General features: G+C 57.1%; 54 protein-coding genes, 1 pseudogene and 1 riboswitch. Of the genes and pseudogenes, 21 read left to right on the forward strand and 34 right to left on the reverse strand.

The window, feature by feature from the left end:
* Window positions 1–229: 229 nt before the first annotated feature.
* The 4 genes from VGC62_RS10980 to VGC62_RS10995 form a co-directional block, all read right to left on the reverse strand.
* Window positions 230–1,336 (reverse strand): dihydrolipoamide acetyltransferase family protein, encoded by a 1,107-nt coding sequence (locus tag VGC62_RS10980; protein WP_331187104.1) that lies wholly within the window; start codon window positions 1,334–1,336, stop codon window positions 230–232.
* 18 nt (window positions 1,337–1,354) lie between these two features.
* Window positions 1,355–2,359 carry an alpha-ketoacid dehydrogenase subunit beta gene (locus VGC62_RS10985; protein WP_331187105.1) on the reverse strand — a complete coding sequence of 335 codons (1,005 nt, stop codon included), beginning with the start codon at window positions 2,357–2,359 and terminating at the stop codon, window positions 1,355–1,357.
* Window positions 2,349–3,449 carry a pyruvate dehydrogenase (acetyl-transferring) E1 component subunit alpha gene (pdhA, locus tag VGC62_RS10990; protein WP_331187106.1) on the reverse strand — a complete coding sequence of 367 codons (1,101 nt, stop codon included), beginning with the start codon at window positions 3,447–3,449 and terminating at the stop codon, window positions 2,349–2,351. The genes VGC62_RS10985 and pdhA overlap by 11 nt, the downstream gene beginning before the upstream one ends.
* 92 nt (window positions 3,450–3,541) lie before the next feature.
* Window positions 3,542–4,564, reverse strand: coding sequence for a Glu/Leu/Phe/Val dehydrogenase family protein (locus tag VGC62_RS10995; protein WP_331187107.1), 1,023 nt, complete (start codon window positions 4,562–4,564; stop codon window positions 3,542–3,544).
* 206 nt (window positions 4,565–4,770) lie between these two features.
* Here VGC62_RS10995 and VGC62_RS11000 point away from each other — a divergent pair, with 206 nt between their 5' ends.
* A complete protein-coding gene (locus VGC62_RS11000) occupies window positions 4,771–5,574 on the forward strand; it encodes a SirB1 family protein (RefSeq protein ID WP_331187108.1) in 804 nt (267 codons plus the stop codon).
* Window positions 5,575–6,387: 813 nt separating this feature from the next.
* Here VGC62_RS11000 and VGC62_RS11005 read toward each other — a convergent pair.
* The 5 genes from VGC62_RS11005 to VGC62_RS11025 all read right to left on the reverse strand — a co-directional run bounded on the left by VGC62_RS11005 (window position 6,388) and on the right by VGC62_RS11025 (window position 10,020).
* The gene (locus VGC62_RS11005) at window positions 6,388–6,918 is read right to left on the reverse strand and encodes a hypothetical protein (RefSeq protein WP_331187109.1); all 531 of its coding nucleotides are present in this window, start codon (window positions 6,916–6,918) and stop codon (window positions 6,388–6,390) included.
* A gap of 183 nt (window positions 6,919–7,101) precedes the next feature.
* Window positions 7,102–8,004, reverse strand: a complete 903-nt coding sequence (locus VGC62_RS11010) for an alpha/beta hydrolase (protein WP_331187110.1) — start codon at window positions 8,002–8,004, stop codon at window positions 7,102–7,104.
* Window positions 8,004–8,810 (reverse strand): class II aldolase/adducin family protein, encoded by an 807-nt coding sequence (locus VGC62_RS11015; protein ID WP_331187111.1) that lies wholly within the window; start codon window positions 8,808–8,810, stop codon window positions 8,004–8,006. The genes VGC62_RS11010 and VGC62_RS11015 overlap by 1 nt, the downstream gene beginning before the upstream one ends.
* 137 nt (window positions 8,811–8,947) lie before the next feature.
* Window positions 8,948–9,634, reverse strand: a complete 687-nt coding sequence (locus VGC62_RS11020) for an LrgB family protein (RefSeq protein WP_331187112.1) — start codon at window positions 9,632–9,634, stop codon at window positions 8,948–8,950.
* The gene (locus VGC62_RS11025) at window positions 9,631–10,020 is read right to left on the reverse strand and encodes a CidA/LrgA family protein (protein ID WP_331187113.1); all 390 of its coding nucleotides are present in this window, start codon (window positions 10,018–10,020) and stop codon (window positions 9,631–9,633) included. The genes VGC62_RS11020 and VGC62_RS11025 overlap by 4 nt, the downstream gene beginning before the upstream one ends.
* A gap of 136 nt (window positions 10,021–10,156) precedes the next feature.
* On the opposite strand from VGC62_RS11025, the gene VGC62_RS11030 reads away from it, so the two are divergent.
* Window positions 10,157–11,029: a LysR family transcriptional regulator gene (locus tag VGC62_RS11030; RefSeq protein ID WP_331187114.1), complete on the forward strand. Its 873-nt coding sequence runs from the start codon at window positions 10,157–10,159 to the stop codon at window positions 11,027–11,029.
* Window positions 11,030–11,053: 24 nt separating this feature from the next.
* On the opposite strand, the gene VGC62_RS11035 is transcribed toward VGC62_RS11030, so the two are convergent.
* The gene (locus VGC62_RS11035; protein ID WP_331187115.1) at window positions 11,054–11,509 is read right to left on the reverse strand and encodes a flavodoxin; all 456 of its coding nucleotides are present in this window, start codon (window positions 11,507–11,509) and stop codon (window positions 11,054–11,056) included.
* Between the two features lie 100 nt (window positions 11,510–11,609).
* On the opposite strand from VGC62_RS11035, the gene VGC62_RS11040 reads away from it, so the two are divergent.
* Together VGC62_RS11040 and VGC62_RS11045 are read left to right on the forward strand one after the other, a co-directional pair.
* Window positions 11,610–12,065, forward strand: coding sequence for a PAS domain-containing protein (locus tag VGC62_RS11040; RefSeq protein WP_331187116.1), 456 nt, complete (start codon window positions 11,610–11,612; stop codon window positions 12,063–12,065).
* A gap of 73 nt (window positions 12,066–12,138) precedes the next feature.
* Window positions 12,139–12,744 carry a hypothetical protein gene (locus VGC62_RS11045; RefSeq protein ID WP_331187117.1) on the forward strand — a complete coding sequence of 202 codons (606 nt, stop codon included), beginning with the start codon at window positions 12,139–12,141 and terminating at the stop codon, window positions 12,742–12,744.
* Between the two features lie 84 nt (window positions 12,745–12,828).
* Here the strand turns inward: VGC62_RS11045 and VGC62_RS11050 are convergent, their stop codons facing one another.
* Entirely contained in the window at window positions 12,829–13,779 is a 951-nt protein-coding gene (locus tag VGC62_RS11050) for a MerR family transcriptional regulator (protein WP_331187118.1), read from the reverse strand.
* Between the two features lie 213 nt (window positions 13,780–13,992).
* On the opposite strand from VGC62_RS11050, the gene VGC62_RS11055 reads away from it, so the two are divergent.
* The 6 genes from VGC62_RS11055 (at window position 13,993) to VGC62_RS11080 (ending at window position 17,261) form a co-directional block, all read left to right on the forward strand.
* Window positions 13,993–14,562 carry an antibiotic biosynthesis monooxygenase gene (locus tag VGC62_RS11055; protein ID WP_331187119.1) on the forward strand — a complete coding sequence of 190 codons (570 nt, stop codon included), beginning with the start codon at window positions 13,993–13,995 and terminating at the stop codon, window positions 14,560–14,562.
* A 289-nt stretch (window positions 14,563–14,851) separates the two neighbouring features.
* Window positions 14,852–15,562, forward strand: a complete 711-nt coding sequence (gene folM / locus VGC62_RS11060; protein WP_331187120.1) for a dihydromonapterin reductase — start codon at window positions 14,852–14,854, stop codon at window positions 15,560–15,562.
* 21 nt (window positions 15,563–15,583) lie between these two features.
* Window positions 15,584–16,144 (forward strand): GTP cyclohydrolase I FolE, encoded by a 561-nt coding sequence (folE, locus tag VGC62_RS11065; protein ID WP_331187121.1) that lies wholly within the window; start codon window positions 15,584–15,586, stop codon window positions 16,142–16,144.
* 3 nt (window positions 16,145–16,147) lie between these two features.
* Window positions 16,148–16,519: a dihydroneopterin triphosphate 2'-epimerase gene (folX, locus tag VGC62_RS11070; protein ID WP_331187122.1), complete on the forward strand. Its 372-nt coding sequence runs from the start codon at window positions 16,148–16,150 to the stop codon at window positions 16,517–16,519.
* Between the two features lie 111 nt (window positions 16,520–16,630).
* Window positions 16,631–16,927, forward strand: a complete 297-nt coding sequence (locus VGC62_RS11075; protein WP_331187123.1) for a DUF1244 domain-containing protein — start codon at window positions 16,631–16,633, stop codon at window positions 16,925–16,927.
* Window positions 16,920–17,261 (forward strand): HopJ type III effector protein, encoded by a 342-nt coding sequence (locus VGC62_RS11080; RefSeq protein WP_331187124.1) that lies wholly within the window; start codon window positions 16,920–16,922, stop codon window positions 17,259–17,261. The genes VGC62_RS11075 and VGC62_RS11080 overlap by 8 nt, the downstream gene beginning before the upstream one ends.
* A 497-nt stretch (window positions 17,262–17,758) precedes the next feature.
* Here the strand turns inward: VGC62_RS11080 and trxB are convergent, their stop codons facing one another.
* Window positions 17,759–18,721 carry a thioredoxin-disulfide reductase gene (gene trxB / locus VGC62_RS11085; protein ID WP_331187125.1) on the reverse strand — a complete coding sequence of 321 codons (963 nt, stop codon included), beginning with the start codon at window positions 18,719–18,721 and terminating at the stop codon, window positions 17,759–17,761.
* Between the two features lie 406 nt (window positions 18,722–19,127).
* On the opposite strand from trxB, the gene cysZ reads away from it, so the two are divergent.
* Window positions 19,128–19,883 (forward strand): sulfate transporter CysZ, encoded by a 756-nt coding sequence (gene cysZ / locus VGC62_RS11090; protein WP_331187126.1) that lies wholly within the window; start codon window positions 19,128–19,130, stop codon window positions 19,881–19,883.
* A 33-nt stretch (window positions 19,884–19,916) separates the two neighbouring features.
* On the opposite strand, the gene VGC62_RS11095 is transcribed toward cysZ, so the two are convergent.
* Window positions 19,917–20,531: a hypothetical protein gene (locus VGC62_RS11095; protein WP_331187127.1), complete on the reverse strand. Its 615-nt coding sequence runs from the start codon at window positions 20,529–20,531 to the stop codon at window positions 19,917–19,919.
* Window positions 20,532–20,739: 208 nt separating this feature from the next.
* Here VGC62_RS11095 and VGC62_RS11100 point away from each other — a divergent pair, with 208 nt between their 5' ends.
* Window positions 20,740–21,042 carry a hypothetical protein gene (locus VGC62_RS11100; protein ID WP_331187128.1) on the forward strand — a complete coding sequence of 101 codons (303 nt, stop codon included), beginning with the start codon at window positions 20,740–20,742 and terminating at the stop codon, window positions 21,040–21,042.
* 53 nt (window positions 21,043–21,095) lie between these two features.
* On the forward strand, window positions 21,096–21,590 hold the full coding sequence (locus tag VGC62_RS11105; protein ID WP_331187129.1) for a hypothetical protein: 495 nt from the start codon (window positions 21,096–21,098) through the stop codon (window positions 21,588–21,590).
* A gap of 44 nt (window positions 21,591–21,634) precedes the next feature.
* Here the strand turns inward: VGC62_RS11105 and VGC62_RS11110 are convergent, their stop codons facing one another.
* Window positions 21,635–22,054: a flagellar protein FlhE gene (locus VGC62_RS11110; protein ID WP_331187130.1), complete on the reverse strand. Its 420-nt coding sequence runs from the start codon at window positions 22,052–22,054 to the stop codon at window positions 21,635–21,637.
* Window positions 22,055–22,410: 356 nt separating this feature from the next.
* On the opposite strand from VGC62_RS11110, the gene VGC62_RS11115 reads away from it, so the two are divergent.
* On the forward strand, window positions 22,411–23,586 hold the full coding sequence (locus tag VGC62_RS11115; protein ID WP_331187131.1) for a glycosyltransferase family 1 protein: 1,176 nt from the start codon (window positions 22,411–22,413) through the stop codon (window positions 23,584–23,586).
* A gap of 33 nt (window positions 23,587–23,619) precedes the next feature.
* On the opposite strand, the gene VGC62_RS11120 is transcribed toward VGC62_RS11115, so the two are convergent.
* The 3 genes from VGC62_RS11120 to VGC62_RS11130 all read right to left on the reverse strand — a co-directional run bounded on the left by VGC62_RS11120 (window position 23,620) and on the right by VGC62_RS11130 (window position 26,038).
* A complete protein-coding gene (locus tag VGC62_RS11120) occupies window positions 23,620–24,723 on the reverse strand; it encodes an NADH:flavin oxidoreductase (protein ID WP_331187132.1) in 1,104 nt (367 codons plus the stop codon).
* A gap of 213 nt (window positions 24,724–24,936) precedes the next feature.
* Entirely contained in the window at window positions 24,937–25,419 is a 483-nt protein-coding gene (locus tag VGC62_RS11125; RefSeq protein WP_331187133.1) for a glutathione peroxidase, read from the reverse strand.
* A gap of 133 nt (window positions 25,420–25,552) precedes the next feature.
* A complete protein-coding gene (locus tag VGC62_RS11130; protein WP_331187134.1) occupies window positions 25,553–26,038 on the reverse strand; it encodes a peptidylprolyl isomerase in 486 nt (161 codons plus the stop codon).
* Between VGC62_RS11130 and VGC62_RS11135 the strand changes: the two are divergent.
* The 3 genes and pseudogenes from VGC62_RS11135 (at window position 26,037) to VGC62_RS11145 (ending at window position 29,562) form a co-directional block, all read left to right on the forward strand.
* Window positions 26,037–26,348: pseudogene (locus VGC62_RS11135) on the forward strand (DUF3565 domain-containing protein). The gene VGC62_RS11130 and the pseudogene VGC62_RS11135 sit on opposite strands and share 2 nt — an antisense overlap.
* Before the next feature lie 114 nt (window positions 26,349–26,462).
* On the forward strand, window positions 26,463–28,553 hold the full coding sequence (pta, locus tag VGC62_RS11140) for a phosphate acetyltransferase (RefSeq protein WP_331187135.1): 2,091 nt from the start codon (window positions 26,463–26,465) through the stop codon (window positions 28,551–28,553).
* A gap of 103 nt (window positions 28,554–28,656) precedes the next feature.
* Window positions 28,657–29,562 carry an acyltransferase gene (locus VGC62_RS11145; protein WP_331187136.1) on the forward strand — a complete coding sequence of 302 codons (906 nt, stop codon included), beginning with the start codon at window positions 28,657–28,659 and terminating at the stop codon, window positions 29,560–29,562.
* Window positions 29,563–29,803: 241 nt separating this feature from the next.
* On the opposite strand, the gene VGC62_RS11150 is transcribed toward VGC62_RS11145, so the two are convergent.
* Together VGC62_RS11150 and VGC62_RS11155 are read right to left on the reverse strand one after the other, a co-directional pair.
* On the reverse strand, window positions 29,804–30,502 hold the full coding sequence (locus VGC62_RS11150) for an OmpA family protein (protein WP_331187137.1): 699 nt from the start codon (window positions 30,500–30,502) through the stop codon (window positions 29,804–29,806).
* 130 nt (window positions 30,503–30,632) lie between these two features.
* A complete protein-coding gene (locus tag VGC62_RS11155; RefSeq protein ID WP_331187138.1) occupies window positions 30,633–31,277 on the reverse strand; it encodes an MBL fold metallo-hydrolase in 645 nt (214 codons plus the stop codon).
* Window positions 31,278–31,674: 397 nt separating this feature from the next.
* Here VGC62_RS11155 and VGC62_RS11160 point away from each other — a divergent pair, with 397 nt between their 5' ends.
* A complete protein-coding gene (locus tag VGC62_RS11160) occupies window positions 31,675–32,874 on the forward strand; it encodes an HD-GYP domain-containing protein (protein ID WP_331187139.1) in 1,200 nt (399 codons plus the stop codon).
* Window positions 32,875–32,969: 95 nt separating this feature from the next.
* Here the strand turns inward: VGC62_RS11160 and VGC62_RS11165 are convergent, their stop codons facing one another.
* The 14 genes from VGC62_RS11165 to VGC62_RS11230 form a co-directional block, all read right to left on the reverse strand.
* Entirely contained in the window at window positions 32,970–34,712 is a 1,743-nt protein-coding gene (locus VGC62_RS11165; RefSeq protein WP_331187140.1) for an ABC transporter ATP-binding protein, read from the reverse strand.
* Window positions 34,713–34,721: 9 nt separating this feature from the next.
* Window positions 34,722–35,669: an acetamidase/formamidase family protein gene (locus VGC62_RS11170; RefSeq protein WP_331187141.1), complete on the reverse strand. Its 948-nt coding sequence runs from the start codon at window positions 35,667–35,669 to the stop codon at window positions 34,722–34,724.
* 155 nt (window positions 35,670–35,824) lie between these two features.
* Window positions 35,825–37,459: an ABC transporter substrate-binding protein gene (locus VGC62_RS11175; RefSeq protein ID WP_331187142.1), complete on the reverse strand. Its 1,635-nt coding sequence runs from the start codon at window positions 37,457–37,459 to the stop codon at window positions 35,825–35,827.
* A 38-nt stretch (window positions 37,460–37,497) separates the two neighbouring features.
* Entirely contained in the window at window positions 37,498–38,424 is a 927-nt protein-coding gene (locus VGC62_RS11180) for an ABC transporter permease (RefSeq protein WP_331187143.1), read from the reverse strand.
* Window positions 38,425–39,273 carry an ABC transporter permease gene (locus VGC62_RS11185; RefSeq protein ID WP_331187144.1) on the reverse strand — a complete coding sequence of 283 codons (849 nt, stop codon included), beginning with the start codon at window positions 39,271–39,273 and terminating at the stop codon, window positions 38,425–38,427.
* Entirely contained in the window at window positions 39,270–39,863 is a 594-nt protein-coding gene (locus VGC62_RS11190) for an ANTAR domain-containing response regulator (protein ID WP_331187145.1), read from the reverse strand. Before VGC62_RS11190 ends, VGC62_RS11185 begins: the two co-directional genes overlap by 4 nt.
* Window positions 39,860–41,002, reverse strand: coding sequence for a transporter substrate-binding protein (locus tag VGC62_RS11195; protein WP_331187146.1), 1,143 nt, complete (start codon window positions 41,000–41,002; stop codon window positions 39,860–39,862). Before VGC62_RS11195 ends, VGC62_RS11190 begins: the two co-directional genes overlap by 4 nt.
* Before the next feature lie 265 nt (window positions 41,003–41,267).
* On the reverse strand, window positions 41,268–41,540 hold the full coding sequence (locus VGC62_RS11200) for a helix-turn-helix transcriptional regulator (protein WP_331187147.1): 273 nt from the start codon (window positions 41,538–41,540) through the stop codon (window positions 41,268–41,270).
* The gene (locus VGC62_RS11205) at window positions 41,537–42,862 is read right to left on the reverse strand and encodes a type II toxin-antitoxin system HipA family toxin (RefSeq protein WP_331187148.1); all 1,326 of its coding nucleotides are present in this window, start codon (window positions 42,860–42,862) and stop codon (window positions 41,537–41,539) included. Before VGC62_RS11205 ends, VGC62_RS11200 begins: the two co-directional genes overlap by 4 nt.
* Before the next feature lie 98 nt (window positions 42,863–42,960).
* Complete coding sequence (locus tag VGC62_RS11210; protein WP_331187149.1) at window positions 42,961–45,714, reverse strand: LuxR C-terminal-related transcriptional regulator; 2,754 nt, start codon at window positions 45,712–45,714, stop codon at window positions 42,961–42,963.
* Window positions 45,715–46,108: 394 nt separating this feature from the next.
* Complete coding sequence (locus VGC62_RS11215; RefSeq protein WP_331187150.1) at window positions 46,109–47,473, reverse strand: DUF1329 domain-containing protein; 1,365 nt, start codon at window positions 47,471–47,473, stop codon at window positions 46,109–46,111.
* 14 nt (window positions 47,474–47,487) lie between these two features.
* Complete coding sequence (locus VGC62_RS11220) at window positions 47,488–49,410, reverse strand: DUF1302 domain-containing protein (RefSeq protein ID WP_331187151.1); 1,923 nt, start codon at window positions 49,408–49,410, stop codon at window positions 47,488–47,490.
* Between the two features lie 369 nt (window positions 49,411–49,779).
* On the reverse strand, window positions 49,780–51,456 hold the full coding sequence (locus VGC62_RS11225) for a fatty acid--CoA ligase (RefSeq protein ID WP_331187152.1): 1,677 nt from the start codon (window positions 51,454–51,456) through the stop codon (window positions 49,780–49,782).
* A 256-nt stretch (window positions 51,457–51,712) separates the two neighbouring features.
* Window positions 51,713–52,342, reverse strand: coding sequence for a LysE family translocator (locus VGC62_RS11230; protein WP_331187153.1), 630 nt, complete (start codon window positions 52,340–52,342; stop codon window positions 51,713–51,715).
* Window positions 52,343–52,546: 204 nt separating this feature from the next.
* Between VGC62_RS11230 and VGC62_RS11235 the strand changes: the two genes are divergently transcribed.
* The 3 genes from VGC62_RS11235 to VGC62_RS11245 all read left to right on the forward strand — a co-directional run bounded on the left by VGC62_RS11235 (window position 52,547) and on the right by VGC62_RS11245 (window position 55,477).
* Entirely contained in the window at window positions 52,547–53,512 is a 966-nt protein-coding gene (locus tag VGC62_RS11235; protein WP_331187154.1) for a 2-hydroxyacid dehydrogenase, read from the forward strand.
* Between the two features lie 133 nt (window positions 53,513–53,645).
* Window positions 53,646–54,644, forward strand: a complete 999-nt coding sequence (locus VGC62_RS11240) for a class I SAM-dependent methyltransferase (protein WP_331187155.1) — start codon at window positions 53,646–53,648, stop codon at window positions 54,642–54,644.
* Window positions 54,645–54,683: 39 nt separating this feature from the next.
* Window positions 54,684–54,804, forward strand: a riboswitch (yybP-ykoY riboswitch).
* Between the two features lie 88 nt (window positions 54,805–54,892).
* A complete protein-coding gene (locus tag VGC62_RS11245) occupies window positions 54,893–55,477 on the forward strand; it encodes a TMEM165/GDT1 family protein (protein WP_331187156.1) in 585 nt (194 codons plus the stop codon).
* Between the two features lie 240 nt (window positions 55,478–55,717).
* Here VGC62_RS11245 and VGC62_RS11250 read toward each other — a convergent pair.
* The coding region (locus VGC62_RS11250) for a M48 family metalloprotease (RefSeq protein WP_331187157.1) at window positions 55,718–56,009 on the reverse strand (292 nt) is incomplete at its 5' end.

Consider the following 56,009-nt stretch of genomic DNA (forward strand, 5'->3'; position numbering starts at 1 on the left):
GCACCGCGTAAAGGCCTCTCGCCAACAAGTTGGCTCCTACAGACTGATCTGCGCCTCTGCGGCCTCGACCACAATTATCCGCCGCTACTCATCCGCCGCCGCGCGCCGTTGACGGATGTCTCCAATGAGGCGGTTGATCAACTGTAGGAGCGAACTTGTTCGCGAGGCAGTGTTTCAGGCCCACCGGGTAAAGGCCTCTCGCCAACAAGTTGGCTCAGTAATGTGTCGGTCATTCCGGTTTCTCTAGCTCATCGACCAACGCCTTGAAAAACCTGGCGGCTTCACCTCCCGTTACGGCTCGATGATCGAAAGTCAGGGAGAGCGGCAGAATCGGATGCACGACCACCTGTCCGTCCACTGCCACCGGTTCTTCACGAATGCCTCCAGCACCGATGATCGCCACTTGCGGCGGCACCACGACCGGGTTGGCGTACCGACCGAACAGGGTGCCGAAGTTGGACAGTGTGATGGTCGCGCCCATCATTTCCCGAGGCGGAATCGAGCGGGCTTTGACATCTGCACGCAGCCTGCTCAGCCCCTCTTTCAAGTCCGCCGACTCGCGATGCCCTATATCGCGCAAGACTGGCACGAACAAACCGTCCGGCGTATCCACGGCGATACCGAGATCAAGGGTGTCATGGTGCTTGATCGACAACGACTTGCCGTCGAACCAACTGTTCAGCACAGGCTCGACCTTGCACGCGGACGCCATGGCCTTGCCAATGCGAATCAGCGGATCACGCGCTACGCCCCAGCGATGCAGGTCGGCATCGCCGAAGATCGTCACTGGCACCACTTCGGCATGGGATTTGGTCATATTGATCGCCATGCTGCGTCGCACGCCCCGAAGTTTCTCGCCGCCGAATTTATCGCGCTCGGCTTGCGAGGCTGCCTGCACATCCTCGCGGGTGATCAGGCCATCGTGGCCTGAACCACTCAGCGTGTTCAAACCCACACCCATCTGTCGTGCCAACTGCCTGACCGCTGGTGTCGCGCGAGTCGCAAGGTGTTCACGGGTTGAAGGCGCGGCACCGACAAAAAACTGATCGTCCTGGCTGCTCACCCCGCCTTCCAGCCGCCCGACTACGGTGCCAGCATCGCCCTCACCCTCAAACGCCATCAACGGCTCACCCACGTGCAGAATGTCGCCATCGCCACCGAAGACTTTCGCCACCACGCCGTCGTGTGGCGCAGGAATATCGACAAGCGCTTTGGCGGTTTCCACCGAGACCAGCAATTGGTCGGCCTTCACCGTATCCCCCGCCTTGACGTGCCACTCGACAATTTCCGCTTCCTGCAAACCTTCGCCCAGATCGGGCAGTTTGAAATATTTCATCGCAAGCCTCCTCGGGCCTCAGCTGAAATGCAGCACTTGGTCGCACGCGTGAAGAATGTCTTCGACGCTGGGGATGTATAGCTGTTCAAGCCGGTATAACGGCGGCGGAATGTCCGGCGCGGTGACGCGCTGAATCGGCGCCTGCAAATCAAGAAACACCCACTCGTAGAGGCTGGCAGCGATTTCCCCGCCCAAGCCACCGGAACGCGGCGCCTCATGCACGATCACGCAACGTCCGGTCTTGCGCACCGAGGCTTGCAGTGTGTCCAGATCCAGCGGTTTGACGCAGGCCACATCAATGACTTCCGCCGACACCCCCTGCTCGGCCAATGCATTCGCCGCTTGCAGGGTTTCATGCACGCTGGCGCCCCAACTGATCAGGGTAATGTCGCGGCCTTCGCGCAGGGTGAAACAACTGTCCAGCGGCAGACGCTTGCCATCATCGACCAGCCGCTGCGGGTTCATGCGGTACAGCCGCGTCGGCTCCAGGAAAATCACCGGATCGGGATCATCGATGGCTGCCAGCAGCAAGCCGTATGCGCGCGCGGGCGACGAGGGAATGATCACGCGCAAGCCCGGCACATGGGCGAACATCGCTTCGGTGCTTTCGCTGTGGTGCTCCGGCGCGCGAATCCCGGCGCCCATCGGTGTGCGCATGACCATCGGGCAACTCAAGCGCCCGCGTGTGCGATTACGCATTCGCGCCGCGTGGGACACCAGGTGCTCCATCGCGGCATAGATGAAGCCCATGAACTGGATTTCCACCACGGGCTTTAGCCCTTGCGCGGCCATGCCGACCACCAGCCCTCCGAGCATGGTTTCCGCCAGCGGAGAGTCGATCACTCGCTTGAAGCCAAAGGTCTCGCGCAGACCCTGTGTGGCACGAAATACTCCACCGTTAACGCCCACGTCCTCGCCCAGCACCACAACGTTTTCGTCCTCACTCATGGCGCGGTGCATCGCCAGGTTCACGGCGTCCAACAGGGTGAGTTTTTTATCGGTGACAGCGGACTCATTCACCATGATGTTCACCCCCATGACGACGAGCGACGCGCTCAAGGAACCATTCGCGCTGGTCCGCCAAGGGGGCAGGCCATTTGGCATAAACGTGATCGATCACCGACTCTGGGTCTTGATTACCTGCGCTGTCGAAGTTATCCACAGACTGCTGCACCCGGCCTTGGCATTCAGCAATCAGCGCCTGTTCGCGCTGTTCGTCCCACACGCCCTGACCGGCCATGAACGTTTGAAGGCGTTTGATCGGCTCTTCTTGCCAGGCTTGCTTGACCTCTTCGGCTGAGCGGTAACGCGTGGCGTCATCTGCAGTGGTGTGATCGCCCAATCGATAACTGAGGCATTCCAGTAACACCGGGCCTTTGCCTTTGCGCGCGCGTTCGAGGGCGATCTGCATGCGGTCGTAGACCGCGATGATGTCGTTGCCATCGACCTGCTCGCCATGGAAGCCCGCGCCGATGGCCTTCTGCGCCAAGGTCGGTGCGCCGCACTGAAGGCGCCGGGGCACAGAAATAGCCCATTGGTTGTTGTTGATCACGAACACCACCGGCAACTGCCAGGCGCCCGCAACGTTCAGCGCTTCAAGGAAATCGCCTTTGCTGGTGGCGCCGTCGCCGCAGGTTGTCACGGCAACGCGATGCTCGCCGCGAATCTTGAACGCACTGGCCACGCCGCAGGCATGCAGCGCTTGCGTGGCGATGGGCACGCACAATGGAAAATCCTGCGCCACGGCTGGCTCGGCGTAATCACTGCCGCGCTCATCGCCGCCCCAGTAAAGAAGGATTTCCTCCATGCGCACGCCACGCATCAATTGCACGGCGGTGTCGCGGTAATAGGGAATCAACACGTCTTCGGACTGCATCAGGCTACCAATCGCAACGCCGATAGCTTCTTGCCCCAACGTCGGCGCGTAGGTGCCGATGCGTCCGGTGCGCTGAAGGGCGACGGCTTTCTGGTCGAACAGCCGGGTCAGAACCATCTGCCGGTAAAGACGAGTAAGGAGATTGAAGTCATCGGCCCAAGGGGGAAGCGCTCCGGTCAGGCGACCGTCGGGAGCGAGATAACGGGTGTACGCAAGTTTGGTCTTGTTATTGGACATTGCACACTCCTTACACACGAGGGTAGATCGTGTGATGGTCAAGGCTCGCGGCTTGTGGCTGCGAGGTCACGCGAACAACGCCGGTGAGGCGTTTATTCGATATTCAACAGACGCTCTGCCAACTCATCGGCAACTCGCGCGGGTGAGCGCTTCTCTGCCTGTGCGTGGGCGAATACTTCAGTCAGTCGTTCCCCGATCTGGGCAAGATGAGAAGTGATTGTCTGTAGGGTTTCTCCTTGATGTTGAAGGGCGACATAAATCAGGCCCCCCGCGTTAATGACGTAATCGGGCGCGTACAGGATGCCGCGCGCCTCCAACTGATCAGCAATCGCCGGGCAACTCAGTTGATTATTCGCCCCGCCCGCCACCGCAGCGCAACGTAATTTGGTCACGCTATGGCTGTTGAGAATGCCACCCAGGCCGCAAGGCGCGAGAATGTCACAGGGCGTGCTGAGCAAGGCTTCGGTGGCGACAGGTTTGGCGCCGAACTGCTCCATGGCCAATTGAACTTTGCCACTGTCCAGATCACTGACCAACAATTCGGCGCCTGCGGCATGCAACTGTTCAGCTAACGCATAACCCACATGACCAAGGCCTTGAATGGCCACCCGCAAGCCCTCAAGATTTTCACTGCCCAAACGCGCCATGGCCGTCGTGCGAATACCGGCATAAAGGCCCATTGCGGTGTGCGGCGAAGGATCGCCTACTTCGGTGGTACTGGTGACGTGCTGGGTGTACTGGGCGATGCAATCCATGTCTTCGCTGGAGGTGCCGCTGTCGATGGCAGTGATGTAACGCCCATCGAGCGTCTGAACGAAACGTCCGAATGATTCGAACAAGGCAGAACGATCTGGCACATGAGCGGGACGCAGGATGACCGCTGTACCACCGCCCAGCGACAGGCCAGCCAGAACAGCCTTGTAGCTCATAATTCTAGCCAATTGGATAGCATCTTCTATAGCACTATGCTCATTTGGATAGGAAATGTAACGACAGCCGCCAAGCGCTGGTCCCTTTTGGCTACTGTGGATCGCGATCACTGCCTTAAGACAAGTGGGTGAATCAACGATCATGTGCAGCGACTGGACGCGTGAACTTTGCATGAGAGAGAACATTGACCGTACTCCCTATTTTTTGTATTGCGAGTATAGGCGCTGCCGCAGGAAATGACGGGGCGCTGCGGCACGTGGCGACGAGATGGCGTAGGGCAAGAGGCTTAATCAATAGCTGCCGAATCGACACTGGACGACACGTAGCAGAGGGGCTACAACAAGCCATGGGATGATTAATGTGCGGCCGCCTGATCCCGCTGGAGAAGTCGATGAACCCACGTAGCCAGTGCCTTGCTTGCCTGCAACGTACACCACCCTCGGTGTTCGAAGCGGGTCTTTGGATAGCCGTCGAACACGACGCCGGATGCGTGCCGAATCAGACCCTGGACGAAATAGACGAACTCACCCGTAAGATCAGTTCAGCACTGCCAATGCTGCCCGCCGCAGAGCTTGCACAGCCGATGCTGCGACAATTAGCGACACTCGGATTCCAGCAGGACGATGTGGCGCATCCAAAACCCCATTCGGCGTTATTGCACAAGGTGGTGCAGCGCCGTCGCGGGCAACCATTGGCGTTGGCGATCATCAGCCTGGAAATCGCCCGGCGCCTAGAGATCCCATTGGAGGGCGTTAACTTCCCAGGGCATTTTTTGCTGCGTGTCCCCGGTGCCGACCATTTGCTCGACTCATGCGGTGGTCGCAGGTTGTATCCCAGAGATTGCAGAGAACTGCTAATACGCCAGTTTGGCCCGGATATGCAACTCAAGGCCGAACACATGCGCACCGCCAGCGCCCAAGCCATACTGCAACGCCTGTCGCGCAACCTGCGGCATTTGCATCAGATCAACGACGATTTGCTGGCCTCACTCAAAGATGCAAATAGGGTGCTGGAACTCGGCGTGGGCAACACCACCGATTACCTGGTCCGCGCGAGTCTTTATCAGGCTCTTGAATGCCCCCAGGCCGAACGTTTCGACCTGGAGCATGCGTTGTTATTGAGCGATGATCCGGTGCAGAGATTGCGCTTGGAACAGAGAATCAGAACACTGCCTTCTGGACACGCGCTTCACTAGGCAAAACTCGGAATTGCTCGCGGTTCAGGCGTGCGCTGTTTTCTGGATACCTATTAATCTTCGAGGTAACGACCGCCCTATCCGTCTAGCATCCCGCCCGACGGTAACCTTCATGGACGGTCAAAAAAAGTAGCTAATATAATCGTCACGACGGTATGGATTATTCAATCTATATGTATTAAATGCCTACCTGCCAATGACGATTTCAGCAAGAAGATATGAAGCACGAATTAAGCTTTTTACTGGAACAAAACTCATACCCATGACAGATGAGCAACAGGATTGTTGCGCAACGAGTAACAGAGCATGTCAAAACCTGTGCTGTTTCAAATTACCTCTCCGGTCTATTATCGGCTCTGTTCCCTCGACGTTGATTTTGAAGCTCCTGAATTCAACGTTTTGTTTAAGCCACTACGATTGTAGTGGCTTTTTTTTGCCTGAATTCTGACGGCAGCACCGACATCGATACGACATCACGCTGAATTTTCTACAAAAATCATCCGGGAAAATTTTAAGAGACAATCAAAATAAGAAATTTCCCACTATATTATTAGCAATACTCCTACATAGACTTGTGATTAACCATGCCTTACCGAACGAACGCAGAAAAGCATTTGTCCCGGCTAATCATTCGAAAATCATGGAGATGAACAATGAACATATATATGCACTCGCAAGATACGGCAACGGCCAGTTTCGAGTGGTGCTGGATAACACAAAAGGAAGAAATCCTGCGCGCTACCGAAGCAGCTTTTCGGTTCATCTTTACTAAACATGCCTGAGCTTGCTTTTGCTTGCTCAGGCTTTAGTCTTTTAAGCTTTGATATTAACCAGCGCGCCGCCCCGATTTCGAGATGACTTTGCGAACTCCTCAAGTGCAAGCATTACAGATATATCTGTATTGAATTTAGTGACCGTATCTCTTGCATAATCATGCCCTTCCTTAATTTTTTTCTGAAGAACTTCCAGGTTTCTCTGAAAAAAAGCAAAAGCATCTACCACCTTGTCCTGGCTTATTTCGTTTCCGTCTGCGTCAAACTCAAGATCGATACCACTCAGTCCGCCTGCCGTTGCGTAATCAATCAACCCTAAATCAGCCAGCCGCCCCGCAATCTCTCTTAGCTCTCTATTCGTCGTCTTCCGCGGATCGAACCCCGTCAAATCCATATCAAACCCTTTGAGCTTGGTACCGTTGGAAATGCTGTCGTCTGCCCAATATTGCCGCATTTTCTGCTTGACGCTTTCTTCCTGAACTGTATAGCCCGAATCGGTTATAAAGCGCCGATCCAGTTTATCGCCATACGTACTGAGCCGCTGCTGAATTTGCAGATGATTCTGGTTCATGTGATCCCTCATGATTTTGCGCTGTATCCCCGCTATCGGAGAGACGCAGAAGATCTTGACGAGGACCCCGTTCAAACCAGGCGATATCAGTACGAAAGAGACAAGCCCTACATGAAGAAAAATAATTCTCCTACAAAAATGCCAACTTTATGCAAAGGGTTGGATGAGTGTTCAAACACTGCTTCAGGAGGCAGCAACCAGTTCGCGACAGGCACCCAGAGACGCACGAAAAGCGCTGTAGTGTCGCAATAGAAGCACTGGCGCCTCGGTATGCGGATAACGTCCGATGCCGTGAAGCAGAACGGTATCAGGGTTGGGGATCAGCTCGCTGTAGCGCTGGACCATGTGCGAACCAGACACAGGGTCGGCGGCGCCGTTGATAAGCTTGAGCGGCACCTGATTTTGCTGCATCGCCGACACCCAGCGTTCACGCTGCTGGATACGCTCCGGGATGTAATTGATCAGGCGGTGGAGGATTCGCGGGCCACTGTTGGCCGCGATCAGGCTCCAGAAGTCATCCAGTTCACTCTCACTGGGACGCGTATCGACACCGAAGATACGGCTGAAATCCTTGTCCAGGCTGGCACGATCAAATACTCGGCCAATCATCCAGCCAACCGGGCTGAGGAGCAGCTTTTGAATAAACAAGGCGCGGTGGGTTTCCGGGAACAGGCCGCCGTTGAGGAACACGCAACTGGCGAGCTCAAAGGTCTGTTCACAATGTCGCGCCAACAACTCCTGCGCCACGCTGTCGCCATAATCATGAGCCAGCACATGCACCGGCTGGTCAATCTGCAAGTGCGCCAACAACGCTTGTTGCAAATCGGCCTGCTCCACAAGGCTGTACTTATGATCACGCGGTTTGGCCGAATCGCCAAAACCGAGCATGTCGCAGGCGATCACCCGATACCGCTGCGCCAGGGGTTGCCACAGATAATTCCAGTCCCAGCTCGCCGTTGGGAAGCCATGAATCAATAGCAATGGCTCGCCCTGCCCGGCCACCCAATAACGAATGGTCTGCCCGCGAAACACCAACTCGTGCCCGCGCTTGCGCCATACCGACAATGGGATTTCGGCGATTCTCATTACGCTGCGTAGCCTGGAGAACATTGATCGAGTTTGCGCAGCAGCGCCGGCCACGCGAGCAGACCGCCCAAGCCTTCTGCACTGCGTGTCACGCCTGCAATCATTGCTTTTGCGCCCGCCAGAATCGGTCCGCCAATAGGGATCAGCTCAGCCCCTGCGCCTTGCGCCAGCACTTGGATTTCACAGGCTCGCTGGAAGGTGAACATCATCAGGAAAGTGTCAGCAATGGTGCCGCCACAGGTCAGCAGTCCATGGTTGTTGAGCATCAAAAAGTTGTGAGTGCCCAAGTCTGCCTGCAAGCGGGCTTTCTCTTCGTGATTCAGCGCGACGCCTTCATACGCGTGATAGGCAAGACTCGAAAGGACGAACAACGACTGCTGGCTGATGGGCAACACCCCCTGCTTCTGCGCCGAAACCGCCACACCCGCAGCAGTGTGCGTGTGCAGGACGCAGGTCACGTCGTGACGCACTTCATGCACGGCACTGTGAATGGTGTAGCCGGCCGGATTGATATCGTAGGGGCTGTCCATCAATTTTTTGCCGGACTGATCGACCTTGACCAGGCTGGACGCGGTGATCTCATGAAACATCAGCCCGAACGGGTTGATCAGAAAGTCTTCTGTGCCAGGCACCTTGGCCGAAATGTGGGTGAAGATCAGATCGTCCCAGCCATGCATGGCGACCAATCGATAGCATGCAGCCAAATCCACGCGTGTTTGCCACTCCGCGGCGCTGACCTGATCCTTCACGTTGTGTTCGGCACTGACGGAGGCCTCTGCGTTCTGCAGCACCCGGGCAATATTCATGATGGCAGCTCCTCGGCGATTTTCTTGCTCTAAGGTTGAGCAGTCTAGCCAGCGAAGACATCGCCGCTAGTCGCCTTCGCAGCCACGTTAATGGCTTGCCGGGTCAGTCGTAGGGAAATGGCTCTGGGACGACGGTCTCAGAGTAAGTACACAAGCAATGGCGCAGCAAACAGGTTGAGCAAACCGGTAAGGACCATGACCAATCCGGCCACTGAACCTTCTTCGCCGCCCACTTCGCGCGCGCGACTGACCCCGGCACCGTGAGCCCCCACCCCCAACAACGCGCCGCGCGCCAATGCCGAACGCAGCGGCAACCATTTCAACAGCACCCCGCCCAATGCCGCACCGAAAACACCGGTACACATCACGAACACAGCAGTGAGTTCAGGTACACCGCCCAGATCATGCGCCAGCGGCATGGCAAATGGCGTGGTGATCGAACGGGGTACCAAAGAAAGTACCACTGAAGGGTCCAGCGCCAACGCTTTGGAAAGTCCAAACGAACTGCCAATCGAGGCTGCGCTACCCGCGAGCATACCAATCAGCAGCGCGGGCCAGTGACGACTCAGCAACGCCCGCTGTTGCCAAATAGGCACGGCGAAAGCAACGGTGACCGGCCCTAACAGCAGCATCAGCCAATGGGTGTTGGTTGAGTACTCGGCGTAGGCGGTATGCAAAGGTACGGCCACTAACAGCAATACGGCGGGCACCAGAATCAATGGTGAAAGAACATAACGGCCAGTGCGACGGTAGGCCCAGCGACTCAACAGGTACGTCAGGACAGTCAACAGCAGCCAGAACACCGGCATGGGTTCAAATTTCATGATCTGCCCTCCTTGGGCCGCTCTTTCCAGCGACAGACTGTCTCCACGGTAAACGCTGTGACCAGCATGACGGTGAACGTGCTCAGGCCGATCACCAACATGATTCGCCAACCGTCATGACGTACCAGCGCGCCGTAATCGAGCAAACTCATCAATGGAGGAATGAAGAACAGCAGCATTTCCGCGACCAGCAAACTGGACGCCAATTGTAATGACGCCGGCTTGATCAAACCGGACGCAAAAGCCAGCAGCAAAAGCGCAAGACCGATCACTCCACCGGGAATCGGCCAGTTGAACCACATCGCGATTTCGCAGCCGAGCTGATAAATCGCCAGTAGAGCGAGCAGCTCCAGCACTAATCGAGCAAGGTATTGCAAACGTTTCATCGTCTTTCGCCCCTCTTTGAATGCAGTCTAAAGAAAGTCGATTCATCTCAAAAACGAATTGTTAGACTCATAGCAATTCTATTCTGGAATGACAACGATCAGAATCGCCCTCACACTTTTTCGAGATCGCGTAACGATGGAATTCAAACAGCTGCGCACCTTTATAGAAGTCATACGCCAGGGCGGCTTCACTGCCGCCGCGAAGAACTTGTACGTCAGCCAGTCGGCGGTCAGCAAACAGGTGGCGCAGTTGGAAGAGAGCCTGGGGGTCATGCTACTTGATCGACAGGGCTCACAGATCAGGCTGACCGCAGCCGGGAAGGTCGTCCAGCAACGGGCGGAAGAAATGCTGCTGCTTCACCGCAGCCTGGTTCGTGAGTTGGATGATCTAAGCCAACTGGCACGAGGAGAATTGCGCCTCGGATTGCCAATGCTGGGCAGCGATACGCTGTTTGCCAAACTGTTCGCTGAATACCGCAAGCGTTATCCCAACGTGACTATCCATTTGCTGGAGGGTGGAAGCCGGGCGATTGAGCAAGCGGTCATGAGTGGCGAAGTTGAACTGGGCGGCGGCCTCACGCCGGACGATCCGGTATTCGCCTGGCAGCCCTTTTGCGACGAGCCACTGGACGCGCTGCTACCAGCCAGTCATCCGTTGGCGCACCTGAAGGAGATCGAACTCAGTCAATTGGCCGACACCCCCTTTCTGCTCTATCAACGCAGTTTTATGCTCAATGACAGATTGTTGCAGGCCTGCCAGCAGGTTGGTTTCACACCAAAGGAAGGCGGCCGCAGCGGTCAGGCGGATTTCCTGGCGGCGCTGGCAGCGGCCGGACAAGGCGTGGTGTTACTGCCCCAAGTGGTTGCCCGCGCACTGGTCAGGCCCGGCGTGGTACACATGACGTTGAAGGCACCGGCCATGCTGCGTTGGGACATCGCGTTCATCTGGCGCGAAGGCGCTTACCTGTCCAGCGCAGCGCAGGCATGGCTGGCGCTGCTACGGGAATGATTACGCCAGCGCCAGAGCGCCCAGTCAGGCCTGGAGATGACCGACGAAGACAGCGAGCCAAGGTTCTGCGTCACTTTCTGGGGTGACCGTTTCACTGGCATCCAGGCGCAACATATCAAGCACTTCCCGGATACCCAGTTCGGCAAACAACTCGCGCATCTGCTCACCGCCAGCGCAAAAAGTGTCGCCGTAACTGGCATCGCCCAAGCCGATCACGCCACCTGGCAGCCCACGCCAGGCAGCAGGCAAGACATCGCGGATGTGCGAATAGATCGGCTGAATGTTGTCTGGAAGCTCACCCATCCCAGTGGTCGAGGTCACGGCCAGAAAGGCTTGGGGCTCGAATGCCTGAAGTTCAGCGAGAGTGATACGCGGGTTGTGCAAGACCTCATGGCCAGCAGCCTTGATGATTGTCTCGGCGTGCCGGGCGACTTCTTCGGCCGAACCATAGACTGACCCCGAAAGGATGGCGACTTTCATTGTGTAATCCTGTGGCAGAGTAAAAACGTCCGGCATTATGCCCCACCAGGACGCAATGTCTTAGAATGCAAGCTTCGCCACCTGCTTCGGAAACAACCTCATGATCAGTGCAAAACTGCTGCAGTTAGTGATCGACGCTTCCAACGATGGGATCGTCGTGGCCGAGCAAGAAGGCGATGACAACATTCTGATTTACGCCAACAAGGCTTTCGAAAAGCTGACCGGGTTCTCCTGTGACGACATCCTTTATCAAGATTGCCGTTTCCTACAAGGTGATGACCGCCAGCAAACCGGGCTCAAGGTGATTCGCGAAGCCATTGCCAATAGCCAACCCTGTCGCCAGGTGCTGCGAAACTATCGCAAGGACGGCACAGAGTTTTGGAATGAGCTGTCAATTACGCCCGTGTTTAACGACGCAGAGAAACTCATGTATTTCATCGGCATCCAAAAAGACGTTACTGAGCAGGTCGAGGCACAACAAAAGGTTGTCCAACTGCAGTCTGAACTGGAGCAAGCTCGATCAGAAATTATCGAACTGAAGGAACAGATTGGCTAGACTGACGAACGGCGGCAACCTGTCACGGAATTTATTGTCTGCTTTCTCAATAACCGTTTAATCGAGCTCGATTATGCAGCGCGACACTATCCTGACCCAGGATGAGCTGGATTTTATCCAGAACATGCAACACAACCCCAAGCTCAATCTGCGCGATCAATCACGCAGCCTTGTGGTAAACGGTGGCGTGCAAATTCAAGACCTGTTGACCCGACTCGCGGCTCACGAGCAGGTCACCATTCAAGCGCAATTCGACAACCAGCAGATGACCTTTCCGCTGCATCTTGTGGAAGACGAATTCCATGCCCTGCACCTTGAACTAGGCGCTCCAAGCATTTTTGAAGAAGGCCCACGAATTCGTCCGTGGCGCCTCACGCTGTCTGAACCTGTGGCACTGGAAACCGAAAAAGGCTCGTTGACCGCGCTCTGGGTTCACGAAATATCGTTCAAAGGTATCTTGCTGGAAATCCGCAAGCAGACCAAACCACCGAAGTATTTTTCAGCCTGGTTCACCCCTGTGGGACTCGCGCCCATTGCCCTGCGCGGCACGTTCGAACGCCTGACCGAGCAGGGTCTTGCGGCCTATCGCTTGAGTCAGAACAGCAAAGAAGACACCGAGCGGCTGCGCCAGTACATCCTTCAGGAACATCGTAAGATCCACCCGTTGATGCATTTGTAGGGGCGCGTTCTGCGCAGTTGCAAGCTGTAAGCCAAAAGCACAACCACCACGACCCCGCTTGAAGCTCGCAACTTACAGCTACATCTATGAATCCAACCGATCCGCCAAAAACTGCTGCAAGCGCCGTCGCATGACGACCGCGTCGCTGCCAAGGCACGCAATGGGCGAGCCTTCCAGACTTTCCTGCGCCAGATCCGCCACGTCACCGGCCAATAACAACGGACAATACAAACCCAGCCCCAGACGAATCAACCGCCTGGCTAAATCAGCTGTGGGTGGATGGTTGGAAAAAATCACCAGTGCATCGGGCTTCATTTTGCCGCACACCAGGCTCAGTTCCTCAAGCGGCTGCCCTGGGGCCAAGGTAACAATTGCGGTATCGGCGTTGCTCATCAACAAACCCGCCACCCACAGTTCAAGCTCTCGGCATTGTCCCGGGAGCCCCGTCAGCACAACGCGCCGCTCGGTCAACGCATTCGATAACTGCAATCGCTGCAACGTCCGCCCACGCAAGAAGCTGTCGAGGAACAGCCACTCACTGGTCTGACCGAATTGTTCGTGATGCACAGTAAATTCGCGCCACACCGGCATCAGGATGTCCTGAAACACCTGCGTGATCGGGTAGCTGGAGAATATCTGACCATAAAGCTGTTCAAGACGGCGCTCGTCGAAGTCATTGACGGCACGTCGCAGTTGTACCTGCCACTCGTCCCATTCGCCAGTGGCGATGTCGGCATGAACGGCTTGAGTTTCAGCCCGGGCGATCTGCGACTTGGCGAGGATCTTTGCGACCTTGCTGACCGCAACCCCGCGCTCAATCCAACTGAGAATACTGCGCACATCGTCGATGTCAGTCTGTGAATACAGACGATGACCACTCTCGGTACGCGTCGGTTGAATCAAGCCATAGCGACGTTCCCATGCTCTGAGCGTCACCGGGTTGATGCCAGTCAGACGCGACACTTCACGGATCGGAAACAGTTCTTCCTGCTGCAGCGCTTCGGCGACCGCATGGCGGTTCAGGAGCTCGGTCATAGATCTGGTGTCACTCGTAGGCAATGCACGCATTGTACCTTCGCCGTCCGGCATATAAGCGACTGGCCCGACAAAGTCTTCTGGCTTTCCTAAGGGATTCAGGAATAATCCTTGCTTGCTTTTTCCAGCAAAGCTGACGCAGCGCCACCACCCCGGCGGTTCGCCATGTGATTTCCCTACCCGGGAACCTCACTCGTTTATCGGAGATACACAATGTCTACCTCACCCGTCACGCTGATGGTTGCCCGTCGCGTCGCCCATGGCCGCTATCAGGAACTGATGACCTGGCTGCATGAAGGCGAACAACTTGCTACAGACTTCCCCGGTTATCTGGGCTCAGGTGTGCTTGCCCCGCCGCCCAACGATGACGAATTCCAGATTATTTTCCGCTTCGCCGACGAAGCCACTATGCATGCCTGGGAGCACTCTGCGTCGCGGCGCTCCTGGTTGGTGCGTGGCCGCGGGCTGTTCGCCGCACCTTCCGAACACCGTGTGAAGGGTATCGACGGCTGGTTCGGCGCCCTGGGTCAGCGCCCGCCGCGCTGGAAACAGACTGTGGCGATCTGGCTGGCGTTCTTCCCGGTGTCGCTGATCTTCAACTTTGTTCTGGGCCCACTGCTGGGGCAACTGGAGTTGCTGCCGCGAATCATGATCAGCACACTGATCCTTACGCCGCTGATGGTGTTCTGGTTTATCCCCTTGTCGACACACTTACTCGCGTCCTGGCTGCACAGTACGCCGCCAGCGCCGACACGGCCTGCTGAGTCGGCACCTACTCGTTGATCGCCTCGCCGAAAAACTGAGTTCCGAAGGCCATGATCAGCCCTGAAAAACGCTGCCTTATCACGCCAGATCGCAGCCTTCGGCAACGCCTACAGGCCAAGTGTCATCCCGCACTTGATGGCATACCTAACACGCTTGCTACCCGCCCCGTTGTACACCTACTCCCACTTGGTATAACTTCGCCGCAGGTATTTGCTGCTTGATGGCGTATTGAAAGCAACCCACTTGTCGCTTCAGCGTCGCCATTGAGCTATCCGTTCACTTTCCCCACCTGACACACGAGCAGCCCATGGCGTCTTCCCCTGCCCCCGTCCTGATCACTGGAGCCAGCCAGCGTGTCGGTCTGTATTGCGCAGAACGTATGCTCGCCGACGGCCATGCTGTGATCATCAGCTACCGCACTGATCGCCCAGGCGTACAACGCTTACGGGAACTGGGGGCCATCGCTATTCATGGAGATTTCTCGTCACAAGACAGCATTCTCGACTTCATCGCTGAGCTGAAAACACACACCGACTGCCTGCGCGCCATCGTACACAACGCCTCGCAATGGCTCGCTGAAACCCAAGGCGACGAAGGCGATGTATTCCTGCGTATGTTCAACGTTCATATGCTGGCGCCCTATCTGATCAACCTGCATTGCGCCGAGTTGTTGCATCGCTCACAAACGGCCGACATTATCCACATTGGTGACGACGTCACGCGCAAAGGCAGCAGCAAGCACATCGCCTACTGCGCCAGCAAAGCAGGGCTGGACAATCTGACGCTGTCGTTTGCGGCCCGCTTCGCACCGAAAATCAAAGTCAACGGTATCTCCCCGGCGATGCTGATGTTTCAACCCGACGACGACGCGGCGTACCGCGCCCGCACGCTGGCCAAATCCGCACTGGGCATCGAACCCGGCGCCGAGGTGATCTACCAGAGCCTGCGCTATCTGCTGGAAAACCCATACGTTACCGGCACAACCCTGACTGTAAACGGTGGACGGCACATCAAGTGAGCCGCCCCGAGGATTTCTTTAATGACCCTGTCACTGCCACAGCACTACCGCGAAATTCTCGTCGGTCTAGGTGAAGACCCGGACCGTGAGGGCCTGCTCGACACCCCAAAACGCGCCGCCAAAGCGATGCAGTATTTGTGTCACGGGTACGACCAGACCATTGAAGAGATCGTCAATGGCGCGCTGTTCGCGTCAGACAACGACGAGATGGTGATCGTCAAAGACATCGAGCTGTATTCGCTGTGTGAACACCACCTGCTGCCGTTCATTGGTAAAGCCCATGTGGCGTATATTCCCACGGGTAAGGTGTTGGGATTGTCGAAGATCGCACGGATCGTCGACATGTTTGCCCGCCGCCTGCAAATTCAGGAAAACCTCACCCGGCAAATCGCCGACGCCATTCAGGAAGTCACCAACGCCGCAGGCGTCGCCGTAGTCATCGAGGCCAAGCACATGTGCATGATGATGCGCGGCGTCGAAAAGCAGAATTCGACCATGAATACCTCAGTCATGCTGGGCGCCTTCCGTGACCTGGCGACCACTCGGATGGAATTCCTGCAACTGATCGGACGGAGTAAATAATCCATGGCAAGACTTGAACCAGGCACCGCGCGTATTCGGGTCAAGGACCTGTGCCTGCGCACTTACATCGGTATCAATGAGGATGAGATTCTCAACAAGCAGGACGTGCTGATCAATCTGACGATTCTGTACGCAGCACAGGAAGCAGTCCGCGACAACGACATCGATCACGCGCTGAACTACCGAACCATCACCAAGGCCATCATTGTTCACGTAGAAAGCAACCGCTTCGCGCTGCTGGAGCGTTTGACCCAGGAAGTGCTGGATCTGGTGATGGGCCATGAGGCCGTGAGGTACGCCGAAGTTGAGGTCGACAAACCGCATGCGTTGCGGTTTGCAGAGTCTGTGTCGATTACCCTCGCCGCTGAGCGCTGAAATATCTGCTTTTGATGCGGGTCGGCAGAAGCATGCGGGGCTCACAACCCGTTGCCCACCGACCCCTTCACTCTTATCATCCGCCCCATCATTTTCCGCACAGAGCCCGTCATGACCGAGCAAGAACGTCTCGAACTCGAAGCCGCGTCCTTCCGCCGTCTGGTCGCGCACCTGGACAGCCGCAAGGATGTCCAGAACATCGACCTGATGAACCTCGCCGGCTTTTGTCGCAACTGCCTGTCAAAGTGGTACAAGGCCGCCGCTGACGAAAAGCAGATCGACATCAGCCTGGACGACGCCCGCGAAGTGGTCTACGGCATGCCGTACAGCGAGTGGAAAGCCATGTATCAGAAAGAAGCCAGCGCCGGGCAGCAAGCCGCGTTCGCCAAGGAAAAAAAGCATGACTGACCTGAATACCCTGCGCGTCCGCTTGCGCAGTGGCGAACATGCGTTCGCCGATACCCTGTCGTTTGTCGCCGAGCATTACGATTACCAACCGCAGGCGTTCAACAATGGCGGCGTCGAAAATGCAGCCGGGCAGAACGAAGGCTCATGCAAGACCTTAGGGCTGGCGTTACTTGAGGGCTTGAGCGATGAAGAAGCACTGCTGGCGTTCGGTGAGCATTATCGGTCTGTACAAGCCACGCCAGAAGGTAGCGATCACGGCAATATTCGGGCGTTGATTGCCAATGGCCTGGCGGGAGTCAGATTCAGCTCTGAACCGCTGACACGTAAAGCCTGATTTATATCAAACGTTTGTAGGAGATCGTCCGTCGTCCAGAAGCCGCGCTGTCGCGCAGCAAACACGGGCCTGTAGATACTCGGTTCCCGGTCAAGTTTTCAGCAGGTTTTTTTCGCTGAAAAGCTTGGCCGTATCAAATGCTTCACCGCTGCGCAGGGTGAATGTCTTCAATGTGGCGGGTGATCAGTGGTAGGAGCGCGGCTTGTCCCGCGACCTGGCGCGCAGCGGCAGTAAACTCGGTATACGCAATCTACCGGTCCCACCGCATGTGCAAGTTTACGACGGGCTCCCCGCCGGTCGCGGGGCAAGCCCGGCTCCTACAGAAAATCTATTTTATTCAGATAGTTATAGCGTGTTTGATGAGAGCGAACTTGTTCGCGAAGCACTGTATTTGACTCACCCCGCCTCGCCAACAAGTGGGCTCCTACGAAAAATATGTCGCTTTACGCAGACACAAAAAAACCGGCCAAGCCGGTTTTTTTGCTTAAGGGCGCAGGTCAGAGCGATACGTTCGCCAAACCATCCAGATACCGCTCAACATCCAATGCAGCCATGCAACCTGCACCGGCGGAAGTGATCGCCTGACGATACACGTGGTCAGCCACGTCTCCCGCCGCAAAAACCCCTTCAACGCTGGTGGCTGTCGCATTCCCTTCTCGGCCGCCTTGAACAACCATGTAACCGTCTTTCAGCGCCAGTTGGCCGTCGAACAACGAAGTATTCGGCGTGTGGCCAATAGCGATGAACACACCGTCGACTTTTAACTCGGCAAAGCTGCCATCGTTGTTCTTCAAGCGCGCACCGATCACGCCCATGTCATCGCCCAACACTTCGTCCAGGGTCGCGTTGAGTTTGAGTTCGATCTTGCCCTCAGCCACACGTGCGTGCAGCTTGTCGATCAGAATCTTCTCAGCGCGGAAGGTTTCGCGGCGGTGAACCAAAGTCACTTTGCTGGCGATGTTGGCCAGGTAAAGCGCTTCCTCAACAGCGGTGTTACCGCCGCCAACCACAGCGACTTCGCGATTACGATAGAAGAAGCCGTCGCAAGTCGCACAGGCCGAAACGCCTTTGCCCATGAAGGTTTCTTCGGACGGCAAGCCCAGGTAACGAGCGCTAGCGCCGGTGGCGATGATCAGCGCATCGCAGGTGTAGGTGCCGTTGTCACCCTTGAGGCTGAACGGTTTGCCAGCCAGATCGACGGCATTGATGTGATCGAAAACGATCTCGGTCTCGAAACGTTCTGCGTGTTCACGCATGCGGTCCATCAGCACCGGGCCGGTCAGGCCATGCGGGTCGCCGGGCCAGTTATCGACTTCGGTCGTGGTGGTCAGTTGGCCACCAGACTGCATGCCCGTGATCAACAATGGCTTGAGGTTGGCGCGGGCCGCATAGACCGCAGCACTGTATCCGGCGGGGCCGGAGCCGAGAATAATCACTCGGGAATGACGTACATCGGACATGACACACTCCTATCGACCGGCCATCGTGACGTAAGGTCGTAGTTACCTGGGTCGAAAAGCCGGCGAACCGGCAGGGATAAAAAAATCGGCGAAAGCATTTGGCGCGATTAATAAGGTCAAAAGTTGCGCGCAAGCTTATCGAGGCAACAGAGATTAAGGAAATACCGTTTCACAATCCAGCTCATAGCCCGCCTCTATGCCGACAAACTGTCACGCCGAGCGAGTTAGTAGAGTTTACCGCTGCAAGTTTGTTTCAGCGAATGTCAGCCGCAGCATGCCATACACGCACGGTCCGGCGAATTCGGTAATACGGGCGCAAACGTGTAGACCGATTGACTTTAAAGCCGCTTTCACCCGACGGTCAAAGCCGGTAAGGTCGGCGCGTTTTCATCGTTTGGAGCTCCCCATGCCCGCACCCGCTCTGTCTGGCCCGCAATACCTGCGTGAAGGCCTGAAATTGGTCCTGAGCCCGAGTCTGCGACTGTTCGTCTTACTGCCGTTGACGATCAACCTGGTGCTGTTCGCGGGGCTGATTTACCTCGCTGGCCACCAGTTTGAGATGTGGGTAGACACCCTCATGCCCACGCTGCCGAGCTGGTTGAGCTTGCTCAACTACATCCTCTGGCCACTGTTCGTGGTGCTGGTGATCTTGATGGTGTTCTTCACCTTTACCATGATCGCCAACGTCATTGCAGCACCCTTCAATGGCTTTCTCGCGGAAAAAGTCGAAGTGGTGATTCGTGGCACAGATGACTTCCCGGCGTTCAGCTGGGGCGAGCTGGTCGAAATGGTACCCCGCACTCTAGGCCGCGAAATGCGCAAACTGGGTTACTTCCTGCCACGCGCCATCGCACTGTTCATTCTTTCGTGGATACCGGCAGTCAACATCATCGCGGCACCGCTCTGGCTGTTGTTTGGTGTCTGGATGATGGCCATCCAATACATCGACTACCCCGCCGACAACCACAAAATGAGCTGGCAAGACATGCTCGCCTGGCTGCGCGCCAAACGCTGGCAAAGCCTGAGTTTTGGCGGGATCGTTTATCTGGTGCTGCTGATCCCGGTGGTCAACATCCTGATGATGCCTGCGGCGGTAGCTGGGGCGACGTTGTTCTGGGTAAGGGAGCGCGGGGCTGAAACGCAGTTGGCCAAAACGCCGTAAACAAAGGCCTCTAATGAGGCCTTTGTTACAAGGTCATAAGGGCGCTTGAGTCACTGCGACAATCAGCAGATACCCCGCAAACCAATACAGCAAACCGATAACGATCCATACCCAGTTCCAGTGGGTGAGCCGGGCGTTGGTGTTCCCGGATGGATCGTCGTTCACAACGTTTATAAAACGTTGCACCCTGAGCAGGATCAGGCTCTGAAGCATCAGCGGGATTATCGAAGCAGCAATCATTGGGACAATACCGCCCCCCGAGAAGGGCTGCCCATTCAAACCCTGTAACAGCCCGACCAGGAAACTTAGCGCCATGGGCGCAATAGCGATAAGGATAAAGAGCGCTGCACTGCCCCTCCAAAATGGCATTCCGTCTTTGCCCTGTTGCTTGAGCACTCGGTCCAGCTTGCAGAATAACGACGGCAGGAAGATTAGCCCAAACACAGCCCTTGGAATCGGCCAGATAGATCGGCCGGAATACCGCCTGTATAGCGCCCAGTTTTTGTAGAACCAGTACCAACCGTATAGCCCGGATGTCGCCAACAGCATTGTCATGAACTTGGTGGTCGACACCGTAAAGAATGCGGGCGCGCCCGCAGGTTCCACATTCAAATTTGCCGTCGGCGGCACATACATCGAATCAGACACAATGTTCCCTCAATTGGATGAAGACACACATCCTATCGACTGCTTTGAGCCTTTAAACCCCAACAAAAAAATCAGGAACATTCCCACAAAAGTCTTCCACACATCGCACAACGGACGTGCGTAACCATGATCGAGCCTCATTCGAGAGAGCAAATGCCAGTGGCTACCGTCCACTGGCCAGCGTTTATCCTCAGGAGTCTCGATTGCCATGGAAGTAAAAAACCACGTTCAACCCATTAAGAATCCATCCGCTTTTCTAGAACGTAAAGTCGATCCCCGCTCGACAAAATTCATGCAGGCCTTGGCCGATGCCATGGAGCCTGCCAAACCCGCCGAAAAGCAAATTACCGACGTCAAACCGGCCGCCCTCGCTCGCCTCGTCAGCCCTCGCTCGACTATGGAGTTGAGAAGCCTCAACCCTGTCGAAACCCTCTACTCAGCCAAGCCAGCAGCGCTGGAGAAAATAGGTAAGTCGCGGGTTGTGCCGTTTGTCATAGGAGGTGCTCATTAGGTGGTGAATGTAAAAATCGACATATTGCTGAATCATTATTGCAAGGGGTTAATATGCAAATAAATTCCACCGCACTTCTGTCGAAAACATCCACCACACAGGTAACCGAACGCGAGCAGAACAATGGACGAGTGAGTGGTGACCATTTCGAGGGCGTTCTTAAAATCGCTATAGACCCAAAGCAACATGAAAGAGAACAAATACGGATAACCGAAAGACTTAAGGAACGGCACGCTATGCTAGACGCGGCTAGAGCGGACCCGCAGGAAGCCGCGAAGTTAGCCTATGGCTATGCTCATAATGCATTAGGCTTCGAATTGTTGGACCTATCGGACAGGCCAAACATCCGCTATTCCGCGACAGGAGAATTGGTGACACCAAAGACCCAAGCCTACTTCGCAAAAATCAGCCAAGCGATGCAAATAAAAAGTTCACACCTCTATAGCTCAGGAATAGCAAAAGGCACATCGCATACAGAAATCCTTGAAAAAATATTTGATTTCCATGATGCACTTCCAGAGCGCTTCAAGGACATGCTTGGTTGGTAAAAATGGCTCGCGCTCGTTAAAAATGAGTGCGAGCCAGCTCTAAGCTACCAGTCTACTGTCAGCCTACCGAGAAGGCCCGCGACGGGCATTGGTCCAGCACCTGAGATTTTAAGCTCAAAATAAAATGGTTGTGTCGAGTGACTATCCTTGAACGCTTGACTCGAACCAGTACGTCGACGAGAGACATCAATACATTTTGTCAAAGTTTGGCAAAGATATACTTGCAACCCCCTTGGCCAGCCATGCACGTTCCAATTCCAGGTGATATTCTTGATCTTAACGCCATGTCTGGGACCGACCGGAACAGGAACAATTGCAGTATAAATATACCCTTTTGAATAGAGAGTCGGCAGATTAACAGACGAGCTATAGGTTCCTGCAACAGCAGACTGCGACGCGAAACAAATGACCGATAACATTCCTACGGCCACAAAAACACCTTTAAAATTCTTACAGTTTTTCATTTTTATTTTCCTGAATTTCTAATACGAACACCTGATATCTAACCAAGTTTTTCGTGAGGGATCGACTTACGACTTCTTCAGTCTGTCTGTCGATAACCTTGACGTTATTCAGAACGCTTTTTGAGTCAATACCAAAACACTGAAATTCCAGCAGTTCAGAATCACCTTACAGCGACACAGGAAAATAAACATTTGACTGTAGGAAACACACCAAGCAAACCTATTATTTTAAAAACGCCATAATTAAAAATTCTTGTACGCTGCGTACTCTGCCAGTCGCTATAACCAATTATCTGTCACAAATCCATCACCCAACCGCCACACAAGCGCAACGGCTGGATTTGAAACTGCCTGTCATGAACAGACTCCTGCATATCACCCTGATTACCGAAACCTTCGCACCCGAGATCAATGGCGTGGCCAATACCCTGAGTCGGCTGTGTGAGGGGTTGCGCCTGCGGGGGCATCGGGTGGAGGTGGTTCGGCCCAGGCAGGCCAGCGACAAGCCCGGTGCCGCTGGTGACGATGTGATGCTGTGCCGTGGCTGGCCAATTCCGGGGTATCCGGGGTTGCAATGGGGGCAGTCGTCGATGCACAAATTACTGCGCCGCTGGCAACGCAACAGACCGGATGTCTTGTACATCGCCACCGAGGGGCCGCTGGGCTTTTGCGCGTTGCGCGCGGCTCGCCGCCTGGGGATTGCAATCGTCAGCGGCTTCAATACCAATTTCCAGCAGTACGCCCCGGAGTATGGGTTGGGCTTTCTGACGCGGTTGTTGACGCACTACTTGCGCTGGTTTCATAACCGTTCTGACGCAACGCTGGTGCCCAGTATCAGCCAGAAAGCCGAATTGGAACGTCGCGGTTTCGAGCGCCTGGAGCTCCTGCCGCGAGGCGTCGACAGTCAACTGTTTCATCCCTCGAAACGCTCGAATTTTCTGCGTGAAAGTTGGGGCCTGGAAACACCCGACACTGCTGTGTTGTATGTTGGCCGTCTGGCGCCGGAGAAAAATCTCAGGCTTCTCAAGCCAACATTCAACGCGCTGAAAAACACTCACCCCGACAAAAAGCTCAGGCTGATCATCGTCGGCGACGGCCCCGAAAGAGCGTCACTGGAACAGCAATTGCCCGATGCAATTTTCTGTGGCGCGCAACGCGATGAGGCATTAGCGGCGCATTACGCCTCGGGCGATCTGTTTGTGTTTCCAAGCTTGACCGATACCTTCGGCAATGTGGTTCTGGAGGCGCTGGCATCAGGTTTAGGCGTGGTGGCCTATGACGAAGCAGCCGCAGCGCAGCACATCCGCCATGGCCATAACGGAGCAGTGGCGATGCCGGGGGACGAAGATGGTTTCATCGACGCTGCGTGCTGGATGCTGGAGGACAAAGAGACACTACGGCGAGTGCGCTTGAATGCGCGCCAACATGCGAGTCGTCAAGGCTGGATGGGCACTGTCGAGCTGCTGGAAAAACAGCTGCGATCAGTGATCGAGGTCCGGGATTTACCCGCCATGAGCCACGTTCAGCGCTGAGAATCACGAAAGTCGTGATTCTCAAGCGTTCAATCAATCCAGCCGGGTCAGCGCTTGGCGACTGAACGGCAGGATGTCTTGCTCACGACCATCACGCACTTTTATCGCCCAGTCCGGGTCGACCAGCAACGCACGGCCGACCGCGACCAGGTCGAACTCATGGTTGGCTAAGCGGTGCAACAGATTCTCCAGGCTGGCCGGTTGTGCGACTTTGTCGGTGTCGACCATGAACTGCAGAAACTCTCCGTCCAGCCCGACACTGCCCACGGTAATGGTCGGTTTGCCGGTCAGTTTGCGTGTCCAGCCCGCAAGATTCAGATCAGAACCTTCGAACTCAGGCTCCCAGAAGCGCCTCGTCGAGCAGTGGAAAATGTCCACACCCGCGTCAGATAACGGCTTGAGGAACGCGCCCAGCTCTTCCGGCGTCTGCACCAGACGGGCGCTGTAGTCCTGCTGCTTCCATTGGGAGAAACGGAAGATGATCGGGTAATCAGGGCCAACCGCGGCACGAACCGCTTGAATCAATTCAATGGCAAAACGCGAGCGCTTGAGGAGGCTGCCGCCGTATTCATCGGTGCGCTGGTTAGTGCCTTCCCAGAAGAACTGATCGACGAGGTAGCCATGCGCGCCATGGATTTCCACACCATCCATGCCGATGGCTTTAGCATCTTTGGCTGCTTGCGCAAACGCGCCGATAACGTCGTCGATATCCTGTTTGCTCATTCCATGAACGACGACGTTGCCATCCTTGAGTTTTTCAGTCGGACCATATGCAGGCACGGCACCGTCCGGCTCAGTCCCCAAGCGGCGAACGGCGCCAACGTGCCACAACTGCGGGACGATCTTGCCGCCTTCGGCGTGAACCGCCTCGACCACTTTTTTCCAGCCTGCCAAGGGCGCTTCGCCAAAGAACTGCGGAACGTTCGGGTAACCGTTTGATGCTTTGTGGCCGACCGTGGTGCCTTCAGTGATGATCAAACCGACGCCTGCGGCTGCGCGACGACGGTAGTACTCGATGACCTTGGAGTTGGGCACCCCACCAGGGGAAAACGAGCGCGTCATCGGTGCCATCACCACCCGCGACGACAACTCCAGGCTGCCCAGATTGAAGGGTTTGAATAAGGCTTTTACTGGCATGCGCTTGCCCTCGGGGATGGGATTTTTCAGATCACGGAGAATAGAGCGCAAGGTCGGGCAGACGACAGCACTATTTATTGGAGTGATTAAGGCCCAAAAGTGGTTGCAGCAAGCGACGTCGACGGTCGGGACATGCTTGCCTGAGAAGGGCCAACCTTAAGGGGGCATACCGCAATCGCGGACGCTATCGGGAGACGCGCGACGCGGTATAGATCAATGCAGCGCTTTTTCGATTGCCGTTATAACGGCAGGATCGTCCGGCGTGGTACGCGGTGAAAAGCGCGCCAATACACGGCCGTCTTGCCCGACGAGGAATTTTTCGAAGTTCCAGGTGATGTCGCCCGGAAATTCAGCGCCTTCGCCCGCCAACAGTCGATAAAGAGAGTGACGGTGTGGGCCGTTCACTTCGAGCTTGTCGCCCAACGGAAAGGTCACGCCGTAATTTAGCGAGCAGAATTCCTGGATCTCTTCCTGAGTCCCAGGCTCCTGTCCAGCGAATTGATTACAAGGCAAGCCCAACACACTAAAACCTTTGTCCTTGTACTTTTGATAGAGGTTTTCGAGTGCTGCATATTGCGGCGTGAGGCCACATTTGGACGCCACATTGACCACCAGAACCACTTTGCCCTTGAATGGCGCGAGAGGCAGTTCCTGGCCATCCAGAGCTTTTAATTTCAGGTCGTGAAATATACTCATGACGAACTCCCCTGCTCACCATACAAAAAACGCCATCGGCCGAAAAAGGCGCCCTGTCAGGCGCAAAAACGAAACCCGTTTTCGCGAAACCTGTAAGGACGCCTGGCCAGCTCTCTGAGCTTAGCAGCACAAATCAGTGATGATGGCCGCCTTCGCCATGCACATGACCGTGCGCGACTTCTTCCTGGCTGGCCTCACGGATATCGACGATCTTGACCTGGAAGTTCAGGCGTTGACCGGCGAGCGGGTGGTTGCCATCGACAGTCACGTCATCGCCGTCCAGATCACGGATGGTAACGATCTGCATTTGGCCGTCCGGCGCCGAAGCGTGGAACTGCATGCCAACTTCCAGCTCGTCGACACCTTCGAACATGCTGCGATTCAGGGTGCTGACCAGTTCGGCGGAGTATTCGCCGTAGGCATCTTCAGGTTCAATGGCGACCGTCAGTTCGTCACCGACGTTCTTGCCTTCCAGTGCCTTTTCCAGACCCGGAATGATGTTACCTGCGCCTTGCAGGTAAACCAGCGGAGCGCCGCCGGCAGAACTGTCGATGACCTCACCAGCGTCATTGGTCAGGGTATAGTCAATGGAGACAGCCTTGTTGGCGGCAATCGGCATGGGGCAAGACCTTTTACTTAAGAGTTAAGAACGAGCAAGTTTAACCAAGCCCTCGCGCGAAAGCGAACGCAACTCAGACGGACGGCCCCGATTGAAAAACGCCACCTTACAGAGCAACCGTTCTACGATACTCGGCTTTCGCCAGGATGAAGAAGGTCACTGGATCGTCGAACTGTCCTGCGGGCACAGCCAGCATGTGCGCCACTCGCCACCCTGGCAGTCACGCGAGTGGGTACTTTATCGCGCATGTCGCCAGGAAAAAACAGGTCAAAGCTTTCCCTGTGGCTGGTGTGCTCGCAAGGCACAATAACGATAACCTTATGCCCCATTGAGACGCTGCGATTGAATAGCGTTCTGTTTTTTCTGGCCAACTCATTGGCGACGTACGCCACGGCCCTTGCACTGCTCAATTCGAGAAGCCCGCATGCAGACTTTTTTTATCGCCCCCACTGACTTTGGTGTGGGTTTGACATCCATCAGCCTTGGTCTTGTCCGAACGCTTGAGCGTGCCGGGCTCAAAGTCGGCTTTTTCAAACCCATCGCCCAACCCCATCCAGGTGATACCGGACCTGAGCGTTCCAGTGAATTGGTCGCCCGCACTCATGGCCTGAAACCGCCCAAGCCTTTGGCGCTGGCGCATGTCGAACGCATGCTCGGCGACGGTCAACTGGACGAACTGCTCGAAGAAATCATCAAGCTGTATCAGGAAGCAGCAGTGGGTCGCGACGTGCTGATTGTCGAAGGCATGGTTCCAACCCGCAGCGCCAGCTATGCCGCGCGCGTCAACTTGCACCTGGCCAAGAGTCTGGACGCCGATGTGATCCTGGTGTCGGCACCGGAAAACGAAGTACTGACCGAGCTCTCCGGCCGCGTCGAATTGCAGGCGCAGATGTTCGGCGGCCCGAAAGACCCGAAAGTCCTGGGCGTGATCCTCAATAAAGTTCGCACCGATGAAAGCATGGAAGTCTTCGCTGCGCGCCTGAAAGAACACTCCCCGCTATTGCGCAACGGAGATTTCCGCTTGCTAGGCTGCGTGCCGTTTCAGGCGGACCTCAACGCACCGCGCACCCGCGACGTGGCAGAACTGCTCGGCGCTCAGGTGATCAACGCTGGCGATTACGAACAGCGGCGCATGTCGAAAATCATCATCTGCGCACGCACCGTGCTCAATACCTTGCAACTGCTCAAGCCGGGGGTGCTGGTCGTGACGCCTGGCGATCGCGACGACATCATTCTGGCGGTCAGCCTGGCGACCTTGAACGGTGTGCCATTGGCCGGCCTGTTACTGACCAGCGACACCCTACCCGACCCGCGGATCATGGACTTGTGCCGAGGCGCCTTGCAGGCAGGGCTTCCGGTGTTGTCGGTGAGCACGGGCTCGTACGATACCGCCAACCAGCTCAATCAGTTGAACAAGGAAATCCCCATCGATGACCGCGAACGCGCAGAGATCATCACCGATTTCGTCGCGGGCCATCTGGATGCCAACTGGCTGCACCAACGCTGCGGCACCCCGCGCGAACTGCGTCTGTCGCCAGCGGTGTTCCGCTATCAACTGATTCAGCGCGCGCAGGCGGCGAACAAACGTATCGTCCTACCCGAAGGCGCCGAGCCGTTGACCGTTCAAGCTGCCGCCATCTGCCAGGCTCGCGGCATTGCGCGTTGCGTCTTGCTCGCCAAACCGGAAGAAGTCCAGGCCGTGGCCCGCGCTCAAGGCATCGAATTGCCGCCGGGGCTGGAGATCCTCGACCCCGACTTGATCCGCGAGCGCTACGTCGCGCCGATGGTCGAACTGCGCAAGAGCAAAAGCCTGAATGCACCGATGGCTGAACAGCAACTGGAAGATCCGGTGGTAATCGGCACCATGATGCTGGCGCTGGACGAGGTCGACGGGTTGGTGTCCGGGCTGATTCACTCCACCGCCAACACCATTCGCCCTGCGTTGCAACTGATCAAGACCGCCCCGGGCTGCACGCTGGTGTCGTCGGTGTTTTTCATGCTGCTCCCCGAGCAAGTGCTGGTCTACGGCGACTGCATCATGAACCCGCACCCAACGGCCCGCGAACTGGCGGAAATAGCCGTGCAGTGCGCCGATTCGGCCGTGGCCTTCGGGATTGCTCCACGTGTGGCGATGATCAGCTATTCCAGCGGTAATTCTGCCAGTGGCGAAGAGGTAGAAAAGGTTCGCGAAGCCACGCAACTGGCACAGGAAATCCAGCGTGACCTGCTGATCGACGGGCCGCTGCAATACGACGCCGCCGCCAACGAAAACGTCGCCCGACAACTGGCGCCCGACAGCCCGGTGGCCGGGCGCGCCAACGTGTTCGTTTTCCCCGACCTCAATACCGGCAACACGACGTACAAAGCTGTTCAGCGCAGTGCCGATTGCGTGAGTCTCGGGCCGATGCTGCAAGGCCTGCGTAAACCGGTAAACGATCTACCACGCGGCGCGCAGGTGGACGACATCGTCTATACCATTGCGCTGACAGCCATTCAGGCGGCCAACTTGCTTTGAAAAACCCAGTTAAAAACAAGTCGCTTTGACACATTGACCCCACACAATAACGCCGCCGGGGACTCACCGGTGGCAGCTGTCTTATCACCGGAGTTCGTCCGTCATGGATTTCTTACCTGCCCCTTTGCGCGGCGTCATCGCCTCGCTGCTGTTGGCGCTCAACACCATCGTTTGCTGCACGCCGCTGTTCATCGTCGCCCTCTTCAAGCTGTGCCTGCCCTGTGCGGCGGCGCAGAAAGTCACCGACTGGCTGATGAGCCACATCCACGAAGCGTGGATCAGCAACAACAAAGCCTGGATGAACCTCATGGATCACGCCAAATGGCACGTGACCGGGCTTGAGGGGCTGGATTATCAACACTCGTATCTGGTGACCAGCAACCACCAAAGCTGGGTCGATATCATGGTCCTGCAATACATCCTCAACCGGAAGATTCGTCCGTTGAAGTTCTTCCTCAAGCAGGAGCTGATCTGGGTGCCGGTGATCGGGCTGGCGTGGTGGGCGCTGGGCTTCCCGTTCATGAAGCGCTACAGCAAGGCGTACCTGGCAAAGCACCCGGAAAAGAAAGGCAAAGACCTGCAAACCACCCGCCGCACCTGCGCGAAGTTTCGCCACAACCCGGTAGGCATTTTCAACTTCGTCGAAGGCACGCGTTTCACCCATGCCAAGCATGCAGAACAGCAGTCCCCGTTCAAACACCTGCTCAAGCCCAAGGCAGGCGGCATTGCTTTCGTCCTGGATGCCATGGGCGAGCAGTTGGAATCCATCGTCAACGTGACGATTCACTACCCAGACGGGCACACCGGCTACTGGGATTTGCTCTGTGGCAACGTCAACGAAGTCGTCGCGCATTTCGAAGAGATCAAAATCCCACAGCAGTTCATCGGTAAAAGCTACGACCAGGACGGTGAATACCGCCTGGAGTTTCAGCAGTGGATTAATCGATTGTGGGAAGAGAAGGACGAGCTGCTGGAGTCGCTACACCAGCAGTACCCCGCCAAGCGCTGAAGCACCGCTCTCAACCACCCATTAACCCATTGATTTTACTGACAATAAAATAACCTAATGGAGCGAGGCTTGTCCGCGAAGGCTGATTGCCAGTCACTGAAAATATCGGTAGCTACGCAATCCCTCGCGGGCAAGCAGAACGCCGCCCGGCCTCGCTCCAACACGTCCAGTGTTGGCTGCGCAATAGCGCGGCGCGCTGGACGGTGGGGTATCAGTCTACAAAACTGAGCGTCGAGGATGATTACTGCTGATATTCCTGGCCAGGAATCGGTTTCAGGTTGACCTCGACGCGGCGGTTCTGAGCACGACCGTTGACGTCAGCGTTGCTGGCGATCGGTTGATCGGGACCGGCACCGCGAACAGACAGGTGCGACGCATCTACGCCTTGCGAGGTCAGATAGGTCGCCACGCTCTGCGCACGCTGCTGCGACAGGTCCATGTTGTGCTGGCGGCTACCCGTGCTGTCGGTGTAGCCAACGATCTCAATCATGTTCTGGTTGTACTGCTTCAACGAGCCCGCCAGATTGTTCAGCGGCGAGTAGAAGCTGCTGGCGATTGCCGAAGAATCGGTGGCGAAGGTGATATTGCCCGGCATCACCAGCTTGATCACGTCACCCTGACGCTGCACCTCAACACCGGTGTTGGCCATGCTCGCGCGCAATGCAGCCTCTTGCTTGTCAGCGTAATAACCGTATCCGGCGGCGCTCGCACCCACGACTGCGGCGCCAATCAATGCCCCTTTGCCGCGATTGTTATGGTCGATAGCGGCACCGGCCAAAGCACCGGCCAGCGCGCCCAGACCGCCATATTTGGCAGTTTTACTGACACCGCCCGAACTTTGGGCTTGCCCTTGGTTGTCGTAAGGATTGGACTGAGTGGCGCACCCGGACAGTATCGCGATGGCCGTGGCGGCAATGATCAAACGACGAGAATTCAGCATGAATGCAGCTCCTGATTTGCTTTGTGCGGCACAATTTGGATTAGCAAGAAATGGCGACCAAAGGCACGTGTGGTGTGCGCGGTTAGAGCATGACATTAGGCGAAAATTCCTTAACGGCACCTGAACGCGATCAAGCTCTGACAAAAGGGTTCTCACGCATCTCGTCGCCCAATCGCGTGTCCGGGCCGTGCCCGGTCACTACCGTCGCCTCTTCATCGAGACTGTACAGTCGCTCCTTGATCGAACGCACAATCGTTGCCTGACTCCCGCCCCACAGGTCCGTGCGACCGATACCGCGCTTGAACAATGTATCGCCTGCAATCAACAGCTTGGCATCGGCAAACCAGAAACTCATCGATCCCGGTGTATGCCCTGGCGTGTGCAATGCCACCCCGCAGCCGCAGGCCAGCTCTTCATCGTGCTCCAACCAACGGTCTGGAGGCGGCTGCGCAACATATGGCACACGAAACATCTGACACTGCGTTTCGAGGTTATCCCATAGAAACTGATCTTCTTTATGCAGATGCAGTGTCGCTCCGGTCTTCTCCTTCAACTGCCCCGACGCCAGGAAATGATCCAGATGCGCATGAGTGTGAATGATGCTAACCACCTTCAAACCATGCACCTGGAGCCTGGCCAGAATCAATTCATGGTTGCCGCCCGGATCCACCACGATGGCCTGCCGGGTCAATGGATCGCCGATGATCGTGCAGTTGCACTGCAACGGGCCGACGGGGAAAGTTTCGCGGATAAGCAAGGGCTTTGCGGCGTCCATGGAGGCTCTCATCAAACAAAAAATAGGTCATTGATTTAACCAGCGATAAATAACCTGTGGAAGGGAGCTTGCTCGCGAAGCGGACAGTACATCCACAATACCTTCGCAGTGGCGAGATGACCCTCTACAACATCAGGCGCGGGCCTGACATTGCAGGCCGGAGTTCACCTGCCTGGAATACTCAGGGCAACGCTCACTGCATGCTTACTACGTAGCCAACAACGGTCATTGAATTCCGACGAAGGCACATGGTTTTTTCACATACGGCCCCTTATAGTGGCACTGTGCAATTACATCATTATTGATGATCGCACGAAAAGGCAGCACCTTATCCACCCTGCCTGTCAGGTGATGTGCCAGCGGCGAACTGATCAAACTGTCGGTAGAACAGCCTCCCATGCTAAGAAAAATACTGGTTTACGATTTGACGCTGGGCATGTACATCCACGAGTTCTGCGGCCCGTTGGTCAATGACTCGTTCTGGATCAACAATGTCGAGTCACTGCTGCAAGACCCCCGCGCTCTGGAACGTATCCAGCAATCGTCCATCACTGAAGTGTGGATCGACACCTGCCGTGGCTTGCGCCCAACCATGACCTCAGAGACCAAGGCGCCAGCTGAAAAATCAGCGAACAGCGACATATCGCCGGCATTGATGAGCGAGGAACTGGCCCGCGCCAGACTGATCTGTAGCCGTGCCAAAACGGAAGTGATGATCATGTTCTGCGAGGCCAAAATGGGCCGCGCCATTAACGTTGAAGACGTGGATATGATGGTCGAGGAAATCTCGAATTCGGTGGTGCGCCATCCTCATGCACTGATCAGCCTGTCTCGTTTGAAAACCTCTGACGAATACACCTACATGCACTCGGTAGCGGTCTGCGCGTTGATGGTCGCACTGGCCCGGCAAATGGGCCTCCCGGAAGAACAGGTGCGTGAGGCGGGCGTGGCTGGGTTGATGCACGATGTGGGCAAGATGATGATCTGCGAGACCATCCTCAACAAACCGGATCGTCTGACGGCCGAGGAATACCAGACGATGAAGCACCACCCGGAAGCGGGGGTGAAGATTCTCCGGGAAAACCCGCAAGTGACGGAAGTGGTGAAGGATGTCTGCCTTCATCACCACGAGAAAATCGACGGAACAGGCTACCCTCATGGCCTGTCGGGCGACCAGATCAGCCTGTTCGCGAAGATGGGTGCCATCTGCGATGTGTATGACGCTGTCACCTCGCAGCGGCCGTATAAAAAGGGCTGGGACGCGGCGTATTCGATTAAGGAAATGGCCTCCTGGGAAGGACACTTTGATGAGAAGGTCTTCCAGCACTTTGTCAAAACAGTGGGTATCTACCCGGTTGGCGCACTGGTTCGCCTGAGAAGCGATCGCCTTGGAGTCGTGATCGAACAGAATACAAAATCATTGCTGCAACCGAAGGTGAAGGTCTTCATGTCGGCCCTGACCGCCGCAAGGATTGAGCAAAAAGTGATCGACCTCGCGCACCCGAGTGAAGAAGACATGATCATCAAGTTCGAACTGGCACAGGATTGGAACGTGGGAAATGTTGATGTGCTTTGGTCGAAGGGGGCGGCGGGCTGAGCCCAATCAAATGTTTGCACTGATTAACCCCGTAGGGGATCGCCCGTCGCGCACCTCCTACAGAAAGTCTATTTATATGTGTGATGAGCATTCACTCACACCGCCACCCAATGCCCCTCCCCCAGTGCCTTGAACTGCTGCGCAGGCATCACAAAGCCCTTGGCCTTGATCGGGCTCGGCTGTTCGAACTCCTGAAGCAATGCCTTGAAATCGCGCTTGCGGTCGACATCCGGCAACGGCACGGCACTGAGCAGGCGTTTGGTGTACGGGTGCTGTGGATTGTGCAGTACTTGATCGCGCGGGCCTATTTCGACGATCTGGCCGCCATACATCACTGCGACGCGATGGCAAATGCGCTCGACCACCGCCATGTCGTGGGAGATGAACAGGTAACTGAGTCGATGCCGCTTCTGCAGTGACTCCAGTAAATCCAGCACCTGGGCCTGTACCGATACGTCGAGTGCCGAGACCGATTCATCGGCGATGATCACTTTCGGGTTCAGCGCCAGGGCGCGAGCGATGCAGATGCGTTGCCGTTGCCCTCCAGAAAACTGATGCGGATAACGCTGCAAGGCATCGGCGGGCATGCCCACTTGATGCAGCAATTCGGCGACCCGAGCCTTGCGTAGCGCATCGGGCATTTTGTCGTGGATCAGCAGTGGCTCGCCGACCAGTTCGAAGATTGTCTTGCGCGGATTGAGCGCAGCGTACGGGTCCTGAAACACCATTTGAATGTCGCGCCGCACCGCTTGTAAATCAGCGCCCTGCAGCCCGTTGAGTTCTTTGCCGGACAGTTTCACGCTGCCCTCATAGGCAATCATGTTCATCAGCGCCTTACCGGTACTGGACTTGCCGCAACCGCTCTCCCCCACCAGGCCGAGCGTTTCGCCGTCGTGCAGTTCGAAGCTAACCTTCTCCACCGCACGCACCTGTTTGACTTCTTCGAACCAGCCCATGCGTAGCGCAAAGCGCACGCTGAGGTCTTTCACGGCCAGCACCACCGGCTGCTCGCGCAGGTCCTCGGCTTTGCCCGCGGTCCCCAAGACAGGAACTGCATCCAACAGTTTTCGTGTGTAAGCGGCTTGCGGCTGGGTGAATAACTGACGCACCGACGCCTGTTCTTCGGTGCGACCGTGGTTCATCACCACCACTTGGTCGGCCATTTCAGCGACCACGCCCATGTCGTGGGTAATCAGCAACAGGCTGGTGCCATAGACCTGCTGCAGCTCGCGCATCAGCTCAAGAATCTGCGCCTGAATCGTCACGTCCAGCGCGGTGGTCGGCTCGTCGGCGATCAACACTTTCGGGCGACAGAGCATGGCCATGGCAATCATCACGCGCTGGCGCATGCCGCCCGACAGCTCATGCGGGTATTGCGTGAGGCGTTTGTCCACCTGCGGCATGCGCACCGAATCGAGCATCTCCCTGGTCCGACGGCGCGACGCCTTGCGATCCAGCGGCTCGTGCCGACGCAAGGTTTCGTCCATCTGTTGACCGACCGTCATCAGCGGATTGAGCGAGGTCATCGGCTCCTGAAAGATCATGCCGATCTGCTTGCCGCGCAGCAGTTGCAGGTCGCGCTCGGGCAGCGTGATCAGGTCGCTACTTTCGAAAATAATCGCTCCGCTGGACACCTTGGCCGCCTTCGGGAGCAAGCCCATGATCGCCAGCGACGACAGCGATTTGCCGCTGCCGGACTCCCCGGCAATGCACAGCGTCTGGCCAGCGCGCAGGGTAAAGCTCAGCTCATCAACAACGCGCCTGGGGCTGGCGCCATGGCCGATATCGATGCTCAGGCGCTCGACCGACAGCACCGCTGGGGGAAGCTGATCATTCATTAACACGCCTCACGCAAACACGATTTTCGGGAAGTAGAACGACACCACCCAGTTCGGCAAGTCGACCACTTCGCTGATGCGCAAATCGCCGCACACCGAGCACAGCATGTACGCCTGCTCGGCTGGCATGTGGTGCTCACGGCACAACCAATCAACGGTGTTGCTGACGGCTTGGCGTGCAGCGTCGATCAGGTCTGGACCGATGCCGGTGAAGGCTTCGTAACCGGCGCCGTCAAGGTGCCGCGTGACCGGGCCCGGCGTGCTGAAGCGCGGGCTGGCCAAGGGGGTGGATTTGATCAGGTCGAGTTTGACCACCACATCCATCTGGCTCTCGATGGCCGTGCCGCACACCTCACCATCGCCTTGCGCAGCGTGGGTATCGCCAATGGAAAGCAGCGCGCCAGTGACTTCAACCGGCAGGTACAACGTGGTGCCCGCAGACAGGTCGCGAATGTCGAGATTGCCACCCACGCGACGTGGCGGAACCACCGAATGCAGGCCCGATTCAGCCGGAGCCAGGCCGATGGTGCCGGCGAATGGTTTGAGCGGGACCTTGGCGAAATCGCTGAAAGCGGCGGGTGCGAGGGTGTCTTTGTCGTAGTGCCACAGCGCCAGGGCCGGGTCTTTGAACTGATCGGCCAGCAGCCCGAAACCGGGGATGTTCGCAGTCCAGCCAAAGCCGCTGGGCTTGAAGCTGTCGAGGGTGATTTTCAGAATGTCGCCTGGCTCAGCGCCTTCGACAAAGATAGGCCCGGTGACCGGGTTGATCTTGTCGAACGACATGTTCGCCACATCGTTCACGGTCGAATTCGGCGTGAAGTAGCCGTTAGAGGAATCCAGGCATTTGAATTCCAGCATCGAACCCGGCGCCACTGTTCCAGCCGGTTTGAAGCGGTTATCCCAGCCGAAATGGCTGTGGATACTGTGAATGGTTTTGACCAGGCAGTTCTGGCACATGGAGCAGTTCTCCGAATTTTTTTTGCGTTTTGATCGTTTGAATATTCAGGCTATGACACCGGCCCCCTGTAGGCGCTGACGAGTTTACGAAGGCTGCGATTGCGGTATGTCAGACAGATCGCATCGCAGCCTTCGGGGGCTCCTACAAGATGCCGCTACTTGATCCAGATATAGTCGTAGTTCACTGGCACATGGACCGGATCGACGTACAGGATGTCGGCGCCGCCCATGCGCGAGGAGCGTACGGTAAAGCGTTGTTCGTTGAAGATTGGCACCCACGGCGCGTCAGCCATGACGTCGGTGAAGATCTTCCTCCACATCTCGGTACGCTCGGCCTGCTGTTCCGGTTTGGCCATGCTGTCGGCTTTGGCCGCTGCGGCGTCCAGCGTCTTGTTGCAATACAACGACCAGTTCCAACCGCCGTCGACAGCGCCATCACAACCGAGAATCGGGCCGTAGAAGTTCGAGGGGTCCGGGAAGTCGGCGATCCACGCCATGCCGCCGGACCAGACCATCGGCGCCTGATCCTTCGCGCTGCCGGCGGCGATCACGTTGGCTTGCGCCAGGGATTTGATCTGCACCTTGATCCCGACTTTCGCCAGATCCTGCTGGATCGACTGCGCAATACGCGGCTGCGGATCGGTGTTCATCACGTACAGCTCGGTGTCGAAACCGTTCGGATGACCGGCTTCAGCCAACAGCTTTTTCGCCGCTTCGACGTCGTACGCATACCCCTTATAGGACTTGTCGTAACCCGGCATCGCCGGTGGCAGCGGCTGGTTGGCCGGCACCGCTCGGCCGTTGATGATGCGCACGATGCGATCCTTGTTGATCGCCATGTTCACCGCCTGACGTACCTTGAGGTTGTCGAACGGCGGCAAAGTGGTTTTCAGCGTGACGTAACCGGTGTGCAGTTGATCGCCGGTGATCATCAGGTTTTTGTATTTTGGGTCGTTCTTGAATTCGAGAAATTTGGCCGGAGGTACGCCGTCACCGGCGATATCCACTTCGCCCTTTTGCAAGCGCAACAGGGCAACCATCGGGTCCTGCCCAACTTCAAAAGTGATGGTGTCCAGGTGTGGCAGTCCGGCCTTGTAATAGTTCGGGTTCTTCTTGAACACAATCTGCTGACCGAGCTTCCACTGCGCCAGGCTATAGGCGCCGGAGCCGACCGGGTGCTTGCCAAAGTCAGCGCCCCATTTGTCGACTTCCTCTTTGGGCACAATCGAGGCGAAGTTGATTGCCATCACGTGCAGGAAGGTCGCGTTAGGCTGCTTGAGGGTGATTTTGACGGTGTAATCATCAACCACTTCGACGCCACTCAGATGCTCGGCCTTGCTCGCCGCCATGTCTTCATAACCGACGATGGCACTGAAGAAACCAGCGCCCGGGCTCTGGGTTTTCGGGTTGACCGTGCGCTCGAAGGAGTACTTCACGTCACTGGCCTTGAGCTCGCGGCCGTTCTGAAACTTCACGCCCTTTTTCAGGGTGAAGGTATAAACGGTGCCATCGTCCGAGATCGTGTAGTTCTCAGCCAGATCCTTGACCAGCTCGGTGGTGCCGGGCTTGTAGTCCATCAGGCCGTCGAACAGGCTTTTGATCATCGACCAGTTCTGCCAGTCGTAACCGATGGCAGGGTCCAGGGTGGCAACGTCGTTCTGGTAAGTGACAACCGCCGAACCGCCGTTCCTGGCGTTGGCATCAATGTCGTCGGCCAGCGCGAAACCGCTGAGGCCGAATCCACTGAATAAGGTGGCCGCAATGGCCAGGGACAGTACTTTGCGCTTCATGCTCCAGCTCCCCTTCGATAAATGGTCTTGCTCAGGTTTTAGTGTTTTTTTACATCGATACGCGGATCGACCCAGGGAATGATCAGGTCGGCCACCAGATTGCCAAGCACGATTGCCACCGCCGAAACAGTGGTCACGCCCACGATCACCGGAATGTCCACTTGTTGAATCGCCTGCCAGGCGAGTTGCCCGATGCCGGGCCAACCGAATACCGACTCGACCACCACCAGCCCGCCCATGAAGATGCCGATGTCGATGCCAATCATCGGGATCACCGGAATAATCGCGTTGGGCAACACGTGACGCAGTACTACGCGGGCTCGACTCAAACCCTTGGCCCGCGCTGTACGGATGAAGTCCTGATGCAGCACCTCGATCATCGACGAGCGCACCATCCGCGAGTACCAACCGCTGCCGAGAATCCCCAACGTCAGCGCCGGCAACATCAAGTGCTCGACACCGCCGTAGCCGCCCAATGGGAACCAACCCAATTGCACGGCGAAGAAGTAAAGAAACAACATCGCGGCGATAAATTGCGGCGCCGACACACCGACGAATGAAAGCGCCATCAGCAGCTTGTCGGCGAAGCTGTCGCGACGCAGCGCGGCTATCACGCCCAGGGTGATGCCGATCAACAACTCAAAGCCAATCCCCGCCGCCATCAACTCAAGCGAAGGCCGCAGGCGCGAGCCGATCAGTTCGGTGACATTGGTGCGCTGGATGTACGAGCGCCCCAGATCGCCCTGCAGCAAGTTGCCCAGGTAGTTGGCGTATTGGTGATAAAACGGCAGGTCCAGCCCTAGCTGCGCACGAATGCCCGCGACCACTTCCGGGGTCGCGCTGCGTCCGGCAATTTGCCGCGCAGGATCTGCCGGCAGCATGAACAGCAGCAGGTAGGTGATGAACGTCACACCTAGCAGGATCAACAAGGAATAACCGATGCGCCGGCTGATGAAGGCGAACATTCAGCTTCTCCCTTGCAAGGTAGGGTCGAGTTCATCGCGCAGGGCATCGCCCACCAGGTTGAACGCCAGCGACAGCAGGACGATGGCAATGCCGGGGAAGAACACCAGCCACGGCGCCGAGGTGAAGTAGGTCTGGCTCTCGAAAATGATGTTGCCCCAACTCGGCGTGGGCGGCTGTACGCCGACCCCAAGGTACGACAGCGTGGCTTCAAGCAGCACCGTGGTGGAAATCCCCAGCGTCGCCCACACCAGAATGGTCGGCAGCAAATGCGGTAACAGGTGCGAGAACAGAATGCGCAGTGAGCTGGCGCCCAGTGTGCGTTCGACAGCAACGAAATCTCGTGCGCCCAAAGCGATGGTTTCCGAATAGATCACGCGGGCAATCTGTACCCAATTGACCATGGCAATCACCAACGCCACGATCCACACGCTGGGCTGGAAGATCGCCGACAAGGCAATCGCCAGCAACAACGCCGGGAACGCCATCATCAGGTCGGTGAAGCGCATCAAAATACTGCCCGTCCAGCCGCGCATAAATCCTGCCGTCAGCCCCACCAAGGTGCCGATCAACACCGCCATGCCGTTGGCCACCAGGCCGATAAGCAGCGAGGTCCGCGCGCCATACACCAAGCGCGAAAACAGATCGCGCCCCAGTAGGTCAGTGCCCAACCAATACGGCGAATCGGGCGCCAGCGGTGCGCCCTCCATGGACAGGCCCTCGACGAATTGTTCGGACGGATCGTAAGGACTCATCCAGGGCGCGAAGATCGCAAACACCACCACCAGCGCGATATACAACAACGACAACGCAACAGCAGGACGGCGAATCAGAGCGCGCATCACGCTCATGTCCACATTCCGCTTTGCTGTGGGTGATCGGCGGCAAGGTCAGCGCACACCTCGTCGATGCTGCGGTTCAACTGCATCGACAAGGCGCGCAGACGCTCGTACGCATCTCGCTCATTGAGCCGTTGCTCGACCATCAATCGCGCCAACGCCTGCGCCAGTTGCGGACGCGCGTTCAGCCGTTGCTGCAACATATTGATCGTGCGGGTATCGGCATCGAGCCGCTCGTGCAAACCGATCGCCATCATCAGCGTGGTGTAGACCGAACTTTGGGTGATGGGTTTATTGAGCAATGCCGTGGCGCCCAGTGCAATCGCGCGTTGAATCTGCGACAGGGTTTCGTGGGGCGTCAGGGCAACGATGGGCACACCCGATTGGTCAAGCCGTTGCAGCAACTTGGGGCTGGCAAAATGCTCAAGCTCGACGATGGCGGCAAACACGCCGTCCAGCGAATCGCAGGCGTCTTCGACCAACGCCTGCGCGGTAATCCCCAAGCGGTGCAGGCTTTTTTCAAGATGAGCCAGCGTGCGAGGTTCGCAGTCCACCAACAGCAAGCGGCCGTTTTCGAAGTCGGGACGTTTGAGCAGGCTCATTTTTTCACGATCCTCAGGTGAGGCACTGGCGCCAGGGCGCGCAGGCGATGAAATTCGCGCAGATCGGTGGACGTCAGGTAAGGATCGGCAGGCAACGCGTGGGTTTCACTGTGCAACACCACAAAACGCCCTTCACTCAATTCGGCGATATGGCAAGGCAGGCTGCTGTGATTGTTGCGTCCGGAAATTTTCAAACGCCCCAATACGCTGTCCTGGGAATGGGCGTACAGGTAATTGCAGATCTGCTCCGGCTCATCATTGCCAACATGATGCAACGCTTGGGCAAACAGGTGCAGCGCGACATAGGTGCCGGTGTAGTAATGCGAGCACGGGCGCTGGCCATGCTCATAAAACTGGCGCTCGCTAAACGTGCTGTCGACGCTTTCAAAGAACGGCCCGCACGACAACAGCCGTAGATTCTGCATCTCGCCGACCTCGATCAGCTCGGCCTCGGTCAGGTTGCAACTGAGGACCGGCAGCGTCATGCCGTACTCGACGCACGCCGCGTCCAACTGATGCAAAAACGCATACGTCGACTCACCCACCAGATTGTTGAGGATGAACGACGGTTGCTCGGTCAGCAGAAAATGAATCAGATCGCTGAAGTTGGTCGACCCCAGGTGTACGTATTTTTCGCCTATCACGTCGCCGTGGGCGGCCTGCAACACTTCGCGGGCGATGCGGTTGCTTTCCCAGCCCCAGATATAGTTCGAGCCCACCAGCATCGCACGCTTGCCGAAGGTGCTCAGCGCATAACGCAGCAGCGGAATCAGCGTCTGATTCGGACAACCACCGAGATACAACACGTTTTCACTGCTCTCGAAGCCTTCATAAGGGCAGGCGTACCACAGCAGGCTGGCGTTCTGCTCCAGATCCGGAATGATTTCCTTGCGGCTGGCCGAAGTCGTGGTGCCGAACAGATGGCGGACGCCACTTTCCATCAGCGCCACCGCGCCTTCGTTGTAGCGATGCAAATAACCCTGCGGATTGATGTGCGTGGCCTTGAGTTCAAAATCGTAGTCTCGATGCCGATTGATCTCGGCCAGCGCGTGCCGGGCACCCGCCAGACCGTGCTGTCCCATGCGCTTGTATGTCCCGTCGGTGGAGAACAGAAACCCCACCTCAACCGTGCGTCGCATTTTCCCGACTCCAATAAAAAAGCCCGACCCACCGGTAATCCGGTCGATCAGGCTTCATCACCTGGCGCTGATGCGCTGAATGTAGACAAGTCTTAACGGCCATGACCGAGCTTGCGTATAAACCCTTCCATGGAAAAAGCATGCCATCTCCATTGGTCAAGCTGTAAAGAGCGTTCCCTGTGAATAGGCCTTGAGAGAAATGCACTTTGGTGAGGCCGAGCGTAGCCGAAGCGCTTCAAAGTTGTGCGAAATTTCTCTGCATGTATCAGTTTCGCCGTAAAGACACTATCCCCACCCGCATCCCGAACGGCTTGAACACCTGATTCAGAGTCTGAATTGTCGGGTTGCCGTCATCTTGTTCGATCTGGCGAAGCGTGCGCAGGGAGATTTTGCACATGCCAGCGAATTGTTCCTGACGCAATCCGGTGATTTCGGTACGCAGACGTTTGACGGCTGCGCCGATGCTGATCGTGCCTGCCAGCAGTTGTTCTTTCAGCTCGTCGAGAATGATGCCGCGCTGACGAATTTCGTCGGTCATAGCAGCCCCCAGCGTTTCAGAGTCGCGTCCAGTCGATTGAGCGCGATACGCGGATGCTTGAACGTCGCTTGAGGTAGGCCGATATCACTGAGCAAATCGGGCAACGCCAGAAATCGTTGTGCATCGGCCTTCAATCCCGCCAATAACGTCTCTGGATTTGCCCATTGTTTCAACGCCTCACACGCGGCTACCCAGTCAACCTCGCCGGCACGTTCAATCTGCTCGGGCCATTTGGTGGTGCGTGTAACGCCTTCTTCGTCCATGACCATTGGCGCCAGATCATAGATTGGCGCCAGATCAAGTCGCTGTTCATCACGCAGAATGGCGGTGTTACGACCGTGGTTATCGCTGTTACCCAGAATTTGATTGAGCAGATCCCTGCGAATGTATTCGCTGACCAGCGCCGGAACTTCAGATTGCTGATCATTGGCACTCCATGCGCTGGCCAACGCCTGGACAGCGCCTACGTGAGTCATGTAACTGCCCGGGCGGGTTATGCCCGCCAGCGAATAAACCGACTCGACCGCCAGCCGACTTACGCCTTGCGCATCGATGCGCCGATCAAAACGCTTCATCCAGAGACTAGGCTTACGGGCCTCTTCAAGGCTCATGCCATCGGCAGTGATGGTGTTGATACCTAACCGATTTAGGGCTTGGTAGTAGCAAAACTCGCTGCGCAGCACCGTACGATCATTCTCATTGGCTTTGTTTCGAGAGAATTTTACGAACCAGTGCTGATGCACTTGATCATCCGGGAGCGTTGCGTCGGGATGAAGCAGCCCTTGCGAATCTTCAGCCAATAAAAGCTTGGGAGCCTCGCCGCCTGCGCCCGTCGCGCCGCCCACCGCAGCACCTTGCTCATAGGCATACTCAAGAAAGCGGCTATCACGGGTTATAACTTCCTGACGACTAAAACCCATGCTTGCGCCCTTCAGCATGGCTTCCACTGATTGCTTTATTCGAAGATGACCCACTGGCGCAGGCGTACATCGGCCTAACAGCAGCAAATCGGCTTGAGTGGTTTCGCCTGCGGGTATGGACAGCCGAGCCAGCAGGAACCTGCGAGCGGCACCTGCGGGAAGAATGTCATGGAGAAACGCCGGCGCTTGCGGGGTCCGCCATAAATCCCACCCTAACGGCAGCGTTGCGCTAACCGATTGAGCAGTGGGACGCTCCAGAGCGTTCAAGTGATCGACGAGGTAGTGCTGGTCATAGGCGAAACTGCATGGGCTCAGTAATCCTGCTTCCGGATTTTCGAAATCCAGGCGTATCGCATCATGCCAGTCGCCCTGTAAATAGAGCTGAAGCGTTAAGCTATACATCACGGCCACTCGGCAATTTAATGCCTAAATCCTAGCCCCACACCACAAAAAAGGCAATTTAATGCCTAAAAATAATAAAATACCCCGCTAATCGGTATTTAAATACCCATCCCCCCCAACAATCCCAACTCCTGCGCCCGTGCCACCGCCTGCGTTCGGCGTTCAACCCCAAGCTTGCTGTTGATATGACTCGCATGGGTTTTGACGGTGTGCAGTGAGATGAACAGCCTTTCGCTGATCTCCTGATTGGAACAGCCTTGAGCGATGAGTTGCAGGACGCCCATTTCGCGGGCGCTCAGATGGTCGGTGCAGTGGACAGTTTCCGATCCCTCTCGGGTGCAGGTAGAGGTCGGTAGAGTAGCCAGCAAAAACTGAACGAGCAGGCAGGGTTTGCGCGCCAGCAGTTGCTCGCGCAGCCAGTTCGGGTGTTGCTTGATCAAGGCCTGGAACGGTAACAATGCGCCGCCAGTTGCAGCTTGCAACGCGAGATTGAGCAACGCCCTGGCCTTGGCTTCGTTCTGGCTACCGAGCAGGAACAGGATTTGCTGATTCAGCGCCGTCAGGCCGAGCAGGTTGGCGCCGGTCTTCTGCGCGTACTCCGCAAGACGTTGCAAACGCTCTGCGGCTTCGATTTTATGACCTCGGGTATTTTCCAAAATGGCCTGAAGCAATTCGATATGTTGAGGCAAATGCGGATGGCATTCCGGCGCGGCGGCGGGATTGGCGCCACTGTAGGTTTGCCCGAGGCGCATCAACCAGGCGTCGGCCAGGTCGATACGTCCCTGTGCCAACCACAGTTCGCATTTCACCAGAGTGATCATTGCCAGGTAGTAAATCGGCGGTATATCCCAGATGTGCATCAGCCGCTCAGCTTCGGCGAGTTCGCAGAAGGCTTCGGCAAACCGTCCTTCCCGGCCTTCCAGCCCGGCAATCACGCAATAGCCGATCAACACACTGATGTCGCGACAGGCCCGGGCCTCGGCAAGGCCAGCGGTCAATCGCACTCGACCGGTTTCGGCCTGCATGCACAAGGTCAGCAAATGCCCTTCGTACATGGTCAGGCGCGCTCGCACCGCATACAGACGCTGTCTCGACAGCCCTTTAAGCCGCTGCAGCCCTTGACGGACTTCCTCCAGCGCACGAAGAATCTCGCCGCGCGCTTGCAAGACTCGGGCGCGGTCGTAATGGGCAAGCGCTTCGAACAACGGGTTGGCGACCCGCTGTGCCAGCTCCAGCGCATCGCGATTCAACGCTCTGGCGCGCCATAGGTCACCCTCGGCAATCGACAGATTGGCCAGCGTCGAAAGACACAACAGTCGCTGGCCGTAACGTTTGTGCGGCAGGCTGACCAGCGCTTCACTGCAATAGCGCTGGGCCTTTTCGCTGTCGCCGCGCCCTCGGGCAATGATCCCACTGAGCGCCAGCCATTGAGCGAGCATGGACTTTTGCGCGGTGGCCGACGGCGCCGGCAGGAATCGACTGAGGTGATCACCCAGCTCTTCAGCGGCATCCAACTGACAGGCCAGCGCCAATGCCCAGGCGTAAAGCACGATCAGCCGCGGGGTGCTGATCAACAAGCTGTCGGGCAAGTCCATCTTCCAGCGCAGCAGCATGCCGACGTTCTGTTCGGCCAGCAGTTGCACTTCGGACAGGTTCTGCACCAGGTTGGCGGCCACATCCAAATGGCCCGCTCGCAACGCCTGCTCAATCGCTTCGTCCAGCAAGCCCTGGTCACGGAACCAACGGCAGGCATTGAGGTGCAAACGTCTCTGTTGCGGCCCGATGTTGGCGCCAGCGCGGGCGCGCAGCGAATCGGAAAACAAGTGGTGATAACGGAACCAGCGCCCGTGCTCGTCCAACGGCACCAGAAAGACGTGGTGCGATTGCAGATAACTCAGCATTTCTTCGCTGTCATGACTGTCGCGGGCAGCGTTGCACAGTTCAGTGCAAAAGCGCTCCAGGCACGCGGTGTCGTAGAGGAAAGCCTGGACCTCAGCGGGCAAGCAGTCGATGACCTCCTCCAACAAATAGTCGCGAATCAAGCCTTCGCCGCCGTTCAGGTCTTGCGGCAGGCCGTTGTCATTACCCACCTCGCTGGCCGCCAGCAGCCAGAATCTAAGCCCGGCGACCCAGCCTTCACTGCGCTGAATCAGGTTCTGTAACGCGTCCGCGCTCAATGAACTGCTGTGTTGATCAAGTACCGCCAGGGATTCGGCCTCGGTAAGGCGCAGGTCTTGTTCAGTCAACTCTTGAAGTTGGCGCGACAGATGCAAACGCGCCAGATGCCAATCCGGACGCTGCCGGCTGGTCACCAGCACGATCATCCCGGCGGGCAAGTGATTAAGAAAAAACTGTAGGCAGCGGTCCAGAACAGGACCTTGCGCCAGGTGATAGTCATCGAGCACCAACAGCAGCGGTTTGCTCAATAGCAGGTGCATTGCCAATTCATCCAGCAAGCCATCGATCCATTCTTCGAAGGCGAATGGCTGATGTCGCTGGCGCATTTTCAGCAGGCTCAGTGCCTGACCACCCAGTTGTGGGAAGAATTGTTGCAGGCCAGAAAGCAGGCGCTCAAGGAACCGGCCCGGATCGCCGTCACGATAGTTCAACCCCAGCCAGAGGTTTTGCCACGGCTCGGGCAAGCTCTGACAAAATTCGACCGCAAGCGAGCTTTTACCGAAGCCTGCGGGGGCGCTGACTAAAAGCAGTCGGCCCGACAAACCGGCACTCAAACGATCGCACAGGCGCGGGCGCGGTACGTGGTTTTCGGGTAATGGAGGACGGAAGAATCGCCCTTCCAACGCAGTGACTGCGTGATTTGCGAATCCTTGCAAACGCGACAGATCAGTCATAGCCGGCTCTTGTTAAAGTGCTTGTTATTCGGCATTAAGATGTGCCGAGACTAGCGGCTATGGCGAAGCTTTTGAAGGTCGCCGTGCAAAAGACTGTAAGAAAGTATCTCCTATCAATACGGCGAATGGTTGGCTATAGCCCCACCCCGTAGATTCCCTGTTCCCGGTCAAGCGTTCAGCAGGTGTTTTTTGCTGAAAAGCGTGGCCATACAAAAAGGCGAGAACGCACTGGGCGCGGCTTGTCCCGCGACCTGGCGCGCAGCGGCAGTAAACCCGGTGTGCGCGGCCTGCCTGTCACACCGGATTTGCAGGTTTACGACGGGTTCCCCGCCGGTCGCGGGACAAGCCCTACTCCTACAGGTCGTCAGAATGCTTCGCCCATTCGATTACGCCATCAACGCACGCCTTCCTGACGCAGGGCGTTGGGTTGGAAGTCACTGATGGAGGCCGTGAAGCCGAAGTCATAGGCTCTTTTTTCTTCGTTCTTCATGCCCAGTGCCAGATAACGACCCGATTGCAGGTCATACAGCGCTTCGAGGGCGTACCACGGCACCTGCTTGTCGTAGTAGTTTTCAGCGTGCGCTTCGGCCACGCGCCACAGTTGACCGCGCCCGTCGTAGTGGTCGATCACCGCAGCCTGCCAGGTGTCCTCGTCGATGAAGAAGTCACGCTTGGCGTAGATATGGCGCTGACCCTCCTTCAGTGTCGCGGTCACGTGCCACACGCGACGTAACTCATAGCGCGTCAGGTCCTGATTGATGTGGCCGGCCTTGATGATGTCGGCGTACTTCAGTTTTGGATCATCGAGTTTGTAGCTGTCAGCCGCGATGTACAGCTCTTGCTTACCGATCAGTTTCCAGTCGTAACGATCCGGCGCGCCGTTATACATGTCGAGGTTGTCGGAGGTACGCAGGCCATCAGCCGCAGTGCCCGGACCGTCATAAGACACCTGCGGCGCACGACGCACCCGACGTTGACCGGCGTTGTAGACCCACGCCGAACGCGGCTCTTTCACTTGATCGAGGGTTTCGTGGACCAGCAGCACACCACCGGCCAGACGCGCCGGGGCGGTCACTTCCTGCTTGAAGTAGAACAAGATGTTGCCCGGATTTTTCGGATCGTAATCCTTCATCTTGTCGCGAAAGACAAACTGGTCACGGAAATACACCAGGCTGAACGAGCCATTGGTTTGCGGCGTCGCCTGGGTCACCAGACGGGTCACGCTGCCGCCGCGATAACGGGTGATGTGGTTCCAGATGACTTCCAGACCGCTTTGCGGGATCGGGAACGGCACGGCGGTTTCGAAATTTTCCAGGCCGTTGCCGCCAGATACCAGCTTGGTGTTGGTGGCGTTTTTCTTGATGGCGGCGAACACCTCAGCGGGCACGGTTGCGCCGCGATGGGATGGGTAAACCGGCATTTTGAAGGTGTCGGGGTAACGCTTGAACATCGCGTATTGGCCCGGCGCCAGCTTGTTTTTGTATTGATCGACGTTCTGCGCGGTGATGACGAACAGCGGTTTTTCATTGGCATATGGATTGGCCAGAAAGCCACGCTCGTCGACGGCGCCGGCATTGGTCGGCAATGGCGTCCACGCCGGAATGGTGTTGTCGGCGTTCGCAGCTTTTTCGGCGCCCATCGGCGTCAGACTGGCGCCCAGCTTTGCCGCTTCGGAATCCGACACCGCAGCCATCACACCGGTTGCCAGCAATGACAGCCCCAGTAGGCCGACCTGCCAAAGACCCTTTGTTATTTTCATGTTCATCGTCGTCCTTAGAAATTCATACCGAAGCTGAGCGCTACGAAATCGCGGTCATCCACCGTGGTGTACTTGCCGTCGAAGAAATTGGTATAGGAAAGATTGGCCGTGTAGGTGTTCTGGTACTCGGCATCCAGACCCAGGCTGATCGCTTTGCGACCTTCCTCAAAGTTCCCGCCAGGACCCGGCGAGTAACCGGAGACGTCATGTGACCAGGCAATGCTCGGCTTCAGGTTGATACCGGCGAAGACGCTGTTGTAGTCCCAGATGGCACGGGCGCGATAACCCCAGGAGTCGGTGGTGGTGAAACCGTCGTTTTCGCAGTAACGGGTCAGGTTGTTCTGCGCAGCGCCAGCCAGCGTGCCGGCGTTAAGCGTCTGGCATTGACCGCCTGGCAGCGGACCTGGTCCGTAGCTTGGGTCGCGGCCATAACGCAATTTAGACGTGCTTTCCAGGCCGCCTACGTGGGTCCAGCCCACTTCACCCACAACCGTCAGACGTTCAGCCCCCATCACCTGATCGAAAAAATGCGTGAGGGTGGTTTGCGCCTGGGTGATTTCCTTGCGCCGGTAACCCGCCTGATCGGTATTCGGAGCACCTTGCAGGAGCGAAACGTTAGGGTTGAGCGGCGACAGACCGGAATACAGGATATCGGTGGTGTTGAGTTGAACAGGTGCGTTCGGACGGTAACTCACCTCGCCGCTCCACGCCGTACCTGTCGACAGTGTGGTGGAGAAGCTCAAACCGAACAGACGAATGTCCTCCGGGTACTCGACGTAATAGCTGGAGTTGCCCGCGACCACCACTGGCAGCAGCGTGGGTGCCAGACCCACGGCAATATTTGCCGGTACACCATTCCCCACCAATCCGCCGACCAGACCGGCTGGGCTATAGGCACTGGCCGGGCCGCCGCGCCCGCTGAAGATCGGCAGACGGCTGTGGTAGTTCATGAAGTAGCCGCCGAACTCAGTATCCAGTGGCTCGAAGTTGTAGTGCATCGCCACGCCGAACTGGCCGCTGTCACGTGCATCTCGATCAGGACCACGGCTTACAATGGCACCCTCATCGGGGCTGCCAAAGTTGACGCCGCGTTGAGCAAGAGTGTTCTGCACCGGGCCACGCAATGCCGCAGGCAACGCAGTATTCAAGCTATTGCGCGTACGCAACACGGCGAGGTTGTTATTGCAGCCGTCGGAAATCACATCAGGTTGTGAGAAAAACGTGCCGCAGTTGTCGGTAACGGTCTGGTCCCATTCCAGCTGATAGAAACCTTCAGCCGAGAGGTTTTCGGTGATGCTCTGCGACAGGTAGAACATGTTGACCGGAATCAGACCTTCCTTGATCTCGGCCCCGGGACGGCGGAACGCAGACACATCGATCGGGTTGATGCTGTTGATCCCGCCCTGGATGAAGGTACTTTCACCCCAACTGACCACTTGCTTACCGAAACGCACCGAACCCGGCTCATCGCCGATTGCATAGTTGTGGTAGATAAAGGCATCAAGGATTTGCCCACCAGACGATTTGGCGCCTTCCTTGCGGTTGGAATCGCTGATGTCCTTGAAGTCGCGGCCTTCGTCTTTGAGTTCGAAGTCATACCAATACTTACCCCGGACAAACACGCCAGTGTCACCGTATTTCAACTCCAGATCATGAATACCCTTGAAGATCTTGGAGAACGTCTCGCCGCTCTTGAAATTCAGGTGCCCATCATCCGATGTCTGCGACAGGCCGTGCCCGCCGTTGTTCGAACCGATGAGGTTCTTGTTGGCATTCTGGGTCGACCAACTTGCGCCGATAGAGAGCGATGAATCGAAGTTACCTTCAATCTCACCGATGTTGAAACTGACGCCGAACGCTGGGCCGGCGAGCGTAGAAGCGAGGCTGACGGCAAGGGGCAATTTCGCCCGGCGCCAGAACTGGTTTGCTGATGTCATCGACGCTACTCCATGTGCTTTTATTGTTATGGCAGTCGGTGATTCCAGAACCGACCCCGGCAAAATCAATCCGCAATGCCTGGTTGTCCACACTGTTCGGGGCAGCCCATGAAAAGCTGCGAAACGAAAAGCGTTTTTTCTGGTTTCGACCTAGTGCCGACTATAGCCAGCAGCCTCCACTGCGCGATCCCTCTAAAGTGTGATTTGCAGCGTCAAAGCGTCTGGCACGCCGATTTCGGCGGACCTGTGTCTGTGGCAAAGGGGGAGAATGGCTGAATCTACGGATTTGGCAAGCGCAATGCCTGCCGTAGAGGCCTTTGGCCCGCTGCACAACGAAAAACCACGCAGAGGGCCAATTCAGAGCGTGAATCAGAGGGTAGAAAGAAACGTGCTATTGGTGCTTTGCCATTCGATGATGTCCAGCCGAATGCGTTTCTTGTCGAGCTTGCCGACACTGGTCTTGGGAATTTCGGTAACAAGCGCGATTTGGCTTGGGATCGCCCACTTGTTGATGTGGCCCAACTCCACGAATGGCTTCAGATGCTCCTTCAACGACCGGGCATCGATGACGTGCCCATCGTGGGCAACCAGCAGGGCGAAAGGCCGTTCACCCCACTGCGGGTCAGCAATTCCGACCACCGCCACTTCACGTACGGAGGGATGACGACTGCACAAGTCTTCGAGCGCCAGCGATGAAATCCACTCGCCGCCGGTCTTGATCACGTCCTTGATCCGGTCGCGAATATCGATCCCGCCCATGCTGTCCAACGTCGCCACGTCGCCGGTGTGCAGCCAGCCGCCTGCCCACAATTGCGAGCCTTTCTCCGGCTCACGAAAGTAGCCTTCGGTCAGCCAGGGCGCACGCAACACCAACTCCCCCTGGGTCTCGCCATCGGACGGCAGAAAGTTGCCCGCCATGTCAACGATCGCTGCGTCCACCAACACGCCTGGCGTACCGGCTTTGATTCGGTACGTGATGCGCTCGTCGTCACTGCCCGCCATCAACTCCTCATTGATGTGCGCGACCGATATCAGCGGGCCGGTTTCGGACATGCCATACGCAGCGGTCAACTGAATGCCCTTGGCTTTAGCCGCATCATATAAAGATCGGTTGAGCGAGCTGCCGCCGATGATGATGTTCCAGCCGGTGAAATCGACGTTCTTGGCTGCTTTGGCATTGAGCACCATTTGCATGATGGTCGGTACGCAATGGGAGAACGTGACCTTTTCCTTGCGCCATAACTCGATCAACAGTTCCGGGTCGTAACGGCCGGGGTACACCTGCTTCACGCCAAGCATGGTCGCTGCGTACGGAACGCCCCAGGCATGTACATGGAACATGGGGGTGATCGGCATGTAGACGTCGTCGTGACACAACAGCCCTTCGATGCTGCCCATGATCGTGGCCACCGCCATGGCATGCAGCACCAGCTGGCGATGGGTGAAATACACCCCCTTCGGATTGCCCGTGGTGCCGGTGGTGTAGAAGGTCGTCGCGACCGAGTTTTCGTCGAAATCTTCGAACTCATACTGCGCGCTTGCGGCCGCCAGCAGCGTCTCGTACTCGCCCACCAGATTAGGCAGATCGGCGGTTTTGTCTGCACTGTCGGTGATCAGTAGGGTCTTCTGGACAGTCGCAAGGTGCGGCTCGATGGCTTTGTACAGCGGCAGAAATTCACTGTTGACCAACACGAACGTATCGTCGGCGTGGTTCATGGTGAACAGAATCTGCTCAGGCGAAAGGCGTACGTTGATCGTATGGATCACGGCGCCAATCATCGGGATGGCAAACATGCATTCCAAGTAGCGATGGCTGTCCCAATCCATCACTGCCACGGTGTCACCGGCTTTCACTCCGGCTTCAGTCAACACGTTTGCCAGCCGGCAAATACGCTCGTTGAGCATCAGGTAGGAGTAGCGCGACTGATCCCGATAGACGATTTCTCGCGATCTTTCATAGCGACTGCCGGACATCAGCAGGCGCTTGATCAAAAGAGGGTATTGGTAGGCGCCTTCGGCTGGCGCAATCACGCGAGTCTGCAACATGGGAATCCCTTTTCAAAGTGCATAGGCGTTGCGGAAAAATATGCACTCTAGACCCCCTGCACGCCACCCAAATCAGCCAAAGGGATGATTAAGGAGACGAGCGAGCATGCAGGCATTGCGCCACTTACTGCCGCGGACTGGTCGTGGTTTGAAGATCAGGATTGATTGATGAAGCAGGTTGGAGCGAGGCTTCCCGCGACGCCTCTCGCCAACAGGGATCGTCTTGGCTTCACTGAAATGCAGGCGTTTGCGTCGCTCAATGCATCTCGGTAAAGGCAAGCTTTACGCCCAGTGCGACCAGTACGCCGCCCATGACGCGGTCAAACCAATGGCCCATCCGCGCGAAACCTGCGCGTACACGTGGCTGGCTGAACAGGCGCGCCACCAGACAGAACCACAGACCTGTCGCCAGCGCCAGATAGACGCCGTAACCGGCCTGGACCAGCATCGGTGTGTGCGGATTGATCACCACCGTGAACAGCGACAGAAAGAACAACGTCGCTTTGGGATTCAAGCCGTTGGTGACGAAGCCGGCAGTGAAGGCCCCACGTGCGGTGCGCTCACCCGCCGCAATGTCGACGGGCGCATCCGAGGCACTGGCAGGCTTGGCCCTCAGGGCCTTGATGCCGATGTACAGCAGGTACGCAGCGGCGGCCCATTTCAACGCGTTGAACAGCACGATTGATTGCGACACGATCAGGCCGATGCCCAGCAGCGAATAGCCCACATGCAGGAAAATCGCCGTGCCCACGCCCATGGCGGTCCACGTCCCGGCCTTTCGACCGTGGGTCACGCTTTCGCGAACCACGACCGCGAAATCAGGGCCTGGGCTGGCAACGGCCAGCAAGTGAATCAGGGCAACGGTGAGGAATTCCGTCCAGTACATGAGGGGTCTCCGGGAAGTTCAGAGCAGCAGGCTCGATCAAAGCCCGCTACCTTACGCCTCAGGCTTTCGCAGCAAAAGCCCGGGAGGCTCGGTGACATTTTCTCGACACATCCAACGCAGGCCGGTGGCGCAATGGTTGTTGGTTGCAGCAATATGTCGAACTTCCTACGAGTCATCTTGCATTCAGCTACAGGAGCCCCGTACATGAGCGACAACAGCAAAGCCGTTTTCCTCGACCATACTTCTCTGGATCTGGGTGATCTGGACCTAAGTCCGTGGCGTGAAACCTTTGGCGATCTGGAGTTGCATGCCAGTACGACCCCCGACCAAGTCATCGAGCGCTTGCAAGGCGCGCAAGTGGCCATCACCAACAAAATAATGATTGATGCTGCAGCGTTTGCGGCCTGTCCGACGCTTAAGCTGGTGTTGGTCACCGCGACCGGCACCAATAACATCGACCTCGAAGCTGCCCGTAAACACGGCGTGGTTGTCAGCAACTGCCAAGGTTATGGCACGCCGTCAGTGGCGCAGCACACTTTGATGCTGCTGCTGGCGATGGCGACGCGGGTTCTGGACTATCAGGCGGCGATTCATCAAGGGCTGTGGCAGCAATCGAAACAGTTCTGCCTGCTGGACTTCCCCATCGTCGAACTGGAAGGCAAGACACTGGGCCTGTTGGGGCATGGTGAGCTGGGCGGTGCGGTGGCGAAACTGGCTGAAGCGTTTGGTATGCGCGTGCTGCTGGGGCAGATTCCCGGACGACCTGCACGTCCGGACCGTGTGCCGCTGCATGAACTGCTGCCGCAAATAGATGCCCTGACGCTGCACTGCCCGCTCAACGAACACACTCGCGACATGATCGGCGCGCATGAGCTGAGCCTGTTCAAGCCCCATGCGTTCATCGTCAATACCGCACGCGGTGGGCTGATCAATGAACAGGCCTTGGCCGATGCACTGCGCAATGGGCAACTGGGGGGCGCGGCAACCGATGTATTGACCGTCGAACCTCCCGTTAACGGCAATCCGCTGCTGTCCGGCGACATTCCGCGCCTGATCATCACCCCGCACAGCGCCTGGGGTAGCCAGGAAGCACGGCAGCGGATCGTCACCCAGGTGAATGAGAATGCGCAGGCGTTTTACGCAGGGGCGCCCATGCGAGTTGTGGGCTGAACGCATTGGGCGCCCTGTAGGAGCCAACGTGTTGGCGAAGAGTCTCAGACCGAAAATCTCGCCAACGCATTGGCTCGGACTCCCACCATTTTTTGCGTCCCTGTTAGACTTTGCCCTTTTTCAGGAGCCGAAGATGGACCCGCGCAGTGAAGTGTTACTCCGTCAGGCCGAGTTGTTTCAGGGTTCATTGCTGCTGACCGGTCTGCCCGCCGACGATCTGCTGGGCAAGCTGCCCAACGCGCGCGGCTGGAGCTGGCATGCTGGCGACTTTTCGGCACTTGAGGCGCGCTTTACTGGCCGCAGCCATTTTGGCGTCCATGCGCCTGATGAGCCCTTCGATGCGGCCGTATTGTTTCTGCCCAAAGCCAAAGACCTCACCGACTATCTGCTCAACGCCCTCGCCTCCCGACTGGCCGGACGCGAATTGTTTCTGGTGGGCGAAAAACGCGCTGGCATAGAAGCCGCCGCGCGCCAACTGAGCCCCTTCGGTCGGGCCCGAAAACTTGACAGCGCACGCCATTGCCAGCTTTGGCAGGTGACCGTCGAGACGCCACCACAAGCAATCGCACTCGAAAGCCTGGCCAAGCACTTCGAAATCCCGATGGGCGACGCTTCGCTAAACGTCATCAGCCTGCCGGGTGTGTTTAGTCACGGCCGGCTTGATAGGGGTTCTGCACTGCTGTTGGAAAATCTGGACCGCCTGCCCTCCGGGCATGTGCTCGATTTCGGCTGCGGCGCTGGCGTGCTGGGGGCTGCGGTAAAATGTCGCTACCCCGACAGCCAAGTCACGCTGCTGGACGTCGATGCATTCGCCACTGCCTCCAGCCGTCTGACGCTTGCCGCCAATGGTTTGGACGCTGAAGTGCTAACCGGCGATGGCATCGACGCCGCGCCCAAACATCTGGACGTCATTTTGACTAATCCGCCGTTCCATACCGGGGTTCAGACCGATTACGCCGCATCAGAGAACCTGCTTCGAAAAGCACGTGAACATCTGAAAAAAGGCGGCGAACTGCGCTTGGTTGCGAATAGTTTCCTGCGTTACCAGCCGATCATCGAGGAGCATCTTGGCCCATGCGCAATCATGGCCGAGGGGCAAGGGTTTCGGATTTACCGTGCCAAACGTGGATGAAAATTAGCGCTTGCCCAATGCGGGCGGCGTAGGCAGAATCCGCTCCGTCCTAGGGGAGTAGTCTCCCACGAGCGCCAGCTCGTCCGGCGCGCATCAACATACTTGGTCTCAAGACCATGGTGCGTGCGACCCCAGATCCGCCCAGACGGATCGGTGGTTTGACAAGACCTATGACACGAACACCTTACCCGGGGCGGGGAGGCTGTACGTGTCATAGCCGTGTCGACCCGCCCCTTAGGAAAACCCTGATGCTGGAATCCCTGTTGGTCCCCACTGCGGTCGTCGCGCTTGCCGAAATCGGTGACAAGACCCAACTGCTCGCGCTCATCCTCGCTGCTCGCTTTCGCAAACCTTGGCCGATCATTGCCGGCATTGTTGCCGCGACCCTGGCGAACCACGCTGCGGCCGGTGCCGTTGGCGCCTGGTTCAGCAGCTTTCTCTCCGACGCCACACTGCACTGGATTCTCGCCGCAAGCTTTACCGCCACCGCGTTGTGGACACTGATCCCAGACAAGATGGACGACGACGAAGCCGGTACCGGGCGTAAGTTCGGGCCGTTCCTGACCACCCTCATTGCATTCTTCATTGCCGAAATCGGCGACAAGACTCAGATCGCCACAGTCATGCTGGCCGCACAGTATTCGTATCTGTGGCTGGTGATTCTGGGCACCACGCTGGGGATGCTGATCGCGAACGTACCGGTAGTGCTGGCCGGCAACTTTGCGGCCGAAAAACTGCCACTGACGTTGATTCGTCGTGTGGCTGCGTCGGCGTTCTTCGTGCTGGCAATTGTTGCGGTGTACAAGGCGATGCAGGTCAGCGGCTGGGTGTGAGCTGAACGGCCTGTTGGAGCGAGGGCAAGCTGGTCATGTTGGAGCTGGGCTTGTCCTGCGACCGGCGGGGAACCCGTCGCAAACCTGCGTACTCGGTGTGACAGACAGACCGCGCACACCGGGTTTACTGGCGCTGCGCGCCAGATCGCGGGGCAAGCCGCGCTCCTACAATGTGAACTGCGCCCCACATGTTGGAGCTGGGCTTGCCCGGGCTAGCCGCGCTCCAACAACGCAATCAAATCAAGACTTCGGCGCTTGCTCGTAAAGCGGCATGACCTTGGGAATTGCCGCCTGCAACGACGCAATCCGGTTACTCGACGCTGGGTGTGTGCTCATGAATTCCGGCTGCGAAGTTCCGGCTTGGGCGGTCATCTTCTGCCACAGCGTGATCGCGGCATTGGGGTTATAGCCCGCACGCGCCGACAGCTCCAGGCCAAGCAGGTCCGCTTCGTTTTCGTTGGAGCGGCTGTTAGGCAGCGTCAGGCTGTAGTTCACCACGGTGTCTGCCAGCGCCAAGCTGTCCTGCCCCAGG

The sequence above is a fragment of the Pseudomonas sp. genome (assembly GCF_036404235.1).
Classification (GTDB): Bacteria; Pseudomonadota; Gammaproteobacteria; order Pseudomonadales; family Pseudomonadaceae; genus Aquipseudomonas.

Coding starts and splice junctions, on each gene's coding strand:
- VGC62_RS10980 (WP_331187104.1), bottom strand. CDS start 1,336: ATGAAATATTTCAAACTGCCCGATCTGGGCGAAGGTTTGCAGGAAGCG.
- VGC62_RS10985 (WP_331187105.1), bottom strand. CDS start 2,359: ATGGTGAATGAGTCCGCTGTCACCGATAAAAAACTCACCCTGTTGGAC.
- pdhA (WP_331187106.1), bottom strand. CDS start 3,449: ATGTCCAATAACAAGACCAAACTTGCGTACACCCGTTATCTCGCTCCC.
- VGC62_RS10995 (WP_331187107.1), bottom strand. CDS start 4,564: ATGTTCTCTCTCATGCAAAGTTCACGCGTCCAGTCGCTGCACATGATC.
- VGC62_RS11000 (WP_331187108.1), top strand. CDS start 4,771: ATGAACCCACGTAGCCAGTGCCTTGCTTGCCTGCAACGTACACCACCC.
- VGC62_RS11005 (WP_331187109.1), bottom strand. CDS start 6,918: ATGAACCAGAATCATCTGCAAATTCAGCAGCGGCTCAGTACGTATGGC.
- VGC62_RS11010 (WP_331187110.1), bottom strand. CDS start 8,004: ATGAGAATCGCCGAAATCCCATTGTCGGTATGGCGCAAGCGCGGGCAC.
- VGC62_RS11015 (WP_331187111.1), bottom strand. CDS start 8,810: ATGAATATTGCCCGGGTGCTGCAGAACGCAGAGGCCTCCGTCAGTGCC.
- VGC62_RS11020 (WP_331187112.1), bottom strand. CDS start 9,634: ATGAAATTTGAACCCATGCCGGTGTTCTGGCTGCTGTTGACTGTCCTG.
- VGC62_RS11025 (WP_331187113.1), bottom strand. CDS start 10,020: ATGAAACGTTTGCAATACCTTGCTCGATTAGTGCTGGAGCTGCTCGCT.
- VGC62_RS11030 (WP_331187114.1), top strand. CDS start 10,157: ATGGAATTCAAACAGCTGCGCACCTTTATAGAAGTCATACGCCAGGGC.
- VGC62_RS11035 (WP_331187115.1), bottom strand. CDS start 11,509: ATGAAAGTCGCCATCCTTTCGGGGTCAGTCTATGGTTCGGCCGAAGAA.
- VGC62_RS11040 (WP_331187116.1), top strand. CDS start 11,610: ATGATCAGTGCAAAACTGCTGCAGTTAGTGATCGACGCTTCCAACGAT.
- VGC62_RS11045 (WP_331187117.1), top strand. CDS start 12,139: ATGCAGCGCGACACTATCCTGACCCAGGATGAGCTGGATTTTATCCAG.
- VGC62_RS11050 (WP_331187118.1), bottom strand. CDS start 13,779: ATGACCGAGCTCCTGAACCGCCATGCGGTCGCCGAAGCGCTGCAGCAG.
- VGC62_RS11055 (WP_331187119.1), top strand. CDS start 13,993: ATGTCTACCTCACCCGTCACGCTGATGGTTGCCCGTCGCGTCGCCCAT.
- folM (WP_331187120.1), top strand. CDS start 14,852: ATGGCGTCTTCCCCTGCCCCCGTCCTGATCACTGGAGCCAGCCAGCGT.
- folE (WP_331187121.1), top strand. CDS start 15,584: ATGACCCTGTCACTGCCACAGCACTACCGCGAAATTCTCGTCGGTCTA.
- folX (WP_331187122.1), top strand. CDS start 16,148: ATGGCAAGACTTGAACCAGGCACCGCGCGTATTCGGGTCAAGGACCTG.
- VGC62_RS11075 (WP_331187123.1), top strand. CDS start 16,631: ATGACCGAGCAAGAACGTCTCGAACTCGAAGCCGCGTCCTTCCGCCGT.
- VGC62_RS11080 (WP_331187124.1), top strand. CDS start 16,920: ATGACTGACCTGAATACCCTGCGCGTCCGCTTGCGCAGTGGCGAACAT.
- trxB (WP_331187125.1), bottom strand. CDS start 18,721: ATGTCCGATGTACGTCATTCCCGAGTGATTATTCTCGGCTCCGGCCCC.
- cysZ (WP_331187126.1), top strand. CDS start 19,128: ATGCCCGCACCCGCTCTGTCTGGCCCGCAATACCTGCGTGAAGGCCTG.
- VGC62_RS11100 (WP_331187128.1), top strand. CDS start 20,740: ATGGAAGTAAAAAACCACGTTCAACCCATTAAGAATCCATCCGCTTTT.
- VGC62_RS11105 (WP_331187129.1), top strand. CDS start 21,096: ATGCAAATAAATTCCACCGCACTTCTGTCGAAAACATCCACCACACAG.
- VGC62_RS11110 (WP_331187130.1), bottom strand. CDS start 22,054: ATGAAAAACTGTAAGAATTTTAAAGGTGTTTTTGTGGCCGTAGGAATG.
- VGC62_RS11115 (WP_331187131.1), top strand. CDS start 22,411: ATGAACAGACTCCTGCATATCACCCTGATTACCGAAACCTTCGCACCC.
- VGC62_RS11120 (WP_331187132.1), bottom strand. CDS start 24,723: ATGCCAGTAAAAGCCTTATTCAAACCCTTCAATCTGGGCAGCCTGGAG.
- VGC62_RS11125 (WP_331187133.1), bottom strand. CDS start 25,419: ATGAGTATATTTCACGACCTGAAATTAAAAGCTCTGGATGGCCAGGAA.
- VGC62_RS11130 (WP_331187134.1), bottom strand. CDS start 26,038: ATGCCGATTGCCGCCAACAAGGCTGTCTCCATTGACTATACCCTGACC.
- pta (WP_331187135.1), top strand. CDS start 26,463: ATGCAGACTTTTTTTATCGCCCCCACTGACTTTGGTGTGGGTTTGACA.
- VGC62_RS11145 (WP_331187136.1), top strand. CDS start 28,657: ATGGATTTCTTACCTGCCCCTTTGCGCGGCGTCATCGCCTCGCTGCTG.
- VGC62_RS11150 (WP_331187137.1), bottom strand. CDS start 30,502: ATGCTGAATTCTCGTCGTTTGATCATTGCCGCCACGGCCATCGCGATA.
- VGC62_RS11155 (WP_331187138.1), bottom strand. CDS start 31,277: ATGGACGCCGCAAAGCCCTTGCTTATCCGCGAAACTTTCCCCGTCGGC.
- VGC62_RS11160 (WP_331187139.1), top strand. CDS start 31,675: ATGCTAAGAAAAATACTGGTTTACGATTTGACGCTGGGCATGTACATC.
- VGC62_RS11165 (WP_331187140.1), bottom strand. CDS start 34,712: ATGAATGATCAGCTTCCCCCAGCGGTGCTGTCGGTCGAGCGCCTGAGC.
- VGC62_RS11170 (WP_331187141.1), bottom strand. CDS start 35,669: ATGTGCCAGAACTGCCTGGTCAAAACCATTCACAGTATCCACAGCCAT.
- VGC62_RS11175 (WP_331187142.1), bottom strand. CDS start 37,459: ATGAAGCGCAAAGTACTGTCCCTGGCCATTGCGGCCACCTTATTCAGT.
- VGC62_RS11180 (WP_331187143.1), bottom strand. CDS start 38,424: ATGTTCGCCTTCATCAGCCGGCGCATCGGTTATTCCTTGTTGATCCTG.
- VGC62_RS11185 (WP_331187144.1), bottom strand. CDS start 39,273: ATGAGCGTGATGCGCGCTCTGATTCGCCGTCCTGCTGTTGCGTTGTCG.
- VGC62_RS11190 (WP_331187145.1), bottom strand. CDS start 39,863: ATGAGCCTGCTCAAACGTCCCGACTTCGAAAACGGCCGCTTGCTGTTG.
- VGC62_RS11195 (WP_331187146.1), bottom strand. CDS start 41,002: ATGCGACGCACGGTTGAGGTGGGGTTTCTGTTCTCCACCGACGGGACA.
- VGC62_RS11200 (WP_331187147.1), bottom strand. CDS start 41,540: ATGACCGACGAAATTCGTCAGCGCGGCATCATTCTCGACGAGCTGAAA.
- VGC62_RS11205 (WP_331187148.1), bottom strand. CDS start 42,862: ATGTATAGCTTAACGCTTCAGCTCTATTTACAGGGCGACTGGCATGAT.
- VGC62_RS11210 (WP_331187149.1), bottom strand. CDS start 45,714: ATGACTGATCTGTCGCGTTTGCAAGGATTCGCAAATCACGCAGTCACT.
- VGC62_RS11215 (WP_331187150.1), bottom strand. CDS start 47,473: ATGAAAATAACAAAGGGTCTTTGGCAGGTCGGCCTACTGGGGCTGTCA.
- VGC62_RS11220 (WP_331187151.1), bottom strand. CDS start 49,410: ATGACATCAGCAAACCAGTTCTGGCGCCGGGCGAAATTGCCCCTTGCC.
- VGC62_RS11225 (WP_331187152.1), bottom strand. CDS start 51,456: ATGTTGCAGACTCGCGTGATTGCGCCAGCCGAAGGCGCCTACCAATAC.
- VGC62_RS11230 (WP_331187153.1), bottom strand. CDS start 52,342: ATGTACTGGACGGAATTCCTCACCGTTGCCCTGATTCACTTGCTGGCC.
- VGC62_RS11235 (WP_331187154.1), top strand. CDS start 52,547: ATGAGCGACAACAGCAAAGCCGTTTTCCTCGACCATACTTCTCTGGAT.
- VGC62_RS11240 (WP_331187155.1), top strand. CDS start 53,646: ATGGACCCGCGCAGTGAAGTGTTACTCCGTCAGGCCGAGTTGTTTCAG.
- VGC62_RS11245 (WP_331187156.1), top strand. CDS start 54,893: ATGCTGGAATCCCTGTTGGTCCCCACTGCGGTCGTCGCGCTTGCCGAA.